Origin of the sequence: Microcoleus sp. MON2_D5 (genome assembly GCF_036701905.1) — a bacterium.
Classification (GTDB): Bacteria; Cyanobacteriota; Cyanobacteriia; order Cyanobacteriales; family Microcoleaceae; genus Microcoleus.
This window is the reverse complement of record NZ_JAUBRM010000058.1, coordinates 1-48,701: the sequence shown is the minus strand read 5'-3', so window position 1 is coordinate 48,701 and position 48,701 is coordinate 1. Positions and strand designations below refer to the sequence as shown.

Here is a 48,701-nt window from a genome sequence, read left to right as displayed (position 1 = left end):
CTTACTTGCTCTCCATTTTTGGACACCATACCTAATTTACCACTATTTGAGCCTTAACTGAACCGTATTGAATTATATGTAACAAAACTGGTAACTTATTGTCAGAAAATATTTTAATACTATCTAAATATTTTTCCCGGACTAAAGCAGTAAAAATTTGGGATTAGTTGATTTTTTATGTCATTTATTTATACGATAAATCCAGGGTTGCATTGAAGAGAAGCTGGATTCTAATATTTTATAATTTAGATTACAGAATAGGGAATAACTGCTTTCCTAATGATTGCGATCTTGCATACAAATTCTTGGACGCAGAACCTAATTATGTAGGGCCGCACTGCACACCTTACCCCTTACTCATATAAATCTCGCGTTAAACCAATTTGTGCCTAAGCCATGATACAGTTGCATTCATGGTTTTTTAAAAGATTAGGTAAAAAACTTGCTCGCTATTTTGTGTCCGGTGGGATTTTGGGAATTTAATCTATTGTAGATAAAATGACCGATCGCGCGATCGAACTTTCGCCACAAAAATAGCAGACTTTGCCTTCGGGCTGTAAGCAGGTACAATTGCCAGTTATATTAACTGTATTGTCTCAAAGTAGAAATGATAAAGGTACGAGCATGGCATCCATCCGCGAGTTGCACCGACAACTGGTCAATAAAGAACGCTCTGCTGTGGAAATTACTCAAGAAACATTAGACCGAATTACCCAGCTAGAGCCGAAGTTGAAAAGCTTTCTGTGCGTTACGGCAGACAGCGCATTGGCGCAGGCCCATAAAGTGGATGCCCAAATCGCAGCCGGAGAGCAAATTGGCCTGTTGGCCGGCATCCCGATCGCCGTTAAAGACAATATGTGTACCGAGGGCGTTCCCACAACCTGCGCCTCTCGAATTTTGGAGAATTTTGTTCCTCCCTACGATGCAACCGTCGTCTCCAAACTCCAAGCAGCCGGTGCGGTGATTGTGGGTAAGGCGAATATGGACGAGTTTGCAATGGGGAGCTCGACAGAAACTTCTGCCTATCAAGTTACCGCGAATCCTTGGGACTTGGAGCGCGTGCCCGGAGGGTCTTCTGGCGGTTCTGCCGCAGCAGTGGCCGCTGGAGAATGCGTCGTGAGTTTGGGTTCGGATACTGGGGGCTCGATCCGCCAACCTGCTGCTTTTTGCGGGTTGGTGGGGCTGAAACCTACTTATGGGTTGGTTTCTCGCTACGGTTTGGTGGCCTATGCTTCTTCTCTCGATCAAATCGGACCCTTTGGCCGGACTGTTGAGGATACGGCTATTTTGTTGGGGGCGATCGCCGGTTACGATCCGAGAGATTCCACGAGTCTTAATGTCCCCATTCCTGACTACGCTCAAGCTTTAAGACCCAGTTTGCGACCGAAGGGTCAGATTAGAATTGGTGTAATTAAAGAAACTTTTGGTGTAGGGCTGGACTCGGGGGTTAAAGAAGCGGTTACTAAGGCGATCGAGCAATTTCAACAATTGGGCGCAGAAATTCAAGTCATTTCTTGTCCCCGCTTCCGCTACGGTTTGCCCACTTACTACATCATTGCTCCCTCGGAAGCTTCGGCAAATTTGGCGCGATATGATGGAGTCAAATACGGTTTCCGGTCTCCAGATCCCGATAATCTTTTGGATATGTATGCCAAAACCCGCTCTCAAGGGTTCGGTGCGGAAGTTAAACGCCGGATTGCGATCGGCACTTACGTATTGTCGGCTGGATATTACGATGCCTATTATCTAAAAGCTCAAAAAGTTCGGACTTTGATTAAAGAAGACTTTGAAAAAGCTTTTTCTCAAGTTGATGTTTTAGTCTGCCCCACTGCTCCTACTACCGCATTTAAGGCAGGCGAAAAATTCAATGACCCCCTGAGTATGTATTTGTCAGATTTGATGACTATTCCCGTGAATCTTGCTGGTTTGCCAGCTTTGAATTTGCCCTGCGGATTTGATGATAAAGGACTGCCCGTGGGTATACAACTGATTAGTAATGTTTTGCAAGAATCTCGGTTGTTTCAAGTGGCTCACGCTTACGAACAGTCTACGAATTGGCACTTACACCACCCGGAATTGCATTAATTTTTGAAAATCGGCGGAATGCTGCGGCGGAAGTTAGTAATCGATCTTGGCTAATTGTCTGAATTAATCATTTGCCATTAGCTTTTGAGCGATCTCTACTTTCCCGCGTGCTCTATCTATGAACAATTTGCTAGTATTCCTTTTGTCTAAATCGCTAATAGCTTTTGGGATAGTTTTTGCCGTTGCTTATTCTGCTGCTTGTGTATTCCTATTTGTAGCGCAAGGTAAGTTTATCTTTTTTCCTGCGCGGGCGATCGAAACTACGCCAGATGATTTTCAGTTGAAATATCAAGATGTCTCGCTGCCAATTCCAACTAAAACAGGCGCGGTGGACAGCGTGCACGGGTGGTGGATTCCTGCCTCGGAAAATCCCCCCAGCCCCCCCCTAGCAAGGGGTGGAGCCAGAAAGGGGGAGGCTGTTCCCTCTGTTAACACCGGAGACTCGGATACCCCCCCCAGCCCCCCCTTGCCAAGGGGGGGAGCTAGAGGAGTCGGAACGTCCCCGCAAAGTGAGAGACCGGCAGTCGCTCCGGTTCCCCCCCTTAACAAGGGGGGGTTAGGGGGGGTAGTTTTGTACCTGCACGGCAATGCTTCAAATGTGGGAGCAAATGTCGAACACGCTTATCGATTTCATCGATTAGGTTTTTCGGTATTTGTGATGGATTATCGTGGTTATGGAAAAAGCCAGGGCGATTTTCCGAGTGAATCTCAAGTTTATGAGGATGCTCAACTTGCTTGGGATTATTTGGTGAAACAGCGGGGGATTAACCCGAATCAAATTTATCTCTACGGTCATTCTTTGGGAGGGGCGATCGCGATCGATCTAGCCGTGCGCCACCCGGAGGCGGCGGGGTTAATCGTAGAAGGCTCTTTTACTTCGACGCGGGCGATGGTTAATTTCCAAAAAGGGCTGTTTTGGATGTTTCCGATAGATTTGTTGCTGACACAGCGGTTTGATTCTCTTTCAAAAGTCGATCGCCTGCAAATGCCCGTGCTGTTTATTCACGGGACTGCTGACAATGTAGTTCCTGTAGAAATGAGCAAAAAACTGTTTGATGCAGCACCTGAGCCCAAACAGCTTTACATAGTTCCTGAGGGAGGCCACACTAATGTGGCACAGATCGGGGGCGCAGAATATCTGCAAATACTGAGCCAATTTTTAGGTTCTTCAAAGTAGATAAAAGCTATTGGCGGTAACAGGTTAAGTTTGATATCTGTACCGCCTGCTCGCACTTCTAACACTACATATCTGAAGCGGAGCATTTATGGCGATGATACCGTTTAGTAAAACCTTAATACATTCAGCCACCAGTCATTCAAGGCATAGCAATAATTGCAGTAATTGTTCGTGCTTATCGCTGGTTCTTTCTTAACTTCGCAGCCTCGCCGAGATGTTTTTTGGTCGGGCATCCGGGCGCCGCAGAGATTGGCATCTGTGAGATTAGCTTTGTTTAATCTCGCATCCCTCAAGTCGGCAGATCTAAGGTCGGCACCGCTGAGATTTGCACCGCTTAAATCGGCTTCTTGGAGGTCTGCACCCCTGAGATTTGCACCGCTTAAATCGGCATTTCTCAGGTCGGTTCTACTTAGTTTAGCGGCGCTCAAATTACTGCATTTTAAATTAGCCAACTGGAGGGATGCGTCTCGAAGAAAACTCTCGCTGAGGTTGGCATTTTCTAAGTTTGCTCCCCTGATGTCGGCCCTGCTCAGGTCGGCGTTGCTGAGGTCGGCGTCAGCCAAAAAGGCGTTTCTCATGTTGGCGTTGTTTAAATTAGCTTCCATTAAGTCAGCGGCAGTCAAATCGGCATCAACTAAGTCGGCCCTGCTGAGAGTGGCGCGGCTCAAGGAAGCGCCAAACAAATCTGCACGGCTCAAGGAAGCGCCAAATAAGTCGCATCCGGGACATCCTCTGGTTTCTAGCAGCCGCTTGACTAGAGAGAGATTTTGAGCTTGCAAGGGAAGTGCAGCGCAAAATGGGAGTAGCATTATCGCTGCAGTCAGAATTTTCAGTTTGATTTTGGTCATAGTCTGGGTAAGTCCTGTAACTGCCTTTCATCACCGATTTGTCTGCTGGACTTACGTGCGGGGGACCAAAAACCCGGCTTCCTCGTTAATTCCTCGCTGTCAAACCCAATATTCTAAGCAGAAACTGGGTTGTTTGCGTAAGTCCTAGTCTAGTGGATGGACGTGACTCGACGGTGTAAGGTTCGATCGCGCTCACGGATATTACTTACGCGTTGGGGATGAAAGCCCGCACATCAAGGCTCCGTGGCAGCCAACGGCGAACGGCCGGAGGCGCTAAATGCCAGGGATTCGGGAGCTTGCGACGGCTGCGACAAGTGACCGACTCGGACAACGGATAAGTATTTGTCATCGATGCAGTTGGATTTTTCTGCCGAGGGCGATCGTTCTCCGTACAGGCGATAGGTAAATAAGCCAATTGGCTTAGACTCTTAAGACATATTGCTGATGCGCTGCCTTCTCTAAAAAAGATAGCATTTTTGTGTGATCCCCGAAAGAATACCGAGCAAGCAAGTATAAAAAAAATACCTGGTGTCTCGGCGGGTGGGAAAATTGGGTACAGCTAATACTTTCATACGAGGAAAATAGATGTCCAACAGCATAGATCAACTTGCAGAAGGCGGCAGGGGGATCAAACTCATGTGGCAGATTGCAGACGAGCTAAGTTACACCCGGACTCTCGACAATCGAAATTGTTTGTCGCTGACCAAAACTTACGAAGTAGAAAATCGCAATCGCTCCCAAAATATAAAAAAAGCTAGCGTTTTAGATGGGTTAATGAATTTATTAAACACCTGGGATTGGCAGACTGAAAAACAGCAGGAAGAAGATCTGCATGAAACTTGTATTCAACATATTAGCCTGCAAGTCAACACAGATGTCAATGCTTTAACCCAAGTTTTGTTGTGGTTTGAACAGTTGAAAGATCTATCGCTCCCCAATGAAGTGTGGTGGAACTTTCAGTTGGCTTTAGCCGAAGGTTTCACTAATGCAGTTCGCCACGCTCACAAAAATCTGCCAGTAGAAACTCCTGTTCAACTGGAAATTAGGGTGTTTAAGGGACGGTTGGAACTCAAAGTTTGGGATTGCGGCCCGTGTTTTGATTTTGATGCTAAGCTGAAGGAAATTCTGGCAGCAGATAGAAATAACGGCTTGGATTTAGAGGTTGTGAACGATACTTGCTTAATGCCTACCAGACAGAAAACTGTGGAACAGTCTCTATTTCTAATTGCTGGGTAGCTTGGGAGTGAGGGACAATTAACAGACTGGCACGGTGAAAAATGTGTTATGCTAAAAACGGTGTTAGGGGAAAAGTTATGGGTTTTGTCTCCGCGTGGGTGAGGGGTTTTGAATACTGCCGACCTGCTGCGGCTTGGTTTAAGAGCTATGGTCTTGGGTGACTCTATAGCGGTTCGATAGAAACGGGTGCATCTGTCTAATTAAATATTAAAAACTAAATATCAAAAGTTAAAAATTATTCACACTAATTTTTGAGCTTTTAATTTATCATAGTATCTGGTCGCTCGCCAATTACTAATGATTTCCAAAGAAACTTTATTTGTTCTGTCTCTATTCCCCTACTTGGGATTTCTCTGGTTTCTGACTCGCTCGGGAAAAACACCCCGTTTAGCTCTGATGGGATTTTACGGCACTCTCGTTTTTGTGGCTGTGACTATTCCCGCCGCAATTTACGCAAAAGTTGCCTACAACGAGTCACTAGCAAATGTCGATTGGCTGCACGGTTCTGCAGAACTATTCTTAACAATTGCCAATATTTTATTAGTTTTAGGCTTTAGAGAAGCGGTGATTAAAGCCAAAGCATCGTCACAGAAGGGCGGCGAGGAGCCAGAGTGTCTTTTAGATGGGGGAGAATAGCCGAGCTCATCTCAGTTTTGTATTTACTCTCCGCATAAATGCTCCAGAATAGCCGTAATTAACAGTTAACTGTTGACATACCAGTTTGTGAGCCGCCAAACGGCAAAATTTTAGGAAAGCATTAGAATATATGGAAACTCACATCAAGCACTTCTAGTGTCCTCACCTTGGTTTCTTGCCACGGGCTCAACCTGAGAGCCGAGATTTTGGGTTAAGAAAGCAAGTTTCTCAGGTATTATCGAGAATGGTGCTCTGGGCGTGAGTGGAAACAGACTACCATGTTGCTAAGTTTAGCTGTGGTGGGAATCTCCAGGCCGGAAAAAAGATGAGCTATTGCCTCAATCCCCATTGCCAAAAGCCGCAGAATGCTGACTCAACCAATTTTTGTCTGGCGTGCGGCTCTAAATTGCTACTGAAAGAGCGTTACCGCGCCATTCAACCTATCGGTGAAGGAACATTTGGCAGAACTTTTTTAGCTGTCGATGAAGATAGGTTGAAAACTCCCTGCGCCATCAAACAATTTTTCCCCCAAGTTCAAGAAAAAGCTGAATTAGAAAAGGCAACTGCACTGTTCAAACAAGAAGCTCATCGGTTGCACGAACTCGGAGAACACCCGCAGATTCCAAGTTTACTGGCTTCTTTTGAACAAGCCAAACGTCTGTATCTTGTGGAAGAGTTAATCGAGGGAAATAATTTGTTTCAGGAGTTGCAGCAGCGGGGAGCTTTTAGCGAGGAACAGATTTGGGAATTGTTAATCAATTTGTTGCCTGTTTTGCAATTTGTGCACGAGCAGCAGGTGATTCATCGAGATATTAAGCCGGAAAATATTGTGCGGAGAACTCCCCAAACCTTGTGGGCTGCGGCGGGATATAGCACCTCAACTCCTGGTAAAGGAAAAGGAGGGGCAAATTTACCTCAATCTTCTGCTGGTATGAAAGGGCTAATTGTCGCTGAATCTCCTGCTGTACAGGGGAAGGCCAGGGGGGGTCAGTTTGTGCTAGTAGATTTTGGAGTTGCTAAGCACATTACCGGCCTTTCTGAGGCGCAAACTGGGACGATAACTGGAACTGCAGGGTATGCGCCGATCGAACAAATTCGCAGCGGCAAGGCTTATCCGGCGAGCGACCTTTACAGTTTGGGCGTTACCTGCATTCACCTGCTAACTGGGGCGGTATTGAAGGATTTGTTCGATGCTTTGGAATGCAAATGGATTTGGCGATCGCACTTGGCGCAAAAAGGCATAAAAGTCAGCCAAAAATTAGCAACTATTTTGAATAAATTGCTCAAAGATTCGGTACGAGAGCGATATCAATCCGCTGCTGAAGTGTTGCAAGACTTGGTAAATTTTGGGCAATATCCCCGCTCTCAAATCAGTTATAATTCGCCCACAAAAATCGCTATTAATTCGCCAGTAACTAACTCGCAGCCAAATACAGCAACCGCCGTCTCGGCCGCGCCGCCCCAGAAGATTCATGTTGTGCCATCCGCTGGCAATCCGAGATTATTGTCGTCTAATAACTGGCGGTGCGAGCGCATTCTCCAGGGCCATTCAGCCCCGGTTAATGCTGTGGTTATTAATCCTCAAGGTAATATTCTCGCGAGCGCCAGCGACGATAAAACAATTAAGCTGTGGAACCTGCAAACAGGTGAATTCATCCATACTTTTTTCGGTCATTCCGCAACGGTTGATGCTGTGGCAATTAGCCCAGACGGGAGAATGCTGGTTAGCGGCAGTTTTGACAGAAAAGTTATTGAGTGGAAGCTGGATAAAAAGGCCATGATTCGCGAATTTTATAGCGATTTTGGTTCGCCGTACAGTCACCGCTACGGCTCCGTGTACTCGGTGGCTTTTAGTTGCGACTCGGGAGCGATTGCGAGTGCCAGCGGCGACCAGAGTATTAAATTGTGGAACCAGCGCAACGGAGAATTGGTTCAAAAACTTTCGGGACATTCTGATAAGGTTTTATCTGTTAGTTTTCGCCCTCAAAGTATGATGCTTGCCAGCGGCAGTGCTGACACAACTATCAAGATGTGGCTTGTAGGTATTGGGGAGAGTGTACGGACTTTTGTCGGTCATTCAGATTGGGTTTATGCGCTCGCATTTAGTCAAGATGGCAAGACGATTGTCAGTGGAAGTGCCGACACTACTGTTAAATTGTGGAATGCCGATACAGGGGAATTGATTAATACTTTGAGGGGGCATTCTGATGCGGTGATTTCGGTGGCGATTAGTCCAGAGCGCGAAATTATGGCTAGCGGCAGTCGAGACGGTACGGTTAAACTCTGGAACCTGGAAACAGGAGAATGTTTGTGCTCTCTTGCTGGGTGCAATCCGGTGGCTTTTAGTCCTGACGGTCAAACTTTAGTCACCGGTGGGGATGGCGGCGAAGTGTTAATTTGGCGCGCGTCTGTTTAGTTGGGCGAGATAAGTGACATACTTGTGAAGGCGATCGGTGTCAGTGTCCAGTAAACGACTGGCCCAAGAATGTACATTAAGTTGCGATCGCATTTCTCGAAACACCGCAGCATCCCCGCGATTGTCTAGAGGAAAAACCCAAGCATCAAATCCAGCCGACTTAAGACGGCTAACAGTTCCCTCGCCATCTTGCACCCACAATTGAGGGTTAATGCGAACGGGTTGACAGGAATATTCACCGACAACAATTCCCCCCACCGACACGCTAGCATCTTCTCCCCGATTGGAAAGTTCTTGCAAAATAGCTTTGAGGGAATTGAGTTTTTTGCCGTCTTGTATTTGCTGGGGTGTCAGCTTGACAATCACCATTTCTAAAACTTCGACAGGTTTTGTCGATCGTACAATGTTGACCGGTTGCGCCGCCCAAGAATTTTGTGTTTCCGGTTGCGCCGCCCAAGAGTTTTGTGTTTCCGGTTCCGTCGCCCAAGAGTTTTGTGTTTCCGGTTGAACCCTCTCGATTTCCTCTGTAACCTGTACTGTTTCCACCGGCTTTGCAGTGTCTACAATTATCTGAATTTCCTCCCCATCTTTCTCAATTTTTCCACTAATCTGTAAGATAGCATTCTCTACAATGTAAGGCTTCACTTGTTCGTAAGCCTTGGGGAACACAACAGCTTTTATTTGATGTGTCAAATCTTCTAATTGCAAAATTGCCATGGCATCGCCTTTTTTTGTCACTACCATTTTGATAGCGTTGAGCATGACAATAACTGATACCTTACCCTTTTTATCTGCTAGCTGTTCGAGAGTTACGACATCGGGAGCTGGGTTTACTTGCATGAGAAACTTCAGGGGATGTTCTGATACATAAAACCCAAGCAATTCTTTTTCTAAACGCAATTTTTCCTGTTTGTCATAATCTTGTACCAATTTAGATTTAGGTGCAGACTCATAGGTATTAACCGACTTACCAAAGCTATTCGTACCTAACAAGTCAAAGAGATTACCTTGGCCGCTTTCTCTATCTCTTTTGCGCTCTTGGGCCCATTTCATCACTCCTTCGAGGTCGTTTACTAATTGCTTGCGGTTGTTTTCAATTTTATCAAAAGCACCGCATTGAATTAATGCTTCTAAAGCGCGGCGGTTGACAGAATGGAGATTTACGCGATCGCACAAATCAGCCAGCGATTTAAACTTACCCCCTTCCTGCCTCGCTGCCAAAATATTTTCAATCGCCGATTCTCCCACATTTTTAACAGCAGAAATTCCAAACAAAATTTTATCTTTTGCAGAGCCCGTCATCTGTTTGGGCATTGGTGTAAAAGTAAGTTCCGAGCTATTAACATCGGGCGGCTCCACCTCAATACCCAGCTTGAGACAATTGGCAATATATTTCTGTACTTTATCCTGATCGCCCCTGTTAGCAGTCAGCAGTGCAGCCATGTATTCTAGAGGATAATTCGCCTTTAAATAGGCAGTTTGATAAGTGATATACGCATAGGCCATTGAATGGGATTTATTAAAACAGTATTCCGCAAATTGCAGCATCTGCGCGAACAGTTTCTCAGCAATTCTTTGACTGACTCCATTCTTAGTTGCACCGTCGATAAACGTTTCTTTTTGCTTCTGCATTTCATCAGCTTTCTTCTTGCCCATTGCACGCCGCAGCAAGTCAGCTTGCCCCAAAGAATAGCCCGCCAAATCTTGAGCCATCCGCATAATTTGCTCTTGAAAGCAAAGCGTTCCGTAAGTCTCTTTTAAAATCGGTTCTAATAGCGGATGATCGTACTCAACTGTTTTACCATGCTTGCAGTCAATAAACTGAGGAATCAAACCTGCATCCAGCGGCCCAGGTCGGTAAAGTGCCAAAATAGAAGAAATATCATCCAGACAGGAAGGTTTGAGTTTTTTCACTACATCCAGCATTCCAGAGGATTCTAACTGAAAAATACCTTCTAAATCTCCTCTTTCTAAAAGTCTATAAGTTTTATCTACATCATTTGGTAACTTTTTGATTCGGGCAAAAGTCTCTTGAGCTCTGCGCTCTATATCAGAAGGTAGCATTTCTGGATCTACAATTAGATTTTGGGTGTGCTTAATATAATCAACTGTTTTCTGGAGCGTTGTTAAATTTTTCAAGCCCAAAAAGTCCATTTTCAGCAGCCCCAAAAATTCCAAATCTTCCATGAAATATTGGGTAATTACAGCACCCTCATTATTTTTTTGCAGCGGTACAAGTTCATCCAACGGCTCTGAAGAAATTACCACACCGGCCGCGTGAACGCCATAGGTTTTGTTGGTTCCTTCAATGCGAATTGCCATGTCAATCCACTGACGAACTGGGACTTCGGTCCCTGTTTCTTCATTGATGCAAATTGTATTTTCATAGTTGTCTTTAAATTCCTGTGCCGGTGTGTCATCGGAAATCATCACTTTAAGTTTCTCCGGTTTTCCCCGGGACACGGGAATTAATTTTGCCATTTCGTCGGCTTTTTTGTAGGGAATACCTAACACCCTGCCAACATCTTTCAAGACAGCTTTTGATGTCATTCTGTTGAAAGTAATAATTTGCGCTACGCGGTCGCTACCATATTTTTCCGTAACGTATTTAATCATGTCGTCCCGCCTTTCTATGCAGAAATCGCTATCAATATCTGGCATTGATTTGCGTTCGGGATTGAGAAATCGCTCGAATAGTAGCCCGTGGTGTACGGGGTCTATATTGGTAATTTTGAGGACGTAGGCAACTAGAGAACCTGCGGCAGAACCGCGTCCGGGACCTACTGGAATATGATTGTCTCTAGCATATTTTATGTAGTCCCACACTACTAAAAAGTATTCTGAAAAGCCCATCTGCTGAAGCATTTTCAGTTCGTATTCTAGTCTTTGTTTGTAGACGGGGGGGATTTCATTTCTGGTGCGGGCTTTGAGGCGTTCTAAGAGCCCCAACCAGGATATTTCTTCTACATAAGTATCGGCTGTATGTTCTGGGGGAATTGGAATTGTGGGAATCCGAGCTTCTCCTGTGAGCTCGTATCTCGATACTTTATTTGCGACTTCTAGGGTATTTTCGATCGCCTCTTTGATTGTTTCATCATCCAAATGGTCTCGAAACAGTTGCGCCATCTCGTCTGCGGACTTCAAATACTCAGTGCCGCTGTAGCGCATCCGCTTGTCTTCTTCAATCAGTTTGTTGGTGTTAATGCAGAGTAAAGCATCGTGTGCTTCTACATCATTGCAGGAAATATAGTGAGAATCATTGGTGGCAATTATTTTAATCTTGAGTTCGCGGGCAATTTTGACGATTTCAACATTAACAATCCGGTCTTCCGGGGAACCGTGGTCTTGAATTTCTAAATAGTAATCTTCTCCAAATACTTCTTTATACCATGTGGCTACTTCACGGGCAGTATCTAGTTTGTTTTGCAGAATCATTTGCGGAACTTCGCCACCCAAACAAGCACTGGTGACAATTAAACCTTCGGAGTATTGTTTTAGCAGTTCCTTGTTGATGCAAGGGCGGGCAAAAATACCTCTTTCAGGCATTCCCTTTAAATGGGAAATTGTGGTGAGCTTGACAAGGTTTTTATAACCTTGGGTATTTTTAGCTAAAACAACTTGGTGGTATTTTCTTCTACCTCGAACTTTTACTTCTATGTCGCCGTTGACGACATACATTTCGTTGCCAATAATCGGCTTAATATTTTTATTTCGGCAAACTTTGATTAGCTCGATCGCGCCGTACATCACCCCGTGGTCTGTAAGGGCGATCGCGGGCATCCCCAATTCCACCGCCCGTTCTGCGAGCTGTTGTAGCTGAGAAGCCCCATCTAGTAAGCTATAATCGCTGTGAATGTGCAAACCAACGAAGGACATAGGGATTTAAAATATAAGATTTGAGAATTTAGATTTTACACCATTGGCGTGTCAAAGCGTAAAATAAAAAACAAAGCTTTATATCACTCTTGAGCTGGTTTGTGCTGGGGCTTCTAGAAGTTCAAAAGATGAGGTTGTCGCGGTATTGATGATTGAATGGGTAAATTATTCTCGATCGCGATCGAACTTTTACAAATTTGCTTGTTTCAAATAACCTTCCAAATCTTTAATCCGTTCTTGCGTCACTCTGGCCCTGCAATAACCGTAGGTAGAAGCAGCCAAAGAACCGCCTTCAAACTGCCCTTTTGCATAATCACAATTTTGATCTCGAAATGCGATCCAAGTACCCTGTGCCACAGTCAATCTCTGCTTTTGTCTACTGCTGATTTTTGCTTGCAGTTGCTGATATACTTGATTGAGCTTTCTGTCTGCAGCCTGAAACTCTTGACTGGAACAGACATTCATCTCTAGCGTGGTTTGAGGACTTTTGCAGTTAGGCTGTTGGGCGACTTGTACGGGAATGTTGCTGGCTTTGCTGGGAAGCAAAAATCCGGCTGTCAACAAAAGCAAACTCGCCGCAAATTTTACCCAAATAGTGCTATTTTTCACTAAGTTTCTCCCTTTTTTAATCTTTAATTTTCTCGGCTGGCTGAAACGATCGCCAAATCCACCAAGCCGCCGCCCACAGAGTAAAATTGCCGATGAGAGTCATCCCCGCTTGCAGGGTAACAATCCATTCTAGGGCGGGAGAGTTGTCAAAATAGTGCCATGTACAAGCACACATAGCGCTCACGAGAGCGGGCAGCATTGCGGCGGAAAGGGCCCACCAAGCTCGGTTTTGAGTGACTTCGCCGTAAGTCCAAATTAACCAGATGGCGGCAATCCACTCGATGACGCTAGAGATGTGAATAATCCAGGTGGGAATTGACAAAGCGTGCATTTTTTGTATTGTGAACGAAGATGAAAAATTTATCGATAACGAAGATAAAAGATTTATCTATCGGGACTTACGAAACTGTCATATAAAGTATGATGCGTCATACAATTTTAGATTAGCGATTTGAGATTTTATTAGATTTGCGATTTGAGCTGACTGATGACGTAAAGCCTTGAAGCTTGCTGACAGTAGCATTTTTTTGGTAGTAGGATCAAATCTCAAATATCAAAAAAATCTAAAATCTAAAATCTAAAATAGTTAGATTCCCCATCACAAACCAAGAAAAGAGTAGAAATGCGAGCAATTTTGTGCGGCTATTACGGTAAAGGCAACGGCGGCGACGAGGCGCTGTTGGCATCGCTACTGCAAATGTTACCAGATGGGGTGACGCCGATCGTCCTGTCTGGCAATCCTGTCGAGACAAATCAGCGGTACGGGGTAGCTGCGCGCGATCGCATGAATGCGTTCCAAGTTCTCGAAGCACTCCGCACCTCCGACGCCCTAATCTGGGGCGGCGGTAGTTTAATCCAAGACGCTACTAGCATTGCGAGCCCTTTCTATTATGGGGGTTTGATGGGATTAGCGCAGCGGATGGGCTTAAAAACAGTTGCCTGGGCCCAGGGAATTGGGCCTTTGAAGCGCGAAATGACTCGCAAGTTATCTCAGCGCTGTTTTGCTGGATGCACCGCCGTCAGCGTGCGCGATAAAGGTTCAGCTACTTTACTTGCAGATTGGCAAATTCCCTTTACTTTAGCGCCCGATCCCGTGTGGGCTTTGGAGAATTCTCCCGTGTCGGGTTTGTGGGATTTACCTGCGCCCAGAGTTGCTGTTTGTTTGCGTTCTCATCCTACACTAACTCCCGCTCGTTTGTCAATCTTAACTCAAGCTTTAGTTGACTTTCAAAAAGCAACTCGCACCTTAATTTTGCTGCTGCCTTTTCAAGCGTCTCACGACTTAGAAATTGCGAAACATTTGCACGAAGCCCTGCCCAAAACGAGCCGCATCCTCAGTTTAGAAGACCCCAGAAAATTGAAAGGAGTGTTCCGGGGAGTCGAAATGGCGATCGGGATGCGCTACCACAGTTTAATTATGGCAGCATCGGAAGAATGCCGCTGTTTTGCCCTCAGCTACGATCCCAAAGTTAGTCAATTGATGGACGAGTTAGAAATGCCGGGATACTTATTATCAGAATTGCCAGACGATCCTTATTTAATTAGCAAAACCTGGATGGAACACTATGCTAACGGCGACGCCTTATCTCCAGACAGGATAAAATTTATAGTAGAGCGATCGCTCTTTCACCGCGAAGTATTGCGAGCCGCGCTCCAGCAGTCTTAGTAATAGCAGTCTCAATAAGAGGTAAAATACCGTGGCAGTCAGTACAGTAGACTTAAAAATTACCTGGGAAAAATTGCCAGACGACTTCATTTTAGAGGAGCAACCTCTGCAAAATATAGACCAGCCCTTACTCGCTGCCGCCTTGCGGGAAATCTTAGAAATCGCAGGGCTAATTGTAACAGGAATATTAGTTGCCCCAAACATGGGAATTTGTGCAACAGTAGACAGCAAGCTAGTTATCAAATCTCCAGATTGGTTTTATGCCCGCAACGTACAGCCGCTTTCTAGTCAAGAAATTCGTCGCAGTTACACTCCCAACTTAGAAGGGGAAGTCCCGGCGATTGTCATGGAATTTTTGTCAGCTACTCCCAACGATGAATATTCAATAAAACCAACTTATCCCCCCGGCAAATGGTTTTTTTACGAGCAAGTATTGCGAGTGCCAATCTATACACTTTTTGAACCGACCGCCGGAGTTCTCGAAGTCTATCAGTTGAATTCGTCAGAAAGATATCAAGTACAGCAGCCGGATTCAAACAATCGTTATTGGATTGAAGGAATTGGATTATTTCTGGGGGTTTGGCAGGGAACAAAAGCTGAAAGAACGGGATATTGGTTGCGGTGGTGGGATGAGAGCGGAGAGATGTTATTGTGGGGAGCAGAGATGGTAGAAAGGGAACGGCAGCAAAGGGATATCGCTCAACAGCAAGCCGAACAAGAACGAGAACGCTCGGAAAGATTAGCCGCGCAATTAAGAGCAGCAGGCATTGAACCAGAAGCCTAATGCAATAATGAGGAATTTAAAATTGTCCCTTTGCAATTTAAGATTGTTCCTTAATTAAAAAGTATTGAACAACATGGCAAAAATCAATATTTATCGGCGTTAATTCACGTTAATCTGCCTTCATCAGCGGTTAAAAAATACATTCAGGAGACAGCAAAATTGGCAAGAGTAAGAGTGCGGGAACACGTCAATCCCCTATCAATTAGATATCAAGCATCTGCAAGTCCCCCGGATTGGACTAAAATCTATGCCGACTTAAATTTACCGCTGCATTTAGATATCGGCTGCGGCAGAGGACGGTTTTTGTGGCACATGGCGCAAATCCAAACAGACTGGAATTTTCTAGGATTAGAAATTCGGGAACCTCTGGTAGAAGAGGCGAATCTGTGGCGGGACGAAAAAGGCTTGACAAATTTGCACTATTTGTTTTGCAATGCGAATAGTTCTCTCAAACCAATTTTAGAAACTTTACCCGCCGGTATTTTGCAGCGGGTTAGCATTCAGTTTCCCGATCCCTGGTTCAAGAAAAAGCACCACAAACGGCGGGTGGTGCAGCAGGAATTAGTCGGCGAATTGGCAACTTATCTGGCAATTGGCGGCGAAGTTTTTATCCAGTCAGATATTGAGGAAGTAGAAAGGGAAATGTGCGATCGCTTTTCATCTCACCCTAGTTTTAAACGTCAAAACGGCGACAACTGGCTAGCAGAAAATCCCCTACCTGTTCCTACGGAAAGAGAAATTGCTACTCTGAAACGGGGCGAACCAGTTTATCGAGCACTCTATCAAAAATAATTCTAGCTTTTGCCAACTCACCTTTGTTATAAATGTTATAACTTACATCTTGCACCTTGGTTAGGAACAGGCAAGATGCCTGTCCCACAAAACTTAATTTTCTTGTGGAACGGGCATCTTGCACCTTGGTTAGGAACAGGCAAGATGCCTGTTCCACAAAACTTAATTTTCTTGTGGAACGGGCATCTTGCCCGTTAAGAGAAGAATTATTTCTAGCTTAAACCCAAGACGGCAGCCACATCCGAATTTTCCATTCCAGTTGCGACAAAGGCAGTCCCAAATACATAGGCATCCAGAAAATAAAAGCACCCAAAATCAGAAAAATAATTGTTACCCCCATCCCTCGGAGTCGAGTTTGAGGGCTGTGCAGCCACCTGTCAACCCACCACGCAAGTGCTAAGGCTGCAAACACAGAACAGCCCATATAATGGTACAAAAATATGCAGCGAGTCACCTTCACCCAAGGCAGCAAATTAGCGGCCCAATTAACTATTAAATATAACCCCAGCCACATTTCAGCAGTCGGCGGAAACAAAATCGGTCGCTGCTGTTCTATCGTGTCAACAGAAGCCTCGCTGCGCGTTTGCAGCCACACCAAAATCCGGTGAACTAAAACTCCTATTACTAGCAGTAAAGCTAAGGTTGACAGCCACCAAAGCAATGGGTTTCCCATTGCGTGAACGTCAAAAATTGCCTGAGTTGCACCTTCAGGTAAAGGTGGCAAAACCGGATCTGGTTGGGCATTGCTGCTAGCAGTTTTGTAGAAGTAAACTATGGGGCGCAGCATCAAAGGCCAACTGTACCACGTGGAACAGTAAGGATGTACATCTGGGCCGCTTTTAATCCGCTGGTGATAAGTCAAAATTTCCGTTTGCATCTGCCAGAAATTGGGAGTTGGATTAAAGTACAGGTGAGGAATCCAAGAGATGCTGTAAACTAGAATAGGAATAATAGCTAGACTTAAGCAGAGTTCTATAAAATTGAGTTTAGTCAGTTTTTGTACTGGACTTTCGGCAGGAATTAGAGGTGAATCTACCTCGCGGCTTTGTTCTTCATTTCCTCTGTTACCCTGGATCAAACGAACTGCCCAAGCACAGATTAAAATTAGATAAGTACCGAAAAGAAACCACAATCCGTTCCATTTGATAGCCGCAGATGCGCCGAAACCTATTCCGGCGAGTACCAGCCAGAGCCAGCGCTTTTTGCCTTCTGCTTCTACGGCTTTTAAAATAAATAACTGACCTAAAATTCCAAATAAAACCAGATAAATGTTGTTCAGCGCGTAGCGAGACTCAACTAAAAACAGACCGTCGCAGGCAGCAAAAAAAGCAGCAAGAAAAGCGTAACTGTGGCGCCGAACTAGCTGATAAGCTAGCGCTCCCACAACTAGGGGAATAAAGGAACCTGTGAGAGCATTCAGCCAGCGGTAATCCCAAGGGGAAAGCAGGGAACCTGCCATACTGTTGACGGCAGTTTTTCCGAAGGGAAGATGAGTGCCGATCGCAATTCCGATCGCAATTATGTACTGGCTCAGAGGCGGGTGAGCGTTGAAAAAGGGAGTTTTGGTGAGATAATTGTTGGCAAATTTAGCGTAGTAAACCTCGTCAAATACTAAGGTGTTAAATCGCTCCAGTTCCCAAAAGCGTAGGGTTAAGGATAGGAGGAACACAGCGAACATTCCTAAGCAAAAAACTAAAGTATATCTGTTGAATTGTTTTTTGTTGGTTTTCATAAAACAGCAGTAAATAGTAAATGCTAGATTTGAGGGCGATCGCTAATTTAAAAATACTGAGTTGAGAATAGCGTAAAAATTACAATTATGACTTTTAACCTTCGCGGAGGCAAATCCGATGCGGGCGATCGCGCTTGGAGGGTGCGGCGCTACGTGCAGCGGCGCGAGGGCACAATATGCCCCCGATGTAACCGGCACGCAGTCTGGGAAAGCGCACCTGATAAGCTGCGATCGACTATGATAGCGGTTAACAAGGTCTGGTTTAAGGGATGTTTATGAATCTCAGGCTATGGGTTTGGGGGATAGCTGTAGGTGCGAGTATCCTGCTAGGAGTCCCGGCGGTAGCTGCACCGAGTGTTATAAAAATTAGCCAAGGGGTATCGCAGCAGGGAGGGGGAAACCCGGCGGCGGCGGCTGCTGAAAGAGCCTTGACAGAAGGGGTGCAAATGTTTCAGCAGGGGACGGCGGAATCTTTAAGAAAAGCGATCGCTAAGCTTGAAGAAGCATTAAAGCTGTATCGAGAAGCGGGCGACTCTTCAGCACAAGCTGTTAGTCTCCTGGTTCTTGGCAGAGTCTACGATGATTTGGGAGAAAAACAGAAATCCCTAGAGTATTACAGCCAGTCCCTTCCCCTGTTTCGGGCAGTAGGCGATCGCGGTGGGGAAGCTACTACCCTCAACAACATCGGCAAAGTCTACGATGAATTGGGAGAAAAACAGAAAGCGCTAGAGTATTACAGCCAGTCCCTTCCCCTGAGTCGGGCAATAGGCGATCGCACACAGGAAGCTCGCACCCTCACAAACATCGGCGCTGTCTACTCAGCATTGGGAGAAAAACAGAAATCTCTAGAGTATTACAGCCAGTCGCTTCCCCTGTTTCGAGCAGTAGGCGAGCGCGGTGGGGAAGCCACCACCCTCAACAATATCGGCAGTGTCTACTCAGATTTGGGAGAAAAACAGAAAGCGCTAGAGTATTACAGCCAGTCGCTTCCCCTGAGTCGGGAAATAGGCGATCGCAAACAGGAAGCTCGCACCCTCAACAACATCGGCAGTGTCTACTCAGATTTAGGAGAAAAACAGAAAGCGCTAGAGTATTACAGCCAGTCGCTTCCCCTGAGTCGGGAAATAGGCGATCGCAATGGAGAAGCCGTCACCCTCATCGGCATCGGCGCTGTCTACTCAGCATTGGGAGAAAAACAGAAAGCACTAGAGTATTACAGCCAGTCGCTTCCCCTGAGTCGGGCAATAGGCGATCGCACACAGGAAGCTCGCACCCTCATCAACATCGGCAGTGTCTACTCAGATTTGGGAGAAAAACAGAAATCCCTAGAGTATTACAACCAGTCCCTTCCCCTGTATCGAGCAGTAGGCGATCGCAGTGGGGAAGCTAGCACGCTCAACAATATCGGCTTAGTCTACTCAGATTTGGGAGAAAAACAGAAAGCGCTAGAGTATTTCAGTCAGTCCCTTCCCCTGAGTCGGGCAATAGGCGATCCACAGGAAGCTCGCACGCTCAACAATATCGGCTTAGTCTACTCTGATTTGGGAGAAAAACAGAAAGCAAGAGAGTATTACAACCAGTCGCTTCCCCTGTATCGAGCAGTAGGCGACCGCAATGGAGAAGCTACCACCCTCAACAATATCGGCTTAGTCTACTTAGATTTGGGAGAAAAACAAAAAGCGCTAGAGTATTACACTCAGTCGCTTCCCCTGTATCGAGCAGTAGGCGATCGCAGTGGAGAAGCTACCACCCTCAACAACATCGGCAGTGTCTACTCAGATTTGGAAGAAAAACAGAAAGCGCTAGAGTATTACAGCCAGTCGCTTCCCCTGTATCGGGCTGTGGGCGATCGCCGAGGGGAAGCTCGCACCCTCAACAACATCGGCAGTGTCTACTCAGATTTGGAAGAAAAACAGAAAGCGCTAGAGTATTACAGCCAGTCACTTCCCCTAAGTCGCGCAGTAGGCGATCGCAGTGGAGAAGCCAACAACCTCAGCAACATAGCTTATGCAAAACGTGAGCAAGGCAATCTCACGGAAGCCCTCACTAACATTGAAGCCTCCCTCAAAATTATTGAAAGCCTCCGCACCAAAATTGCCAGCCCTGAACTCCGCACCTCATACTTTGCCACCGTACAAAACTATTACCAGTTCTACATTGACCTGTTAATGCAACTGCACAAAACGCAACCCAGATCTGGTTATGATACCAAAGCCTTTGAAGCCAGCGAACGTTCCCGCGCCCGCAGTCTCCTCGAACTTCTGCAAGAAGCAAATGCCGATATTCGCCAAAATGTCGCCCCTGAATTATTGCAGCGAGAACGCAGTTTGCAACAGCAACTCGATGCCCTTGAAAAACGGCGCGTCGAAGTTCTCAATCGCCCCAAGTACACTCCCACCCAAGAAGCAGAATTAGAACAACAACGGCAAACTTTAATCGCACAATATCAGGACATTCAAACACAAATCCGCGCTACTAGCCCCCGGTACGCAGCCCTCACCCAACCGCAACCCCTAACCCTGGCACAAATTCAACAACAAATCCTCGATGAGAATACAATTTTACTCCAGTATTCTTTAGGAAAAGAGCGCAGCTATCTCTGGGCTGTCACCAAAACCAGCATCACCAGTTATGAATTACCAAAAGCTGCCGCAATCGAGACAACTGCCAGAAAATTCCGCAATGCTGTCACCGCTCCAACTTCCCGAAACAGCCCCAATCAAGTCGCCCAAGCCAACGATGCTATCAGTCAAATGATCTTACAGCCCGCAGCAGCACAACTAGCTCAAAAGCGCCTGCTGATTGTTGGCGATGGCGTTCTCAATTACCTCCCCTTTGCTGCCCTCTCGCTCCCTGGAAAATCCGGTGAAAATGGGAATCCGCCTTTAATAGTAGACCATGAAATCGTGCTGCTGCCTTCAGCTTCCACCTTGGGAATATTAAGACAAAACTACAGTGACAGACAACCTCCTACTCGGACTTTAGCGATTCTCGCCGATCCAGTTTTTAGCCCGGAAGATGAACGAGTCAAAAACCAGTCAACCGCAACTAATCTGCAAGCAATAGAATCAGTAAACCCCGGTTTAAGCCGCTCTGGTCGCGCCAATAACTTACAGTTGAGCCGTTTAAAATTCACTCGCCAAGAAGCTCAAATCATTCAAGCGTTAGTTCCTGCCAATTCTCGCACCGAATCTTTGGATTTTGAAGCCAGCCGCGCCGTCGCAACCAGCCCGAATTTAAGCCAATATAAAATCGTTCATTTTGCCACTCACGGTTTAGCGAATAGCGCTCATCCGGAACTGTCAGGAATCATCTTGTCGCTAGTAGATGAAAAGGGAAATCCCTTAAACGGATTCCTGCGACTTACTGATATTTTCAATCTCAAATTAGCAGCAAATTTAGTAGTTTTAAGTGCCTGCCAAACCGGAATGGGGCAGATAGTTCAAGGCGAGGGCATGGTAGGATTAACACGGGGATTTATGTATGCAGGGGCTCAGCGAGTGGTGGTGAGTTTGTGGAGTGTGGACGATGAAGGAACGGCTAAGTTAATGTCGAGTTTCTATCAGGGAATGCTGCAAAAAGGGTTAACGCCAGCAGCAGCATTGAGGGCGGCACAACTGGAAATGTGGAAGCAGGAAGAGTGGAAGTCTCCCTATTATTGGGCGGCTTTTACGCTTCAGGGGGAATGGCGATAAATTTTATGAAAAAAACCAGCATTAATTCCAATTCCGGGCGAGTGTAAGTCTGGCGAGAACTTTTTGCGGTGAATCTGGATACCAAAAAAAAGCGGCTCCGCTTGTCGCAGAACCGCCGTCACAGAGGATGAAAAATCAAAACTTAACGCACAGCGCCCTGTACTGAAGGTGATTCAATTGTTTTCATGAAGTACAGCTTCACTAATTGCCAGCCGTTCGACAGATACAAAGGCAATTTTTGGAAGAACTGCAAGAATTTCGGAGTATTAGAAGCAACAATTGCGGTCAACTTCTGATTGTTCTTGAGGCAAACATCCAGCCGTTCATAAAACTCGGGATTGTTCACGTCCAGCATCACCGGGAATACGCGACCTGCTGTTTCGTTGGTCTTTTTAATCACTTCAATGTCGTATTCGCGAGCATCGAGACCGAGCGATCGATAAAAACCGGCGCGCTGGATATCATTGAGATACATTGTCGCGAACACTGACAGCAAGAAGAAACGGCACCAAAGCTTAGCGCGCCAATCATTCAACATCTGAGGCTGAGCTCTCATCACCGCATCAAAGAAATCTCCGTGGCGGTTTTCATCTTGGCACCAATTTTCAAAGAATCGGAAAATCGGATAAATCTGGTCTTCAGGATGCGCTTTTAAGTGCTGATAAATCGTGATGTAGCGCCAATAACCGATCTTTTCAGACAAGTAAGTCGCGTAGAAAATAAACTTCGGCTTAAAGAATGTGTAACTGCGGCTCTTTGTCAAGAAACCCAAATCCAGGGACAAATTAAAGTCCGAGAGAGCTTTGTTGAGGAATCCGGCGTGCCGCGCTTCGTCGCGGGACATCAGCAAGAAACCTTCGGCCAGCAGTGGATTTTTGTCCTTGAGCTTGCGTGCCAATTCTTTGTAGAGCAAGAAGCCAGAAAACTCAGCGGTGCAAGAGCGTTCCAGAAACTCAATGAACAACTGGCGCTTTTCGCCGTCGATGTGTTCCCAAGATTGCTCGAACTCGGCATCACGCACGAAGTGGTTGCGGTTGTAGTCAACGCGGAACTCTTCAATAATTGCTTTTAGTTCGGCTTCATTTACCGAGATGTCCATTTTGGCCATCTCGTCAAAGTCTGTTGTGTAAAATCTCGGCGTGAGAATAGTTTCTTTGGCTGGGGCTTTCACTCCCGGCCGCAGTTCTTCAAAAGTGGGTTTTTTGAGGGAATCTACCATATTTTTATTGGATTTCTGCTTATAACTACTCGCTTGTTTCCATTGTCGGGTACTGCGGGCGATCGCGCTCGTGTATGTCCGGCCAGCGCTGGCGGCGCGCTTGCTTTGGCGCTCGGTTTGGCGCTCCCTGTGGAATCCAGGTCTAAGCTGCTGTAATTTCCACGCCCTCCAGTTTACCAAGCTCTCGCCCGCGCAAATATGTTGCTGGCGTTAAGAATTGCTACGCAAAATTACTCATGGGCTTCCAGACAGAAGGTATTGGGAAACCAAATTCTGCCTTTTGTCAGTTTATTAGGTTACCACACAAATAAATTCCCATGTCAAGCTGTTTAAACACCGCATAGAAAGTACAAAATGTATAGAGGGACTCCAATTCTAGAATAATCAGGCAGGACGGTCAGAAAATGAGCAATTTAGGTGTTAGTTACCTTTTATGGGCAGCTTGTTTTTTCGGCCCCTTCGGACTCCACCGCCTCTACAACGGCAAAATTGGTACGGGTTTGCTGTGGCTGTTTACCTTTGGTTTGTTTGGGTTTGGGCAATTGTTTGACTTGCTGCTGCTGCCGAACATGGTGGACGAACACCATGCCAGTCTCAGGGGCAAACTCGGCGTATCTCGCGAAGGTATACCGCTATATCCCAGCAGCGGGGCGATCGCCGCGACATACCCCAAGCCAACTCCAGACCAGTTAGGGGTTAAACTCCTGAAGGCAGCTTATACCAAGAACGGAAGATTATCTGTCACCCAAGGGGTGATGGCAACCGGCGCTACTTTTGCCGAAGTGGAAGAGGCTTTCACGGCAATGCTCAAAACCGGTTATGTGAGTATCGAGAACGATGCCGTAACTGGCGTCGTGATCTACCACTTTCACGAACTTTAGCTGCTGCGGGTGCGTTACCTAGGGGATTTTGTCTATTTTTCCAGAAGCTAATCGCTGACGCACCCTACTACTGGATATTGCTTACCGAGGAGTTGTTGCGGTTTTTCGAGTAAGCATTGCCGACAAAATCGGCTAGAATGTTTGTTTGTCTCTATAAGCAAGCAGAAAGTATTTAGCGTCATGGCAGTCCCTAAGAAGAAAACCTCCAAATCCAAGAAGAATATGCGTAAGGCCACATGGAAGCGCAAAGCTGTAGTGGCAGCTCAGAAAGCTCTGTCTATGGGCAAATCTGTTCTGACTGGGCGTTCCAACAGCTTCGTGTATCCCGGCAATGAAGAAGAGGAGGAAGAATAGAAACGGAATACCGGGCATAGGGCGAACCCGATGCCCGATCGATCAATCCTTTTTTGCTGTTGGTAAAATCAGCATGGCATCGCCAAAGGAATAAAAGCGGTACTGTTGCTCGATCGCTTCTCGGTACAAATCCAACAGCCGAGGCCTTCCAATCATCGCACTTATCATCATCATCAAAGTAGAGCGGGGCAAGTGAAAATTGGTAATCATCCCCTCTACAACCCGCCACTTGTAGCCCGGGTAGATAAACAAATTGGTCGGGCCGCAAAAAGGTTGCAAGGAAAAATCGCCACTGGCGGCGGCCGCTCCCTCTAAAGCTCGCACTGCTGTGGTACCCACGGCAATGATCCGCCCGCCTCTGGCTTGAGTTTCCCGGATTTTCTCAACGGTGACGGGGGGTACTTCCACCCATTCGCCGTGCATTTTGTGAGCCGTCACGTCTGCCACCTCCACGGGGCGAAACGTCCCTACTCCGACGTGTAAGGTGACAAAAGTTTTTTCTATTCCCCGCTGTTCCAAGCGGCTGAACAATTCTTCGGTGAAGTGCAGGCCTGCTGTGGGGGCAGCCACGGCCCCAAGCCTCTCGGCATAAACAGTCTGGTACTGTTCCGCTGAAGCTTGGGAATTTTCGATGTAGGGCGGCAGGGGTATGTGGCCGTATTCGTCCAAAAACTTCGCCAGATTCTCATCTGTGGGGATATCAAACTCTAACAGCCGTCCCCCTGTTGCGTCGTCCCTCTCTATAACTGTTGCAGTCAATCGACGACGATGCGGCATCGTGGCATCGGGAAGGCAACAGCAAGAAGCTGTGGTCGAGTCCTCACAGGCACGGGCGATGGGCTCAAACTCAATTTTTGCTCCCAACTTTAAGCGTTTCCCCGGTTTAACCAAAGCCAGCCAACAGTTGTGCTGCCGTTCTTCCATCAACAATATCTCCACAGCCGGGCCGTTGGGTTTGTGCCCGTAGAGCCTCGCTGGCAGCACGCGGGTGTTGTTCAGTACCAGCAAGTCGCCTGGTTGCAGTAAATCGGGTAAATCCCTAAAAATCCGGTGTTGGTGGCTGCTGGGAGAATCTACAGCCAGCAAGCGAGAACTGTCCCTCGGCACTACGGGATTTTGGGCAATGCGTGAGGGCGGAAGTTCGTAGTCGTAGCCGTCCAAAGACCAGTCCATCTCTGTCATCAAGTGAATTCCTGTGCGATCGATCTGTCAACTGGGTAACAAATTGGGTAAAAACCCCCATCCAAAGTCGGGTGCTTTTCCCCTTGTGGTCGCGGGTATAGCCCGCGAGGATAGAGGTGTAGCATCAGCTTTGCTCATAAGGATCGTTATGGAATACCTCTACTACATCGCCAATACTAGCCTTACTCTGAGAGTCGTGGATTACCTACGCACGGCTCATCATCTTCCTTTGCAATTTATCACTGTTATTCACCAAATTGACGGCTGGGTGGTAAAGGTGAAAATGAGCCAATATTTAACTCCAGAAATGCACGGGGATTTTCGGGCTTTTATGAACGAACTCGGGATTCCTTACGATCCTGAAATTCGCTTGCAAATGGCGCTTTGGAGCTTGGAAACCGGACAGTCGCCGCTTAGCGTGATGCGCCGCTACCAGGTGGCAGTGGTTTGTCACGGCAGCCCTGACCGCAAAGAAATTGAAGCGTTTCGCCAGCAGTTTGTCAAGGGTCTGGGATATTGCCCGGAAACTCTCGCCTAGATTGCTACGCATATAAATTAACTGTGATGACAGAACAGGAGAGGGAGAGAATGGCAAAGCGGGAGAAGATTTAACGCTTTTTTCAGATCTGTTAAAGCTCAAGAGAGAAATGCGCGACAGCCTAGGCAAGTTAACAATTAAAAATTACCTAGTGGCATTGCTTTGAGATTTTACCCTCTAAATTTTAATTATATATTTTTAATTGCTAAAAGCCGAGCGAATGTATTCTTGCAGGGTGAGTCGGTAGTTTCCTGCAACGGCGGATTGAGGGTTCGCTGCTGTTAATGGTGGTAATATTTGGTTAGTGTTTTGTTGTGAAGGTTCGCACCTGACTAAAGCGACATCAAAGCGACAATAATTATTGGCTAAATCTGGATAAGTGCTTAAAAATATTTCTGCTGTTTGCCAAAGTTTGGCTTGTTTTGTGGTAGTAACAGCCAACATTCCACCAGCATCCCAATTTCCCCGGCGGCGAGTTTTCACCTCTACAAATGCTAATGTTTGGGAATGGGGAATGGGGAATGGGGAATGGGGAATGGGGAATGGGGAATTTTCGTTACCTCTGTTAATTTCGCTTTCTTCATCTCTTCCGAGTGCGATGATGTCAATCTCTCCCCAGCGACAGTGCCACTGTCGGTGCAGGATTTCCCAACCTTGCTGCTGCAACCAGTCGGCGACTAAGTTTTCTCCCAATGTGCCAATATCCCGAGAGTTTGGGGATTGGGGGGAATAGGAGTCAGCCGTCGCTAACGGGCGATCGCGCTTTCTGGTAGAATTCAATTCTGAACTGTCACGACTGCCCATTAGCTTGAACTTGTATGATGATTTCTCGAATTCGCCAAGATCGCAAAAATATTTATACTTTCTGGCTGAGTTTTGTTATTTTAGCAGTAATTGCCGCTGGGGCGATCGGTATTAATCCCGCACCGGCTTTCGCTTTGGATCACGACAAAGAAATCCTAGTCGGCGCTGATTTTACCGGGCAAGTTCTGACTGACGACAGTTTTAATAAAGCCAATCTTCGCAACAGCAATTTTACCAATGCAGATTTGCGGGGCGTCAGCTTTTTTGCGGCCAATATGGAAGAAGCAAATTTAGAAGGCGCTAATTTCACGGGTGCTACTTTAGATTTAGCTCGCATGATGAAAGCAAATTTAACTAATGCTATCCTTGAGGGAGCTTTCGCTTACAACACCAGGCTGGAAGGAGCTATCATTGACGGTGCAGATTTTACGGATACACTGCTGCGAGACGATATGATAGAAAAACTTTGTAAAGTGGCAAAAGGTACTAATCCCGTGACTGGTAGAGATACTCGCGAAACTCTTTTTTGCGATTATTAAAGGGGTCGTTGAATAAAGGAATAAAGTCCTTAGTACAAACAGGTTTGTAGTAAGGACTTTATTACTTATCTCAGTTAAAACAATGTAACCGCAGGCAAGCTTCCAACATCTATCGAACGAGTCATCCCCAATCTAAAATCTAAAATCTCAAAGGGTATTAGCCCCAAGGCACAGATGTTAAATCGTAAAAATTAACTTGACGCAGCCGCTCTAATTCCTTGAGCCATTCTTGTTCGGCACAGAATAGTTGGTGATATTCTATAGCCTCTTCGCCACTGCTAGCGGCCTTGGCTTTTTCCCACATATTGAGTGCAATTCGGCGGCGCTTCATGCTGATAATTTGCTCGATACAGGCGAGGGCAGATCTAATTACTAGAGGTGCGCGATAAACGTTTCTTTCTGAGAACTCGTTTAAGTGAAATAAATGCGAGATTTGATTTAGTTGATTCGGATATTCAATGAAGCTATCTTGCAATTTCAATATTAACTCTGAAGGCGCTACTTGTAAAGACATTTTGTGCAATATTTCTGAATTCACAATCTGGTGCCACAAAAATCTGTGGTGAGAAAGGCTAAACTGCAGGTCTCTAGCTTCTATTGCTTCTCTGACATCTTGGCGATATTCGGGACAGTGCAAATATATCTGCAATAATTGCGCTTCTGCTTCTTCTAAAAGACTGCGGGCTACGGCAGATAAGCTGGATTGTGAATTTTTATTTTCGCCGGTTGCACGCTGCTTTTTATATTGTTTGTTCGGCTTCAGCTTGTTTCTAATTAACAGGGGCATTGTTAAAGATTCGTCTTGACTCTGCCGCTTTGCCCAATCGCTGACTACTTGATTGAGCAAGTTTTCAGCGATCATTTTTGTGAGTCTAAAATCTCCTTTACTGAGAATTTCGGCGCACTTTTGCAGGTAATGTGCTAGCTGATTGTCGTCCGTGATATTGGTTAATAAATTAATGATTTTTTTTGTTACTTGCTGGGAAGTATCGGCTTGCTTCAAATCTTGATTGACGAGCATTTGTTGCAGTTGCCAGTCGAGCCACAACGGAGCATTTTCGAGCAATTCTCGATATTGTTCTGGGGAGTATGTTTTGAGGTATTCGTCGGCATCTTTGCCGTCGGGAATGTTGAGTACCCGCAGTTGCACTTCTCCTTGATAAGCGAGTTTTTCTATTTCTCCAATTGCGCGTTCTGCTGCTTGAGTTCCTGCTTTGTCGGCGTCGAAGTTGAGGATAATTTGTTTGGAGTCAGTGTACCGCAATAACTGCCGCACTTGGTTTAAACTTAAGGCTGTGCCGAGGGAAGCGACGGCGTTGGAGATGCCGGCGGCATGAAGTGCGATCGCATCAAAGTACCCCTCTACAACCACTGCGCGATCGGCTTTGCTAATGGCTGTTTTCGCTGTATCTAAGGCGAATAAAGTTTTGCCTTTGTCGAACAGTTCTGTTTCGGGAGAATTGAGGTATTTCGGCTGTTCGTCGCCGAGAGCTCTGCCGCCGAAACCGATGACTCTGCCTTGGGTGTCGCGAATGGGAATCATAATCCGATTGCGGAAGCGATCGTAATAACCGCTGCCGCCATTTTTTCGGGGTACAATTAATCCCGCTTGTTCGACTAACTGCGCTGGATAGTTTTTCTGTTCTACTAAATAACTGTAAAGTGCTTCCCAACCTTGGGGTGCATAACCTAATTGAAATTGTTGGATAGTTTCTTCGCTGAGCTGGCGCTCTGATTTGAGATATGCTAAGGGTTCTTCTCCTTGGGTTTGCCGCAAAGCGTGTTCGTAAAAGTTGGCTGTTAGTGCTGAGATTTCATAGAGTTGTTCCCTCAGAGAAATTTGGCGCTGCAATTCTTGTCGGTGTTCCGGTTCTACAGTTTTGACGGGAACTTGATAATTTTTAGCTAATTCTAATACTACTTCGCTGAAAGGGCGTTTCTCCAATTCCATGAGGAACTTAAAAGCATTGCCGCCTGCACCGCAGCCGAAACAATAATACATTTGTTTGCCGGGACTGACGGTAAAGCTGGGAGATTTTTCATCGTGAAAAGGACACAAACCTACAAATTCTTTGCCGCGTTTTCGCAACACGACGCGGCCGGAAATGACATCTACTATGTCGGCTCTTTGTTTAACTTCTTCGATTGTTTCTGGATGCAGCCGAGGAACTTGCATAGGACGATTTTAGGGAAATTGAAAGTATAGCGGAAGGAAGAAGGAAGAAGGAAGAACGAAGAAGGAAGAAGACCCTTCAGCTTTGCGATCGGATAAACAGAAGGAAGAAGGAAGAAAAGCTAGGGTTTTAGCAAGTGAGAAAGTGTGAAGCGTCCTAGGGATTGCTATATGTTTATTGGGAGCGATCGCACTTTAGTAAAGCACAAAACTGACTTTCAGGACTTGCACATAAAAACTCAATCGTTCCGGTTTTTTGTACCAGGGTTCCTCGCGGTTAATATGTGTTTTGTTAAAAAAACGGTTTCTCCGTAAGGCATAACTTTATTGTAAGATATTTACACTAACTGTAAGGAGCATCGAAAATAATGCGAATTTTAATGATGGGCGGTACTCGGTTTATCGGGGTTTATCTTACTAAGATTTTAGCAGCACAAGGGCATGAAGTGGTGTTGTTTAACCGGGGCAACAAGCCTGTACCGGTTGCGGGCGTAAAACAGATTCAGGGCGATCGCACAAATGTAGAACAACTGCAAGAAAAGTTATCGACGGTCGAGTTTGACGCCGTTTTTGACAACAACGGCCGCGAACTCAGCGATACACAGGCTTTAGCTGAAATATTTAAAGGGCGGGTGCAGCACTTTGTTTACATGAGCTCTGCGGGAGTTTATTTGAAGTCGGATCAAATGCCTCATATCGAAGGGGACGCTACTGATCCTAAAAGCCGGCATTTGGGTAAATGCGAAACCGAAAATTACTTGGCCGCATCGGGTTTGCCTTGGACTTCGATTCGCCCGACTTACATTTACGGCCCCCAAAATTATAACGATTTAGAGGCTTGGTTTTTCGATCGCATTGTGCGCGATCGACCGATTCCGATTCCCGGTAACGGAATGCACTTCACGCAGTTGGGGCACTGTCAGGATTTGGCTAAAGCAATGGCGGCGGTTTTGGGCAACGCAAGGGCGATCGGGCAAATTTACAACGTTTCGGGCGATCGATTTGTCACCTTTGACGGTTTAGCACGCGCCTGCATTCAAGCCGCAGGCAAATCTCCTGATGCTATTAAGATTGTACACTACGATCCGAAACAATTTGACTTCGGCAAAAAGAAAGCTTTTCCGATGAGATTGCAGCACTTTTTCGCTTCAGTTAATAAAGCTGTCACCGATCTTAACTGGCAGCCGGAATTTGACTTACTTTCTGGATTGAAAGATTCTTTTCAGAATGATTATGTAGTTTCGGGACGCGACAAAGCTGAGATAGATTTTTCAGTCGATGATGAAATTTTGAAATCGGTTCAAAGTTAAGTTAGAGTGGGAGCATCCCCATGCCAGCAAAAATCTAGAACCCCACCCTAACCCTCCCCTTACTAAGGGGAGGGAACAAGAAAGAAAGCAAACAGACTGTCACAGTAAAGTTCGCACCGCGCACCTTACATCAAAACCAAAGATAGCTACTTAGAGGGGATCGCAAAACTCAACAACGACACGTCTGTTTTAATTATTGAAATTCAAGTTCTAAATCGGCCGGCATTAGACCAGCTAGCTTTTTACAATACAGCAAAAACTGATGGAACTAAATTAATGATTGAACAACTGCACAAGGGATTTCACCATAAAATTGATTGTAGTGAAATTCAAACTCCCCAGTTGCGGTTCGACCAATTAAAAAATTTAGAGGGGTCATGTTAGAATTTGCAAATGCGGAAGATGTGACAGCTTGGTTGGAAGCTAATTCTCCAAAGGACTAGGAAATATTAGGTGAATTTCATGCTTGGAATAACACTCAGCAATCGCTACAGTATTATCCGTCACTTGGGAGGCGGCGGATTTGCTCAAACTTATTTAGCTGAAGATAAGCAGCTACCAGGCAATCACCTCTGCGTCGTCAAGCAGCTTAAACCTCACGCAACAGATCCCGAAACTCTAAAGGTAGCAAGACGTTTATTTGATACCGAAGCACAAGTTTTGTACAAATTGGGAAATCACGATCGCATTCCCCGACTTTTTGCTTTTTTTGAAGAGAATCAAGAGTTTTACCTCGTTCAAGAATTTATAGAAGGTCACGATTTAAGTCAAGAAATTACGCCCGCTTCTCCTGGAAATGCGGGAGTCATGCAGGAAGATGCAGTCATTTGTATATTGCAGGAACTTCTCGAAATTTTAGACTTTGTACACCAGCAAAATGTGATTCACCGCGATGTCAATCCTCGTAATATTCTCCGCAGAGATAGAGATGGAAAATTAGTTTTAATTGACTTCGGCGCAGTCAAAGAAATTACTACTCAAATCACCACTCCTCAGCCCAAGAATAGCTTGAGTGTGAGCATTGGTACTCCCGGTTATATGCCCAGCGAACAATCTCACGGCAACCCAAAACTCAGCAGCGATATCTATGCCGTCGGTGCGATCGCAATTCAGTTCCTCACGGGTATAAATCCTCACCAAATGCCAAAAAACCCCGATACAGAGGAAATTATTTGGCAGGACAAAACATCAGTCAGTCCTGAATTTGCGAAGATTTTAGATAAGATGGTAAAGTACGATTTTCGCCAACGTTATTCTAGTGCCGGCGAAACCCTGCAAGCTATTAAAGAATTGAAAAATTCTTTCAGCGGTACAGTTCCTGTATTGCCTCCGGTTGCTGCTGCGAATAAGCCTGTAAAAACCCGAAAAAAACTGTATTTAAAAATATTGTCGATCGCCAGTTTAATTGGCATCAGTATTATAGCATCAATTTATGGTGTAAATACTTTTAATTCTGCCAATGCAACTGACCTGTACAACCGAGGCAATACTCTTTACAATTTAAGTCGATTTGAAGAAGCTCTGGCCGCTTACGAGCGAGCAATAAATCTCAGGCCGGACTACGCGGAAGTTTGGCAGGAAAAAGCCAAAACTTTATATAAATTGAAAAAATACCAAGAATCGCAGTCAGCTTATGATAAAGCCATAGAATTAAAGCCGGAATACTTGGAAGCTTGGACGGGACGCGGTTATGCTTTGGATAAGTTGCAAGAGTCTCAAGAGGCGATCGCATCTTTTGATAACGCTTTGAAAATCCAGCCCGACTATGCCGCAGCGTGGGAAGGTAGAGGCGATGTTCTATTAGATTCGCAGCGGTACGAAGAAGCGATCGCTTCCTACGAAAAATCCGTAGAATTTCAGCCTAACTTGTACCGTGCTTGGTACAATCGCGGACAAGCTTACCAAAAATTAAAACAGTACGATCGAGCCGTCGAATCCTATCAAAAAGCAGTTGAAATCAAATTCGACAATTATGAAGCTTGGTACAATTTAGGCAATGTTTTCCTAGAAGTGAACAAAAATCAAGAAGCTTTTGAAGCCTACGAAAAAGCCGTGCGGTTTCAGCCAAAATTTTATCAAGCCTGGTACAGTAAAGGCATCGCTTTGCTGAAAATGCGGAGGCATGAAGAAGCGGTAGAAGCTTACGAAAAAGCTGTTAAATTAAAACCGGATTATTATCAAGCGTGGTACAATTTAGGTTGGTCATATCACGAATTACGCAAGTACGAACAAGCAATTGAGTGTTACAACAGAGCCTTAGACTTAAACCCGAAAGAATATCAAGCGTGGTACAATAGAGGCAATGCCCAGTACAATTTGAAACGGTATGAAGATGCGATCGTCTCTTACAATGAAGCCGTTTATGTCAAGCAAGACTACTCGGAAGCCTGGTACAGCCGCGGCAATGCACTTGTGGCGGTAAAAAGATACGAAGATGCGATCGCCTCCTATGACAAAGCAATTCGCTACAAACCGGATTACGGAGCGGCAATGGAAGCAAAAAAGCGGGCAGAAAGTCAGCTAGGAAGCAGCCCGCTAGAATCCCAACCACAACAATAATTGTTATTAGTCCCCCTCTGCTAGGACGAGGGGCAAGTGTAGTAGCGATTTCAAGATCCGAACGATCGTGGGGGTAGGTTATCTTTTAGCGAACAGCGGGAGCAATTACGGTAACTCGGCGGCTGTCTACTAACATCGGCCAAAAACCTCGATCGCTCAATGCTTTTACCGCAGCAGTAGCGGCGTTTTGATCCGTTGTATAAGCGATGAATAAAAAGGGACGCTGGCCGTAGGAAGCTAAGCCGACTTGCGTGCCTAATGCTTGCCTGACTTGGGCGGCTAATTCCGGTTGGTTGAAGTAATCTACTAACACTGCATAACCAGGGCCCAGGGGTCGGGGATTGAAGGCAAGATTGCCCGTTGAAGGATTGGTGATTGGTGCAAAACCTGGTGCTGGCTGAGGGTTGTAGACTGGCAAATTTTGGGGTAGTGCCGCTGCGGGCGATCGTACTACGTAAGCTTGTAATCCGACAACATCTTCGATGTATTTAACCCAATCGCTGGCGATTTGCGAGTCCCGAAAGCCGCCAACTCGCGTCACCGTGTCGTTGATGTACCGACAAACTGTGTTGTTAGTATTTCCAGGGAAAGAGCGTTTTGCTCTTTCTTGCTGTTCGGGTGTTGGGGTGACAATTAACAGTAGATATTCATCGGACTGGGGCGGTTGGCAGCTCGACTGAGCTTTAACAGAGCTCGATAAAATTGTCAATACCAAAAGGGCGATCGAAGTAGCAGAAAATAGGGGGAGGGACAAAATATATTTGTACAATTTACCCCTAATTGTTGTTAGTTTTGTTGTCGAATATTTGGCTACTTTTTTCATGCGGGCTGTAGGGATGCGAGGGCATCGGGAATAGTTGGTGATGGTGCTTGAAATTCACCTGTCAGTACATATTCTAATCGCAGTTTCAACCAGGTGATGAAGACAGGATCGGTAGAAATAATAGCGGCGGCTGGCTGAGGGCATTTTGCTTTAACTTCTGCCATTGTCGGTGCTTCTAGGAAAGCCGGCTGTTTGACCAACCAGAAGTCTATTTGTTTTTCTTGTTCGTTGTAGTTGCGAGTTCTTTCTTTAAACACTTCATCTAGGGCTTCTTCTTCTAGCAAAAAGCGTTGGCTGGCTAAAACGTAGTAGTAGGTTTGCATTTTTGTCGTTTGTTAGGGGTTGACGGTTAGCGGTTAATGCCGCCTGTACCGGCCAGTTTTGCTGGTCAGGGGCGGGTTTGCCGAGTTGCGGTCGTTGGAGAGTTCTAGACTCTTGTGCCGTTTACTTTACCTTATTTGCTGTCATCTTGGGTAGATGCAGAGCAAGTCGCCTCAGAAAAATCTTTGGTGGTGAGAGTTGGGGGAGTTGTGAGAGTTGCGAGAGTTGCGGCTTGTTTGGGGATTTGGGCGATTATTTTTCGGGCTGGTGATTTTCGGGAAAATTTAGGTGACAATAGGAAATTAGATGGAATTGCACGTTGAATAATTACCAATTATTGAGACAATCTGGGGCTGTTAAACCTCATTGGGAGTGGTTTGCATATGAAAACACTTCGGACAGTTTTTGATTGGGAACCCTAAAAAAAGGCTTTCATGGTGATCAATGTGCTCGCGGGAAAATCACGGGTTTGTGGCTACTACCTAAAAACTGTCCTAACTATTGTATTAAAAATGTAAAATGTGTGGATTGATTTCCTCTCGCCGGAATAGCCATCGCCCCGCTGGCACTTCCCCCATCCACCAAAAGCGATCGCCCTCCGCCCCTGCTCAAATAAGCTCAACAAATCAGCTAAATTTGTTGCCCACGTATTGCAGCCAAAGGCTAAACTAATCTAAGCTTTACCATAAAATTTTCTCCCCTTCATGAACATCGCTTATTTAGTCAACCAATATCCCAAAGTCAGCCACAGCTTTGTCCGCAGAGAAGTGCTAGCCGTTGAAAATTGCGGCATGAAAGTCGCACGTTATTCTATCCGATCCTGCGAGTCTGAACTCGTTGATGGGGCCGACAAACTAGAGCAAGAGTTGACTAAAGTAATCTTAGGAGTTGGTGTACAGGGGTTAGCGTGGGGTTTGCTGCGCGTTGCCGCAACTAGACCCATGCGGTTCATCGAAGCTGTGCGGTTAATGTTCAAAGTTGGCTGGCACTCGGAACGGGGGATTTTGCTGCATCTAGCTTATTTAGCAGAAGCTTGCATTCTTTTAAATTGGTTTGCAGAATCCGGTACAGCACACGTTCACGCTCACTTCGGGACAAATTCCACAACAGTCGCAATGCTGTGCCGCGTGCTTGGCGGCCCGACTTACAGTTTCACCGTTCACGGCCCTGAAGAATTCGATAAAGCGACACTTCTTTCCTTAGACGAAAAAATTAAGCGATCGACCTTTGTAGCAGCAGTTAGTTCCTTCGGTAAAAGCCAGCTTTTTCGGTGGTGCGATCGCACTTTTTGGTCAAAAATTCACGTCATACACTGCGGCGTAGATGCCGCATTTTTAGCTGCACCCTACGTCCCCATACCCGCAGCGCCCCGCTTAGCTTGCGTTGGGCGACTCAGCGAACAAAAAGGTCATTTGTTGTTGCTAGAAGCTGCTAACTTGCTAGCAGTTCAAGGCTTAGAGTTTAAGTTGGTACTCGTAGGAGACGGGCCGCTGCGATCGGATATTGAAAAGCAGATTCTGCAACTCGGCCTCCAAAATCATATAGAAATTACCGGCTGGGCCAGTGGCGATCGAGTTCAGCAAGAGATTTTAGCTTCACGCGCAATGGTATTGCCGAGTTTTGCTGAAGGTTTGCCCGTCGTAATTATGGAAGCCCTCGCTCTCAATCGGCCCGTAATTAGCACATATGTTGCTGGCATCCCGGAGCTCGTAGAACCCGGTGTTTGCGGTTGGTTAGTTCCTCCCGGTTCCGCAGAAGCATTAGCGGTAGCGATGCGCGCAGTATTGGAAGCACCTTTAGAAAAGCTAGAACAAATGGGGAAAACTGGAGCCGAGAGAGTTGCTCAACAACACAATGTTGATTTAGAGGCAAAAAAATTAGTCGCGCTGTTTGAGAGTGCTATTAAGCCGTGATTAAAAAAGTAGTAAGGCAATGCTGTTTCCCTACCCCAAAATAATCATTAGACCCCCTCGGATGTAACTCTCGCCCTATTAATGGTAGGGAAACGGCACTGCCGTTTCCTGACTGTGGGTAATATTAATTCCGATGCCACCGGATTTGATATAACAAGGGCGAGCATGATGCCTATCCCATAATAAAATTCATTCTTTGTGGAACAGGCATCTTGCCTGTTTATTTAATTAAAACGACCTACTTACAAAATTTTTAAGGAATAGGAACAGATCGCAATAATCGATCGACAATTGCCTTAGCCCTCCTTCCCCCCGCCGGAATCAAACGGTGAGACAGTACGTGCGGCGCCACATACTTAACATCATCATCAGTAGCAAAATCCCGGCCCTCCATAAATGCCAAAGCCTGGGACGCCCGGTGCAAAGCCACCGCACCGCGGGGACTCACCCCCAGAGTAATCTCCTCATCTTCCCGCGTCGATCGCACCAAATCTACCATATACTGTTTCAACGAGCCTTCCACCTTCACAGCAGCGCACAACCGGCGCAATTCCTGCACTTCTTCCAAAGAAATACAAGGCTGCAAATCTTCAACAGCAAAAGTATCAGAAAGCCGTTCCAACATTTGCAACTCTTCCAACGCAGCGGGATAGCCCAAAGTCAAAGACAAAGTAAACCGATCCATCTGGGCTTCCGGTAGCGGAAAAGTGCCTTGATATTCGATCGGGTTCTGAGTCGCAATCACAAAAAACGGCGTCGGAACATTCCGAGAAACTCCATCTACTGTCACCTGCTTTTCTTCCATCACTTCCAGCAAAGCTGACTGAGTTCGCGGCGTCGCCCGATTGATTTCATCGGCAAGCAAAACATTAGCAAAAACTGGCCCGGGCAAAAACTCAAACTCTCCGCTGCGCGGATTCCAAATATTAGTACCGGTGATATCCGTCGGCAACAAATCGGGAGTACACTGAATCCGCTGAAACTTCCCATCGATCGATCGCGCCAAAGACTTCGCCAGCAGCGTTTTTCCCACACCGGGCACGTCTTCCAGCAGCGCGTGCCCCCCCGAAAGCACGGCTACCAGCACCAAGCGAATAGCATCCGCTTTGCCGACCATAGTTTTGCCTAGATTTTGTTTGAGCCGTTCAATATGTTGTCTCATATCCCTGATTGCTAATTGCTAATTGCTAATTGTGAATCAAACATCAAATTGCCAAAATCTTGAGTCTTTGCCTTGCGGACTGCGGATTTGTACAACTAGAATTTAGTCTGACTCATCTTGCACCATTTTTAAAACCGATCGCCCGTTCTAGATCACATAATTATTAGACTTTAGCAGTTAATACGCTTCTAGCAATATCGCAATCTGCCTGAATTTGAGTTTTGAGAGCATCCAGAGAAGCGAATTTTTGTTCGGGTCGCAAAAACTCTACCAAACTCGCGCTCAAGGTTTGACCGTACAAATCCCCAGACCAATCTAACAGGTGAACTTCCACAGTGGGTTGCAGCCCGTCTACCGTCGGGCGGCAGCCAACATTCATCACCCCATTGACAAAAGATAAATTTGATGCTGCGCCGGGAATTAGAGATTTGGGATTTTCCCGCTGATAGGAAGAACTTTCCTCTTTCATCTTTTCCCATCCATGCTTCAGCGAGACTCGCACCGCGTAAACGCCAAAACGTGGCAAAAATTTTTCCGGCGGCAGTTCGATATTAGCAGTAGGAAATCCGATCGTCCTGCCCAGCCGCTGTCCGCCAACCACAGATCCCACCAAACTGTAAGGTCGCCCCAGCAACTGATTCGCTCTTCTGAGGTCGCCGGATGCCAGACCTTCGCGGATTGCAGAACTGCTGATCCGATCGCCCTCACCGCAATTGTGGAGGGGTACAAGAGCAACATCAATACCGTAACCCGAGGCGATCGACTGTAAATCCACAGCCGTCCCAGCGCGTCCCCGTCCAAACCGAAAATCAACCCCCACACTAATTCGACTCGCTTTTAGTTGCCGCACCAAAATTTCCTCGACAAACTCACAAGCAGTCAAGGCCGCCAATTCTCGATCGAACGGCAGCAGCACAAGTTGCTCGACGCCCATTGCTTCGAGCAATTCTACCTTTTCTGCCAGAGGCGTCAGCAGTTTTTTCTGTTGACCAGTAAAGAATTCTTGCGGGTGCGGATCGAATGTCACCACAGTGCCGTAAAGCCGATCGACCCCATCAGAATCGCGACCAGAGAGGCTGTTGCCGTCGGCCCTAGGGCCTATCAAACCCTCGAAATTATGGCTGCTGCCAGCTCGATCGGGCGGTGCTGCTGAGTCGTTGTAGCAGGTCGCCGGAGGTTCGCTTTCCAAATTTTCATCTCTGCCAGCGTTGGAGCGCAAGTTTGGCCCCGACGCAAGAATCGTCGCAGAATTTTGCTCAGGCGATCGATTTAAAATTGGCTGCACGACTTGTCGATGCCCTAGGTGCAAACCATCAAAGTTTCCCAAGGCAACAGAAGTAGGAGTCAGAGCAGCGGTACAAGAAGAAGTTACCCACACGCTTAAAATTTTGACATACTTAGCCAGATTGCGATCGCCAGTCGATGTTAGATTTTAGATTTTAGATTTTAGATTTGACTCCACAGATAAATCTGGAAGCTTGAACTAGGGTCTAAACTTTTTGGTTTTCCACGACAGGAGTACGTGGCACGGTATCCGTCCTTGAGTGAGGTCAGCCCTCGCTTAAATTTCAGATTTCACCGATCATCGAGATTTCAGAACCATCTGACAAGCTCAAATCCCTCAGACAGACACTTGAGGCGCTTGCACCGACGCTTCAGACAAATCGTTATCAGGAGGCAGCAATTGTAACGACAAACCTTCCCGCGCCATCAAACTATTCGGGAACCTTTGAGCCACTTGTTCTCCCACCCTGTCTAAAAACTCGTCATTGTGCAGCGGGTCGTGGTGAAAAATCACCAACTTTTTGACATTAGCAGCCTTTGCCACCTTCACCGCTTCCTGCCAAGTCGAATGTCCCCAGCCGACCTTGCTGCTCTTCTCCGCATAATACTCCTCATCGGTATAAGTAGCGTCGTAGATCAGCACGTCAGCATCCTGAGCCAAATACACCACATTTTCGTCTAAACGATCGGGAAAATGTTCGGTATCAGTCACATAAGCAGCCGAATACCCCCGCCAGTTTACGCGGTAGCCTATAGCTTCCCCGGGATGGTTCAACAAAGCAGTTTCCACCTTAATATCTCCGATTTCCAGCGGTTGGCCCACTTCTATATCGTTAAATTTCAGGTCTGCCCCCATAATTTGCAGGGGCACCGGAAAATTGGGGTGCAGCATCTGGTCGTGGAGCCGCTGCTGGATAGTAGCCTTATTAGGAGCAATAGCCCCATAGATGTGAAAACAATTGCCCGGAATAAAAGCTGGGACAAAAAATGGGAATCCTTGAATGTGATCCCAGTGAGAGTGAGTAAAAAACATATGAGCTTTTACGGGCATCTGGGAAAGGAGAGTTTGTCCCAAAACCCGCAATCCAGTACCACCATCGAAAATTAGGCGACTGTCACCCACTCGCATTTCTACACAGGGCGTGTTGCCCCCGTAACGTACTGTTTCTGCCCCGGGAGACGCTATGCTACCTCTAACGCCCCAGAAGTGAACCGTGAATTGGTTTTGCATACTAGACATGGGTTTTCTTGCAAGATTGTTCCGGCGAGTTATCGGTAAGGTGTTTACATATTAGTCAGGGCTTTACCATCAAACCCAAGTTCTTTGACGGTCGAGTTCCCCACTTGTTGGAAGTGCCCAGAGTCTCGCTCATCGCGAGAATGCAAAACTGTTGGGCTTGACAACTGAGCAATAAATTACAAGGTAGACTCATCAAGTCTCGATCGTAACTATTCTTTTCCTCTCTCCACTAGCCTAACCTTCGCAGACACACTTTGGGGCCGCAGTTCTGTATGAGTTTGGTCAAAAGCCGCTGTTTTTCCAGCCTCCGCACTTGCCGAACACGATCGCGCGGTCGGTTGCTTGCCTTGCTGCGTTACGGGTTTGAACCCGGATGAGGGCCTTCCTGCTATCTAGTCGGGTTGAGGGATCATAATAGGCAGGTGGCGGGGCTGTTTTACCCCGATATCTGCCGGATCTTGCCCGATCGGGCGTAAAGGCGCCTCTACAATAATGACGGTTAATTTACCCGACTTGAGATGCTCCCGCCATTTAACCCCTGCCCAAGAGCATCAGGGACTCCTTTTTACCAGAACCCGGTTGAATTAACTCAACTCCCATTAATTCAAAAATCTTAGCAGTTTAAGAAGGCTTCTGCTATTAATTATCAACCAATACTGTCTGGATTCTCGGCCCGCCCAGAGGCTGCGGTTCGTCCCGCTAGCGGTCAAGCTGAACCCAGCCTCATCTGACACCGGGGTAGCAGCGAGAGTCCGGGCCTGGGGGCAAAAGGCTAAATTTTCGTCGTGCATTTCTTGGCGGGCGAATTGAATCACTCAAAATTCACGTATTTTCTGAGTGAAATTAAAAAAATTAGTTTTTTTGCTGCCATCAGGTTAACTCCGAGCGACCTTCTGTCTCAAGAGTGATGCAAAAATATTTGCTGTTAACCTGTGGTGCTTTTCTCCAAAATCTTCAATAGCTCTATTTTTGGTAAGGATTTCTCGCAATTCGGCGCGGTTGCGGTACTCGCCACGGGTTTAAATTTCCGGTATCATAGAGTCTTAGACTCTTGTTTGCCGAGAATCTAAATCAGTGCTAAAAACGCCTGGATAACTTTAAGTTATTTTTCAAAAAAGTCAGTATGAATCAAGTTAAAAAAACTACAACCAAGCTGAATAGATCGCCTGTGAAAGTGTCCGATCGCACTTTGGAACTCGGTAATCTCCCCTTGAGCGACCTGTCTGTAGAAATGACTGATGGTCAAGCTTTGAGCCAATTTAGTTCGGACGATCGCTCGCCGGGAACCCCAACAGCCACAGGCCGGACTGCCGAAACAATGCGCCGGAGGGCAGATGGCAAGAGCGAGTCGGCCCGGTCGCCTGTGGTTTCTACTGCGTTTCTCAAGTGGCTGCTAGAGAGTTTGACTCGATCGAAAGGTTGGCTGGCAGTTGTCACGCTAGCAGCATTTTGGGGGTTGTGGAACAGTGAGTTACTGTTTTCCACAGGCCTGGGGATAGCAGCGATGATGCTGGTTTACCGAGGGCAGTCGTGGGACTGGCAATTGCTGCGAGCAAAAGGCGAGCAATTTTGGGAGGGCCCGAACCGCCGATTTGTTTTAGCGGTGGGTACGGGCGGCATTGCTACCTTGGGCGCTTACATGAGTTTTGCGATTTGGGCTGACTCCGAGAGCCACTGGATGGCTTTGAACCTGATTTTGCAGAATTTGGGCACGATCGCTATTGCAGGGCTGTTGCTGCGGCCAGGGTTGAGTCTGGGGGCCGCAAAAGATGAAGTGGCGCTCGATCGCATCTTGGCGGATTTGACTGATGCTGACCCCGTGAAGCGTTTGATTGCAGTGCGGCAAATGACCGATTTGGTGAATAAGGGTGGGTTTGGCCCTGTGAGTTCCGTCAAAAGTTCGATCGCCCGTTCCCGCGCTGCCGAGTGCTTTCGCCTGATGCTGAGTCGGGAACCAGAAGCTTTAGTCCGCAATGCCCTTCTCGAAGGTTTGCAGACTTGGGACGCTACTTATGGCTTTGCTCTAAAATCCAAAAATCAAGTCATCGACTACTAGCTGACCGTCAAAAGCGTAAAAAGTAATTCGATGAATATTCGGAGCTTTTACGCGCAGGGGAGCTCTAGGGGCGATCGGAGAATTAGACCCGACTAGATTGGGCGCCGGCATTTCATCCTGAACAATTGCGTTGCCGTCAATGTCACAAGCAGATAAAACAGTTCGTCGCGAACTGGTGACCAGTCCTGACACGCTGCGAACTGGATACTTAAAACTTACTTCTATCAGTCCGCTTTTGGGGGCCCCCATTAACACTGTTGCCGCAGATCCCGTAAAAAATGCTGGGTTTGAAGGTTGGATGGCGACGGCATTGCTAAAAGTCACCCCCCAATGTGCAAACTGATGTTCTACTACTTCAAAGCATTTCAAGTCTTCTAAAGCTACGCGGACGATCGCCGGTACCGTGGCGCGCGATCGCACCTCTGACCCTGCGCCTGAGCGTTCTGGAATGGCAACAAAAGACTTTTTGCCGTTTAAATCCATGCTTCGACAGGCTGTATCAAATTCTGCAAACCCGTCAGATTGAAGACTTTTCGCATCAACCATAAAACCCTCGCGATCCCGTTTCCTGAGCAGTTGCATTTTTAGTAGACCTCCCTGAGATTAGTTGTTTCTTGTGTTTTGGAATTGATAACGGCGAGGCCCGTGATTGCCAAACCTGCAATTAGGAATCGAAACCCCATCGCCCGCCCTCCAACAAAGACTTTCGACCTCAAAAGCCACTGCTCCGCAAAATATCGTGATTAATGATTTGTGATTGGCGAGCGTCTGCCAACCTGCCTCCTGCCTGAAAGCGAGTTCTAATACTCCTCCTTTCCGAGCGTCTGCTTTCCGGCTTGGCGAACAGACTTTATTTCGTTGAGGGGTCTTACCCATCATTTTGCTATTATCTCCGATCGGCGGTAGTTTGCAAGGCTAAGGATAACTACACAGGCGAATTGCCCAAATCGCAAAACTTACTTGCTGTCTGTAGTTTCACGCTTCACCTGTACTAAAATAGATTTAAATCATTACTCAATCTTTACAAAAACGCCACCAGCTTTGCAAGTTTTTTAAACAAAGACGGGGCGGCTCAAAAGAATCTAAAATATAACAGCGATTGAGGTTAATTTATGCTTGTGCCCCTCGGCTTCGGTCAGCGCTCAATAGTTACTTCTCTCGGCAGAATGGTTTACTACACTGCTGAAAAAATGCCTTGGATGGGGTTGCCGACCTCAACTTCGGAAAATCAACCAAACTTAGTATTTTTTCACGGTTTTGGTGGCGGGTCGAGTGCCTACGAATGGTCGAAAGTTTATCCGGCTTTTGCGGCAGAATACCGAATTTTAGCACCTGATTTAATCGGTTGGGGGCGATCGGAACATCCGGCAAGAAATTATCAGGTAGAAGATTATATCACAATTCTGATTGAATTTCTAGAAAAAACTTGCGGCAGTCCGACAGATGTGATTGCTTCTTCGCTGACAGGGGCGATCGCGATTCGAGCTGCGATCGCACGGCCGGATCTCTTCAAATCCCTGATTTTGACCATACCCAGCGGTTTGTCGGACTTCGGACAAGATTACGGCACCAGTTTCTTCGCTAAGCTAGTGGGCACGCCGATTTTAGACAAATTGCTCTACAGTACCGGCATCGCCACAGACGGCGGCATCCGTAGCTTCCTAGAACAGCGCCAATTTGCCGATTCCCGCCGCGTTTATCAAGAAATTGTTGATGCTTACCTCGCATCTGCTTTGGAACCAAATGCAGAATATGCCGCCCTGTCTTTTGTGCGGGGAGATTTGTGCTTTGATTTGTCGCTGTACATCACTCAGCTAACAACGCCGACCGCGATTATTTGGGGAGAAAAATCGCAGTTTACCGGGCCCGATATCGGCCAGCGGTTGGCCAACCTCAACCCCGAAGCAATCAAAGTTTTTCAACCTCTGGAAAACGTAGGTTTGACTCCGCAGTTAGAACTTCCCGCTGTCACGATTGGCTTAATTCGGCAATACTTAAAATTGCTTTCGGAAGGGTGAAGAAGTTCGGCAACGGATTTTTTAACGGATGCAAACGGATGTCACGGATAGAGGTTCCAGGTTCGAGGGAAGAACGAAGATTAATTCCCCACTACCCATAGATGTCAACTTAATCCTAAAGACCGCTGTATCTATCGTTTATATCCAAGTCTAGATCCCCCTAAATCCCCCTTAATAAGGGGGACTTTGACAATAATCTTGTCCCCCCCTTTCTTAAGGGGGGCTAGGGGGTATCTAGACTCTGCTAGAAGCGAGATTTATCATGAATTTTAGTCTGAATTTGACACCAATAACCACTGACAACTGTCAACTGTCAACTGTCAACTGACTACTAATTATTCTTTGACTCGCACGTCGATAACGCTGGCGTTGAAAATGTACTTGTTGCCTTCAAGCTCTAGCGTAGTGCCAATTTTGACTTTCGTATTACCTAAAACCGGGCCATTTTCAGTAAGTTGACCTTTTCCCTCTAAGGTAAACATCATATTTTTGCTGAACGATTCTTCTTCTCTGGGGTCGGGGAGAGCCTTCAGAGTGCCGTTGGGCTGAGGAACTGCTAGGGTTCTGGTGAGAGTTTTGACAGATTTGATGGTAATCTGACCGGAGGGTTGATTGCGGATCACCACATTGATTTTATCACCTGGTTTGAACAAATCTGGAACGTTTGTCCCTTTGAGACCGATCGCAATTGCATCAAGTTCTACAGGTGTGACACTGGTGCCGACTTGGGCGACGGAACCGCCAGAAGTGCCGGGAAAGAAGAAGATTCCGACTGCAACTAGCAGTACGATTAGAGCGGCACCTACGTCTAGGATGCTGAGTTTGCCGAACAGCCGGCCTTGAGAATCCAAAATTTTCATAAATCGCCTATTATACTGATAGCGACAGGAGTATGTTTACAAGCTCAGGACTTACGCAGACATCGATGAAAAACAGATGCTGCTATTGCTGAGCTAGCGCTGGCAATGACATACTTTATTGATGCGTAAGTCCTGAAGCTAAAAGATATTACCACAACGATCGCCCAAAATCCGCATGACTTGGGCACTTAAGCCAGAAGGCAGTTGACGGCGGTTGCTTGGCCTTGGCTCGATCGCCCACAAGCGGGTGGCACCGTTAAAATTTGACAAAAAGCTAGAATAGCAACTAAGTAGCCTCAAATTACGTCTGCCTATTTAGTGACTTTTCGAGTTTTTCCTCAAATTTTATCTAACTTCTGGCACCTATTACTCATGTTAAAAAGTTTTTGGTTGACTTGCCGGCGTACTTGTGGCCGGGGGATTTATCTGTTTCTGTCCCTGATGGTGGCTGCAGGTATCTGGGTGCTTTCCCCAGAACCGACTCAAGCATTTTCTTTGCCTGAACTGATTTTTCGAGGCATTCAAGTTATTCAATTGTCGAATATGTCCGATCGCCAAGAGGTAGCTATTGGCCGACAAATTAATCAGCAGTTAACGAACAGCCAGTTTAAGATTGACCGCGATCGGGACACTACAGAATATATCAACCGCATCGGTCAACGACTCGCTCAAGAAAGCAGTCGCCCAAATATTCCTTATACTTTTCAAGTGATTGACGACGACACGATTAATGCTTTTGCAACTATGGGCGGTTTTGTTTATGTGAATAAAGGCTTGATGGCAGCGGCGGACAATGAGGCAGAATTGGCAAGTGTGATCGCCCACGAAATCGCTCACATTAATGCTCGCCACGCGATTCAACAAATGCGTCAAATGGCCATAGCTTCAGGTGTAGCTTCGGCAACTGGGCTCGATCGATCTCAGGCGGTTCAGATTGGAGTGGAATTGGCTTTGCGGCGCCCCCACAGTCGCCAAGCTGAGTATGAAGCGGATCAGTTGGGATTGCAAACTATGGGGCGAGCAGGCTACGCTCAATCGGGGATGGTTGATTTTATGAAAAAGTTGCTCAACAAGCCTTCTCCTCCTAGCATTTTGAGCACTCACCCGGCTACTGGCGATCGTATTGCTGCTATTTCACAGGCTATAGATCCGGAGCTTGCTAGCGGTGAAGGTTTGAATAATGAGGATTACAGGCTAGAAATCCGCAGACTTTTAGGTTCGTAGCAATTCTAAATCTGTCAGGCACTCTCTTCTTTTCTCTTCTCTTCCCTTCTCTTTTCTTACTTCGCGATCTAGCGCTAACGCGCCGCTTCGCTAACGCTTCTTCGCGGTTTGTTAAAAAACAAATCCAGTTACTAGGGTAAGTCAGCAGCCAGTTAATTTCGATTTAAGATATCGGACTTAAGCTGACATACCCTACAACGAAAACTTGATTTAACACTGCTGTTGAACAACAGAATCGATCGCAGGTTCCGGGGGTGCAATCGGCTGCGGCTTCAATTGCCTGACAACTTCGTCAAACGGCAAAATTCGGACTTGATTGTTAAATACATTTACTTGATAAACTCTCCGGTAGCTGAGGTCAAATCCTGTCAGCCAGCCGCTTTTGGGATGATAAGCACCCGTGTCAATATCCAACCACCCTTCGCCCCTGACTAATTCGCCCGGTCTGACCCCATGAAAGGTAAAGGTGATCGTGTGACCGGTGATAATTAATTTATTGGGAAAATAGGGTTTCGACATGGTGTGAAATTCCCTGCGAATCCAACACAGTTGTTCGATCGACTGTTCATCGAGCGACAGATGGGGGTCAACGCCGGCGTGAACCAGCCAGATGTCCCCTAAGTCCCGGTGCGTGGGGAGCGATCGCAGCCACTCTAAGTGTTTGTACGGCATCATCCCTGTATCTCTGTAGCTCGCTACTGTCGCATCGCCACCACTGTAGAGCCAAGATTGCCACGCTCGCATATCCATCGGTGTCCCCGACAAAGCTTCCAGCATGAGTTGTTCGTGGTTGCCCAACAGAGTTTGGTAGGGGCTTTGCTGCACAAAATCTAATACCTGAGCGCTTTTGGGGCCACGATCGATTAAGTCTCCCAAAAAATAGACGCGATCGTTCAAGCTGGGGGCAAGTGCCTCTAGCAGGGTCATTAAGCCATCGTAATGCCCGTGTACGTCCCCGATAACAATGCGCCGATGCTCCATTGTGTTTATCCGCTTCCCTGACTCAAAAGCCCCATCTCTACCTTATAGCATCTGATTTTGCTGCTATTTGCCTCTCCTCTTTTACGGTGGAGGGGTGTCACCCATTATACTGCTTTGTATAAAGATTCTGTAAAGCTCGCCAGTACCTGTTTGCGTAGCTACTGATAGAAACAGAGGCAAGCTGTTAATTGTGCTTCTGCAACTGCTGTTAGTGAGGCAAAGCTGTGAGTTATTTCACGCTTTAGGGTGCTTCAGCGATTAGGCGACGGATTAAGTCGAAAATAATCCTAGCTGACACACCCTAAAATACGATCGAGCCTTAACGATTGTCACTGAGTCAAAGCTTTGAGGAATGTCTGGAGTTCTGCCAAAAAACCTTTCTTTTTTACAGGTTTGGCAGGTGTGGTGGAGTCAGGATCGTCGGTTCCGAGAGCTTTGGCTAAAATCCGCTCTAAATCGTCTCCGACTGGTTTTTGGGCGGTTTCAGAAATTAGTTCGTATTCGTTGTTTGTTTCCAGCCACACTTGCCACGATTGGGGGTAGCAGCGGAATAAAGCAGCAGTGTCTAGGGGTCTGATGTAGTAGCAGGATTCAATTTTGCTGAGGAATCGATCGCGCAATTGGCGGCCCGCATACCCTATACCTATGGTGGCAACATCTTCCAGGCGCGGGTTGAGTAGAATTACTGGGCGACCGGCCGCAGCTATGTAAAGTTGTTCGACTTGGGCCACTTCTACGGCTGCGGGATTGATCAAAAGGAAAAGTTGATCTTCCGGTGCTATTTTATCTTCAACAGGGCTGCGACTGCTACCCAAATCAGTGACTTTAAACGGTGTTTCTCCCCAGTCGCGGCGCGCGAGGGCTGCCGCACCGGCGTCGGGAAAAAAGACTTTTACTCCGGGGTAGATTTCTTCAAATTCTGGGAGGAATTGTTCGGTGATAGACTGTGCTTGCAGGGCGATTTCTGGAAATACTAATTCGACTTGCAGTAGAGTTTTGCCGTCCGAGAGGGCAGCGGCGGTGGCAATGCGGGATTGGGCGATCGCCTCGTTGAGATCCTTGGGCAGTTCTGTCATTAATCTTATTGTTTTTACTCGACTTCTCTCAATCTAATTTTACCTGAGATATTGCACTATTCTCAATTACCTATTTAGGAACAGGCAAGATGCCTGTTTTACAAGAAAATTTACTCTTTGTGGAACAGGCATCTTGCCTGTTCTTGAGAATGGTACAAGATGTAAGTTTGACCGCACTAAGCGACAAAAGCTAACACCGACACAGGCGAGCCGGAACCTCCCAAAAGACGCAAGATTCCGATAACTAAAGTGATGTTAGCCACAGGTAACAAGTCGAGATTTGCTAGATTTTCCAGCACTATTCGCTGCTTTTCCAATACCAATTTGTTAACCGCAAAACTTTCATCTCGCCCGGTATCGACTCCGTGGGTGTCGGTTCCAATTCCCGCGATAGAGCGTTCTTCTAGCAAAAATTGAGTGGCTGCTTTGCCAAATCCGGGAAAGTGGCAAATTCCGCGATCGTCTCGGTTAAAAAATTCTCCCTGATTATCCCATTTTTCTTGCCAGCCAGTATACAATAAAACTAGATTTCCCGGTTCTATAAGTTTGTGCTGCCGGGTGCATCTCAGTTTTGCACATATATCAAGTGGAAAGTTGACCATTGAGATAAGCACAGCGCAGAGAAAGGATAG

The 48,701-nt window shown here is 46.5% G+C and carries 42 protein-coding genes; 21 read left to right on the top strand and 21 right to left on the bottom strand.

Features of this window, described 5'->3' with window-relative positions:
* Nucleotides 1–624 precede the first annotated feature (624 nt).
* Nucleotides 625–2,085, top strand: coding sequence for an Asp-tRNA(Asn)/Glu-tRNA(Gln) amidotransferase subunit GatA (gatA, locus tag QUA47_RS20995; protein WP_333286488.1), 1,461 nt, complete (start codon nt 625–627; stop codon nt 2,083–2,085).
* Between the two features lie 118 nt (nt 2,086–2,203).
* Nucleotides 2,204–3,262, top strand: a complete 1,059-nt coding sequence (locus tag QUA47_RS20990; RefSeq protein ID WP_333432174.1) for an alpha/beta fold hydrolase — start codon at nt 2,204–2,206, stop codon at nt 3,260–3,262.
* 104 nt (nt 3,263–3,366) lie between these two features.
* Here QUA47_RS20990 and QUA47_RS20985 read toward each other — a convergent pair whose 3' ends face one another.
* Both QUA47_RS20985 and QUA47_RS20980 read right to left on the bottom strand, forming a co-directional pair.
* Nucleotides 3,367–4,071 carry a pentapeptide repeat-containing protein gene (locus QUA47_RS20985; RefSeq protein ID WP_333217635.1) on the bottom strand — a complete coding sequence of 235 codons (705 nt, stop codon included), beginning with the start codon at nt 4,069–4,071 and terminating at the stop codon, nt 3,367–3,369.
* Nucleotides 4,072–4,315: 244 nt separating this feature from the next.
* A complete protein-coding gene (locus QUA47_RS20980; RefSeq protein WP_333432173.1) occupies nt 4,316–4,525 on the bottom strand; it encodes a hypothetical protein in 210 nt (69 codons plus the stop codon).
* A gap of 170 nt (nt 4,526–4,695) precedes the next feature.
* Between QUA47_RS20980 and QUA47_RS20975 the strand changes: the two genes are divergently transcribed.
* The 3 genes from QUA47_RS20975 to QUA47_RS20965 all read left to right on the top strand — a co-directional run bounded on the left by QUA47_RS20975 (nt 4,696) and on the right by QUA47_RS20965 (nt 8,398).
* Nucleotides 4,696–5,346, top strand: coding sequence for an ATP-binding protein (locus tag QUA47_RS20975; protein WP_333286496.1), 651 nt, complete (start codon nt 4,696–4,698; stop codon nt 5,344–5,346).
* A 297-nt stretch (nt 5,347–5,643) separates the two neighbouring features.
* Nucleotides 5,644–5,982, top strand: coding sequence for a DUF3593 domain-containing protein (locus tag QUA47_RS20970; protein WP_190656609.1), 339 nt, complete (start codon nt 5,644–5,646; stop codon nt 5,980–5,982).
* A gap of 325 nt (nt 5,983–6,307) precedes the next feature.
* Entirely contained in the window at nt 6,308–8,398 is a 2,091-nt protein-coding gene (locus tag QUA47_RS20965) for a protein kinase domain-containing protein (protein WP_333432172.1), read from the top strand.
* Here the strand turns inward: QUA47_RS20965 and QUA47_RS20960 are convergent.
* The 3 genes from QUA47_RS20960 to QUA47_RS20950 form a co-directional block, all read right to left on the bottom strand.
* Nucleotides 8,375–12,274 carry a DNA polymerase III subunit alpha gene (locus QUA47_RS20960; protein WP_333432171.1) on the bottom strand — a complete coding sequence of 1,300 codons (3,900 nt, stop codon included), beginning with the start codon at nt 12,272–12,274 and terminating at the stop codon, nt 8,375–8,377. The genes QUA47_RS20965 and QUA47_RS20960 overlap by 24 nt on opposite strands.
* 189 nt (nt 12,275–12,463) lie before the next feature.
* Complete coding sequence (locus QUA47_RS20955) at nt 12,464–12,883, bottom strand: lysozyme inhibitor LprI family protein (RefSeq protein ID WP_333432170.1); 420 nt, start codon at nt 12,881–12,883, stop codon at nt 12,464–12,466.
* A 16-nt stretch (nt 12,884–12,899) separates the two neighbouring features.
* Nucleotides 12,900–13,214 carry a DUF2499 domain-containing protein gene (locus tag QUA47_RS20950; RefSeq protein ID WP_190656617.1) on the bottom strand — a complete coding sequence of 105 codons (315 nt, stop codon included), beginning with the start codon at nt 13,212–13,214 and terminating at the stop codon, nt 12,900–12,902.
* A 291-nt stretch (nt 13,215–13,505) separates the two neighbouring features.
* On the opposite strand from QUA47_RS20950, the gene csaB reads away from it, so the two are divergent.
* The 3 genes from csaB (at nt 13,506) to trmB (ending at nt 16,125) form a co-directional block, all read left to right on the top strand.
* The gene (gene csaB, locus QUA47_RS20945; protein WP_333432169.1) at nt 13,506–14,549 is read left to right on the top strand and encodes a polysaccharide pyruvyl transferase CsaB; all 1,044 of its coding nucleotides are present in this window, start codon (nt 13,506–13,508) and stop codon (nt 14,547–14,549) included.
* A 31-nt stretch (nt 14,550–14,580) separates the two neighbouring features.
* Complete coding sequence (locus QUA47_RS20940; RefSeq protein WP_333432168.1) at nt 14,581–15,333, top strand: Uma2 family endonuclease; 753 nt, start codon at nt 14,581–14,583, stop codon at nt 15,331–15,333.
* A 159-nt stretch (nt 15,334–15,492) separates the two neighbouring features.
* Nucleotides 15,493–16,125 carry a tRNA (guanosine(46)-N7)-methyltransferase TrmB gene (gene trmB / locus QUA47_RS20935; protein WP_333432167.1) on the top strand — a complete coding sequence of 211 codons (633 nt, stop codon included), beginning with the start codon at nt 15,493–15,495 and terminating at the stop codon, nt 16,123–16,125.
* Nucleotides 16,126–16,342: 217 nt separating this feature from the next.
* Here the strand turns inward: trmB and QUA47_RS20930 are convergent, their stop codons facing one another.
* Nucleotides 16,343–17,857: a dolichyl-phosphate-mannose--protein mannosyltransferase gene (locus tag QUA47_RS20930; RefSeq protein ID WP_445302532.1), complete on the bottom strand. Its 1,515-nt coding sequence runs from the start codon at nt 17,855–17,857 to the stop codon at nt 16,343–16,345.
* An 87-nt stretch (nt 17,858–17,944) separates the two neighbouring features.
* On the opposite strand from QUA47_RS20930, the gene QUA47_RS20925 reads away from it, so the two are divergent.
* Together QUA47_RS20925 and QUA47_RS20920 are read left to right on the top strand one after the other, a co-directional pair.
* Nucleotides 17,945–18,136, top strand: a complete 192-nt coding sequence (locus QUA47_RS20925) for a hypothetical protein (protein ID WP_333404112.1) — start codon at nt 17,945–17,947, stop codon at nt 18,134–18,136.
* The gene (locus QUA47_RS20920; protein WP_333432166.1) at nt 18,133–21,552 is read left to right on the top strand and encodes a tetratricopeptide repeat protein; all 3,420 of its coding nucleotides are present in this window, start codon (nt 18,133–18,135) and stop codon (nt 21,550–21,552) included. Before QUA47_RS20925 ends, QUA47_RS20920 begins: the two co-directional genes overlap by 4 nt.
* Before the next feature lie 142 nt (nt 21,553–21,694).
* On the opposite strand, the gene acsF is transcribed toward QUA47_RS20920, so the two are convergent.
* The gene (gene acsF, locus QUA47_RS20915) at nt 21,695–22,771 is read right to left on the bottom strand and encodes a magnesium-protoporphyrin IX monomethyl ester (oxidative) cyclase (RefSeq protein WP_006632403.1); all 1,077 of its coding nucleotides are present in this window, start codon (nt 22,769–22,771) and stop codon (nt 21,695–21,697) included.
* 404 nt (nt 22,772–23,175) lie between these two features.
* On the opposite strand from acsF, the gene QUA47_RS20910 reads away from it, so the two are divergent.
* Both QUA47_RS20910 and rpmF read left to right on the top strand, forming a co-directional pair.
* The gene (locus tag QUA47_RS20910) at nt 23,176–23,652 is read left to right on the top strand and encodes a TM2 domain-containing protein (RefSeq protein ID WP_190656634.1); all 477 of its coding nucleotides are present in this window, start codon (nt 23,176–23,178) and stop codon (nt 23,650–23,652) included.
* Nucleotides 23,653–23,832: 180 nt separating this feature from the next.
* Nucleotides 23,833–24,006, top strand: a complete 174-nt coding sequence (rpmF, locus tag QUA47_RS20905; protein ID WP_190656636.1) for a 50S ribosomal protein L32 — start codon at nt 23,833–23,835, stop codon at nt 24,004–24,006.
* Nucleotides 24,007–24,048: 42 nt separating this feature from the next.
* Here rpmF and queA read toward each other — a convergent pair whose 3' ends face one another.
* On the bottom strand, nt 24,049–25,188 hold the full coding sequence (gene queA, locus QUA47_RS20900) for a tRNA preQ1(34) S-adenosylmethionine ribosyltransferase-isomerase QueA (protein ID WP_333286516.1): 1,140 nt from the start codon (nt 25,186–25,188) through the stop codon (nt 24,049–24,051).
* Nucleotides 25,189–25,336: 148 nt separating this feature from the next.
* On the opposite strand from queA, the gene QUA47_RS20895 reads away from it, so the two are divergent.
* Nucleotides 25,337–25,726, top strand: a complete 390-nt coding sequence (locus QUA47_RS20895; RefSeq protein WP_006632408.1) for a hypothetical protein — start codon at nt 25,337–25,339, stop codon at nt 25,724–25,726.
* 198 nt (nt 25,727–25,924) lie between these two features.
* Here the strand turns inward: QUA47_RS20895 and QUA47_RS20890 are convergent, their stop codons facing one another.
* Nucleotides 25,925–26,530 carry a YraN family protein gene (locus tag QUA47_RS20890; RefSeq protein ID WP_333432165.1) on the bottom strand — a complete coding sequence of 202 codons (606 nt, stop codon included), beginning with the start codon at nt 26,528–26,530 and terminating at the stop codon, nt 25,925–25,927.
* 14 nt (nt 26,531–26,544) lie between these two features.
* On the opposite strand from QUA47_RS20890, the gene QUA47_RS20885 reads away from it, so the two are divergent.
* The gene (locus QUA47_RS20885) at nt 26,545–27,069 is read left to right on the top strand and encodes a pentapeptide repeat-containing protein (protein ID WP_333432164.1); all 525 of its coding nucleotides are present in this window, start codon (nt 26,545–26,547) and stop codon (nt 27,067–27,069) included.
* 157 nt (nt 27,070–27,226) lie between these two features.
* Here the strand turns inward: QUA47_RS20885 and dnaG are convergent, their stop codons facing one another.
* Nucleotides 27,227–29,245, bottom strand: a complete 2,019-nt coding sequence (gene dnaG / locus QUA47_RS20880) for a DNA primase (RefSeq protein WP_333432163.1) — start codon at nt 29,243–29,245, stop codon at nt 27,227–27,229.
* Between the two features lie 365 nt (nt 29,246–29,610).
* Here dnaG and QUA47_RS20875 point away from each other — a divergent pair, with 365 nt between their 5' ends.
* Together QUA47_RS20875 and QUA47_RS20870 are read left to right on the top strand one after the other, a co-directional pair.
* Nucleotides 29,611–30,552, top strand: a complete 942-nt coding sequence (locus QUA47_RS20875; RefSeq protein WP_333432162.1) for an NAD-dependent epimerase/dehydratase family protein — start codon at nt 29,611–29,613, stop codon at nt 30,550–30,552.
* 462 nt (nt 30,553–31,014) lie between these two features.
* Nucleotides 31,015–33,111 carry a tetratricopeptide repeat protein gene (locus tag QUA47_RS20870; protein WP_333432161.1) on the top strand — a complete coding sequence of 699 codons (2,097 nt, stop codon included), beginning with the start codon at nt 31,015–31,017 and terminating at the stop codon, nt 33,109–33,111.
* Nucleotides 33,112–33,196: 85 nt separating this feature from the next.
* On the opposite strand, the gene QUA47_RS20865 is transcribed toward QUA47_RS20870, so the two are convergent.
* Both QUA47_RS20865 and QUA47_RS20860 read right to left on the bottom strand, forming a co-directional pair.
* Nucleotides 33,197–33,880 carry a hypothetical protein gene (locus QUA47_RS20865; protein ID WP_333432160.1) on the bottom strand — a complete coding sequence of 228 codons (684 nt, stop codon included), beginning with the start codon at nt 33,878–33,880 and terminating at the stop codon, nt 33,197–33,199.
* A gap of 50 nt (nt 33,881–33,930) precedes the next feature.
* A complete protein-coding gene (locus tag QUA47_RS20860) occupies nt 33,931–34,257 on the bottom strand; it encodes an MgPME-cyclase complex family protein (protein WP_190656658.1) in 327 nt (108 codons plus the stop codon).
* A gap of 114 nt (nt 34,258–34,371) precedes the next feature.
* On the opposite strand from QUA47_RS20860, the gene QUA47_RS20855 reads away from it, so the two are divergent.
* Nucleotides 34,372–34,578, top strand: coding sequence for a hypothetical protein (locus tag QUA47_RS20855; protein WP_333432159.1), 207 nt, complete (start codon nt 34,372–34,374; stop codon nt 34,576–34,578).
* Nucleotides 34,579–34,959: 381 nt separating this feature from the next.
* Nucleotides 34,960–36,168 carry a glycosyltransferase gene (locus QUA47_RS20850; protein ID WP_333432158.1) on the top strand — a complete coding sequence of 403 codons (1,209 nt, stop codon included), beginning with the start codon at nt 34,960–34,962 and terminating at the stop codon, nt 36,166–36,168.
* 253 nt (nt 36,169–36,421) lie between these two features.
* Here QUA47_RS20850 and QUA47_RS20845 read toward each other — a convergent pair whose 3' ends face one another.
* From QUA47_RS20845 to QUA47_RS20835, 3 genes are all read right to left on the bottom strand, one after another.
* Nucleotides 36,422–37,330, bottom strand: a complete 909-nt coding sequence (locus QUA47_RS20845) for a MoxR family ATPase (protein WP_333432157.1) — start codon at nt 37,328–37,330, stop codon at nt 36,422–36,424.
* Between the two features lie 163 nt (nt 37,331–37,493).
* Nucleotides 37,494–38,708 carry a bifunctional riboflavin kinase/FAD synthetase gene (locus QUA47_RS20840; protein ID WP_333432156.1) on the bottom strand — a complete coding sequence of 405 codons (1,215 nt, stop codon included), beginning with the start codon at nt 38,706–38,708 and terminating at the stop codon, nt 37,494–37,496.
* Between the two features lie 243 nt (nt 38,709–38,951).
* Entirely contained in the window at nt 38,952–39,854 is a 903-nt protein-coding gene (locus QUA47_RS20835) for an MBL fold metallo-hydrolase (RefSeq protein WP_333349371.1), read from the bottom strand.
* A 1,123-nt stretch (nt 39,855–40,977) separates the two neighbouring features.
* Here QUA47_RS20835 and QUA47_RS20830 point away from each other — a divergent pair.
* Entirely contained in the window at nt 40,978–41,910 is a 933-nt protein-coding gene (locus QUA47_RS20830; RefSeq protein ID WP_333432155.1) for a hypothetical protein, read from the top strand.
* On the opposite strand, the gene QUA47_RS20825 is transcribed toward QUA47_RS20830, so the two are convergent.
* Nucleotides 41,878–42,492 (bottom strand): hypothetical protein, encoded by a 615-nt coding sequence (locus QUA47_RS20825; RefSeq protein WP_333404646.1) that lies wholly within the window; start codon nt 42,490–42,492, stop codon nt 41,878–41,880. The genes QUA47_RS20830 and QUA47_RS20825 overlap by 33 nt on opposite strands.
* A 530-nt stretch (nt 42,493–43,022) precedes the next feature.
* Here QUA47_RS20825 and QUA47_RS20820 point away from each other — a divergent pair.
* Entirely contained in the window at nt 43,023–43,928 is a 906-nt protein-coding gene (locus QUA47_RS20820; protein WP_333286544.1) for an alpha/beta hydrolase, read from the top strand.
* Nucleotides 43,929–44,263: 335 nt separating this feature from the next.
* Here the strand turns inward: QUA47_RS20820 and QUA47_RS20815 are convergent, their stop codons facing one another.
* The gene (locus QUA47_RS20815) at nt 44,264–44,788 is read right to left on the bottom strand and encodes a DUF4330 domain-containing protein (protein WP_333432154.1); all 525 of its coding nucleotides are present in this window, start codon (nt 44,786–44,788) and stop codon (nt 44,264–44,266) included.
* Between the two features lie 138 nt (nt 44,789–44,926).
* Nucleotides 44,927–45,058 (bottom strand): hypothetical protein, encoded by a 132-nt coding sequence (locus tag QUA47_RS20810; protein WP_333432153.1) that lies wholly within the window; start codon nt 45,056–45,058, stop codon nt 44,927–44,929.
* 102 nt (nt 45,059–45,160) lie between these two features.
* Here QUA47_RS20810 and QUA47_RS20805 point away from each other — a divergent pair, with 102 nt between their 5' ends.
* Entirely contained in the window at nt 45,161–46,012 is an 852-nt protein-coding gene (locus QUA47_RS20805; RefSeq protein ID WP_333432152.1) for a M48 family metallopeptidase, read from the top strand.
* A 210-nt stretch (nt 46,013–46,222) separates the two neighbouring features.
* Here QUA47_RS20805 and QUA47_RS20800 read toward each other — a convergent pair whose 3' ends face one another.
* The 3 genes from QUA47_RS20800 to QUA47_RS20790 form a co-directional block, all read right to left on the bottom strand.
* The gene (locus QUA47_RS20800; protein WP_333432151.1) at nt 46,223–46,993 is read right to left on the bottom strand and encodes a metallophosphoesterase family protein; all 771 of its coding nucleotides are present in this window, start codon (nt 46,991–46,993) and stop codon (nt 46,223–46,225) included.
* Nucleotides 46,994–47,322: 329 nt separating this feature from the next.
* A complete protein-coding gene (locus QUA47_RS20795; protein WP_333432150.1) occupies nt 47,323–48,069 on the bottom strand; it encodes a DUF1995 family protein in 747 nt (248 codons plus the stop codon).
* Between the two features lie 176 nt (nt 48,070–48,245).
* Nucleotides 48,246–48,701: cyclase family protein (locus QUA47_RS20790; protein WP_333432149.1), on the bottom strand; the 456-nt coding region annotated here is incomplete at its 5' end.

Bases quoted from the DNA above. Each gene is read 5' to 3' on its own strand.
- QUA47_RS20965 (WP_333432172.1), top strand. From the start codon at position 6,308: ATGAGCTATTGCCTCAATCCCCATTGCCAAAAGCCGCAGAATGCTGAC.
- QUA47_RS20870 (WP_333432161.1), top strand. From the start codon at position 31,015: ATGCTTGGAATAACACTCAGCAATCGCTACAGTATTATCCGTCACTTG.
- QUA47_RS20875 (WP_333432162.1), top strand. From the start codon at position 29,611: ATGCGAATTTTAATGATGGGCGGTACTCGGTTTATCGGGGTTTATCTT.
- QUA47_RS20990 (WP_333432174.1), top strand. From the start codon at position 2,204: ATGAACAATTTGCTAGTATTCCTTTTGTCTAAATCGCTAATAGCTTTT.
- QUA47_RS20885 (WP_333432164.1), top strand. From the start codon at position 26,545: ATGATGATTTCTCGAATTCGCCAAGATCGCAAAAATATTTATACTTTC.
- QUA47_RS20985 (WP_333217635.1), bottom strand. From the start codon at position 4,071: ATGCTACTCCCATTTTGCGCTGCACTTCCCTTGCAAGCTCAAAATCTC.
- queA (WP_333286516.1), bottom strand. From the start codon at position 25,188: ATGACAGAGATGGACTGGTCTTTGGACGGCTACGACTACGAACTTCCG.
- csaB (WP_333432169.1), top strand. From the start codon at position 13,506: ATGCGAGCAATTTTGTGCGGCTATTACGGTAAAGGCAACGGCGGCGAC.
- QUA47_RS20830 (WP_333432155.1), top strand. From the start codon at position 40,978: ATGAATCAAGTTAAAAAAACTACAACCAAGCTGAATAGATCGCCTGTG.
- QUA47_RS20845 (WP_333432157.1), bottom strand. From the start codon at position 37,330: ATGAGACAACATATTGAACGGCTCAAACAAAATCTAGGCAAAACTATG.
- QUA47_RS20925 (WP_333404112.1), top strand. From the start codon at position 17,945: ATGACTTTTAACCTTCGCGGAGGCAAATCCGATGCGGGCGATCGCGCT.
- QUA47_RS20890 (WP_333432165.1), bottom strand. From the start codon at position 26,530: ATGGGCAGTCGTGACAGTTCAGAATTGAATTCTACCAGAAAGCGCGAT.
- QUA47_RS20910 (WP_190656634.1), top strand. From the start codon at position 23,176: ATGAGCAATTTAGGTGTTAGTTACCTTTTATGGGCAGCTTGTTTTTTC.
- QUA47_RS20815 (WP_333432154.1), bottom strand. From the start codon at position 44,788: ATGAAAATTTTGGATTCTCAAGGCCGGCTGTTCGGCAAACTCAGCATC.
- QUA47_RS20800 (WP_333432151.1), bottom strand. From the start codon at position 46,993: ATGGAGCATCGGCGCATTGTTATCGGGGACGTACACGGGCATTACGAT.
- QUA47_RS20860 (WP_190656658.1), bottom strand. From the start codon at position 34,257: ATGCAAACCTACTACTACGTTTTAGCCAGCCAACGCTTTTTGCTAGAA.
- QUA47_RS20795 (WP_333432150.1), bottom strand. From the start codon at position 48,069: ATGACAGAACTGCCCAAGGATCTCAACGAGGCGATCGCCCAATCCCGC.
- QUA47_RS20950 (WP_190656617.1), bottom strand. From the start codon at position 13,214: ATGCACGCTTTGTCAATTCCCACCTGGATTATTCACATCTCTAGCGTC.
- gatA (WP_333286488.1), top strand. From the start codon at position 625: ATGGCATCCATCCGCGAGTTGCACCGACAACTGGTCAATAAAGAACGC.
- QUA47_RS20835 (WP_333349371.1), bottom strand. From the start codon at position 39,854: ATGTCTAGTATGCAAAACCAATTCACGGTTCACTTCTGGGGCGTTAGA.
- QUA47_RS20820 (WP_333286544.1), top strand. From the start codon at position 43,023: ATGCTTGTGCCCCTCGGCTTCGGTCAGCGCTCAATAGTTACTTCTCTC.
- QUA47_RS20850 (WP_333432158.1), top strand. From the start codon at position 34,960: ATGAACATCGCTTATTTAGTCAACCAATATCCCAAAGTCAGCCACAGC.
- QUA47_RS20895 (WP_006632408.1), top strand. From the start codon at position 25,337: ATGGAATACCTCTACTACATCGCCAATACTAGCCTTACTCTGAGAGTC.
- acsF (WP_006632403.1), bottom strand. From the start codon at position 22,771: ATGGTAGATTCCCTCAAAAAACCCACTTTTGAAGAACTGCGGCCGGGA.
- QUA47_RS20930 (WP_445302532.1), bottom strand. From the start codon at position 17,857: ATGAAAACCAACAAAAAACAATTCAACAGATATACTTTAGTTTTTTGC.
- QUA47_RS20960 (WP_333432171.1), bottom strand. From the start codon at position 12,274: ATGTCCTTCGTTGGTTTGCACATTCACAGCGATTATAGCTTACTAGAT.
- dnaG (WP_333432163.1), bottom strand. From the start codon at position 29,245: ATGCAAGTTCCTCGGCTGCATCCAGAAACAATCGAAGAAGTTAAACAA.
- QUA47_RS20970 (WP_190656609.1), top strand. From the start codon at position 5,644: ATGATTTCCAAAGAAACTTTATTTGTTCTGTCTCTATTCCCCTACTTG.
- rpmF (WP_190656636.1), top strand. From the start codon at position 23,833: ATGGCAGTCCCTAAGAAGAAAACCTCCAAATCCAAGAAGAATATGCGT.
- QUA47_RS20975 (WP_333286496.1), top strand. From the start codon at position 4,696: ATGTCCAACAGCATAGATCAACTTGCAGAAGGCGGCAGGGGGATCAAA.
- QUA47_RS20805 (WP_333432152.1), top strand. From the start codon at position 45,161: ATGTTAAAAAGTTTTTGGTTGACTTGCCGGCGTACTTGTGGCCGGGGG.
- QUA47_RS20825 (WP_333404646.1), bottom strand. From the start codon at position 42,492: ATGCAACTGCTCAGGAAACGGGATCGCGAGGGTTTTATGGTTGATGCG.
- QUA47_RS20920 (WP_333432166.1), top strand. From the start codon at position 18,133: ATGAATCTCAGGCTATGGGTTTGGGGGATAGCTGTAGGTGCGAGTATC.